The following is a 55,898-nucleotide window of genomic DNA, read 5'->3' as shown; positions in this document are numbered from 1 at the left end:
TTAGAGCAGATCGTTTCCTGGAGCTTAAAAACACTGATTGGAATCGTGCTTGGTTTCCAGATCATCCAGGCAATGGTTCTTCCTTATGTGGATTCCATGAAAACCGGAGCGGTCCAAAAGCTGATCGGAGCAGTTCCCGGGATCGGACAGGGGGTAAGCTCTGTGGCACAGATGGTTCTGGGTTCCGGGGTGATCATAAAAAATACCATCGGTGCCGCCGGTATTGTGATCCTGCTTATCATAGCAGCTATTCCTTTAATAAAGCTTGTAGTGCTCATGCTGCTTTACCAGTGTGTGGCGGCCCTGCTCCAGCCGGTATGCGATAAGCGGATCGTTTCCTGTATTTCCGATATTGCCAAAGGTCACAAAATGCTGCTGTCCATTGCAGCCTCCGGCGTTTTGCTGTTTGTAATTACCATAGCGCTTGTATGTGCTTCGACCAACGTAACTTATTATTCCGGGTGAATCTATGGAACAATTATTTGAATGGATACGCAATATTACATATTATCTGATATTTATAACGGTTGTAACAAACCTTCTTCCAAATAGAAAATATGAGAAATACATCCGTTTTTTTGCAGGTATGGTCCTCATCCTTCTGGTTTTAAAACCTGTAACGGGAGGCTTGAGGCTTGATGATACCCTGGCTTATTACTTTGAAGCGATCAGCTTAAAAAAGGAGGCGGGAGAACTGACAGGTGAAATCTCTAAAATGGAAGGACAAAGGCTGAACAAGATGATCACCCGGTACGAGGAAGCTGTTTCAGAGGATTTAAAATCCATGGCAGAGTCCTCCGGCTTCGGCTGCAGAGAAGCAAAAGCAGAGATCAATCAGGATCAGGAAAGCAGCCGTTTTGGCCACGTGGTCCGGGTATCCATGGTGCTTACACCGGAAGCCTCAGAAACGGAGGCAAAAGCCGTTTCTGAGGCAGAATCAATTGCCCCCATTAAAAAAATACCGGAAGTGGAGGGGGTAAAAATCACAGAATCCAGGCCGGATAACGGAAATCAGAAGAGACAGGAAGAAAATTCACGATTATCAGGTCTTAGAAGACGAATTGCGGAATATTATGATTTGGAGGAACAGGATATTGAAATTCAAGTGGAAGATGGGAAAGGATAAATGGCTGATCCTGCTGGCGGTTGGAATGATTATCCTGATCCTTACGATTCCCTCCGGCTCAGGCATGATCCTGAAAGAAGGAAAGACAGCAGAAAGCAAAGGCCAGTCAGAATTGCAAAAAGGGCTTGTCACAGAGCCTTCAAACCAGGATGCGCCGGTGGCTGCAGGGGCAGACACGACTTATGAGGCACAGCTGGAGGCGAGGGTGAAGAAGATCCTGAAAACCGTAGATGGAGTTGGACAGGTGGAGGTGATGATTGTGCTGAAATCCTCAAAGGAGAAAGTTTTGAGGGTGGACAAAAACACATCGGATTCTTCAACAGATGAAAAAGACAGTTCCGGAGGAACGAGAAGAATAACCAGTTCAGAGCAGCAGGAAAGCACGATTTTAACCGGTTCAGGAGAAAATACCGCTCCAATTGTGGAGAAAGAGATAAGTCCAGAAATCGAAGGAATCATTATCAGTGCCCAGGGCGGAGGCAGTCCTACGGTAAAAGCTGAAATTTCCAGTGCCATGGAAGCATTATTTAACCTGCCCCCACATAAAATAAAAGTATTAAAGAGGGTGGAATAAAAAGGAGTGTCAGGTATGAGAAGTTGGAAAACAAGCAATGAACCAAATGTCCCTAAAACCCCAAAGAAAATGGATATGAAGAAACTGTTCCGGAGAAACCAGATTATCATTACCACGCTGGCCGTTATGATTGCCGCAGCCGGATATTTGAATTATGCCGGAAAGCAGGAAGTATCTTCGGATAATGATGTTTATGAAGCAGGACTTACCGATATATCCGAAGAAGATGTCTTAGCGGAGAATAATGCCCTTGACGGCAGTGGTACAGGTCAGGATATTGTAAGCCTTGACCAGGACGCTTCGGATGTGGATAAAATGGCTGCCGCAGAAAGCGCAGGAGTAGCAGATGATCAGGCAGCAGCAAATACAGAAGCCGCCGCAGAGAGCCTTGCAGCAGGGGAAACACAGGCAGCGCCCCAGCTTGCAGAAGGAGAAACACAGGCAGCAGATACCGGTCTTGATAATCCGGGAGAAGCTGTTTTAACAAGCGGAATGAATGTGACCGATTACATATCAAGTGTCCAGTTAAACAGAGAGCAGGTCAGAGCCAGGAACAAAGAGACCTTAATGAATCTGATTAACAATCCAAACATCGAAGAATCGGCAAAACAGCAGGCCATTCAGGAAATGATCGATATGACAGCCATTTCCGAAAAAGAAAGCGCAGCAGAGACGCTTCTTCTTGCCAAAGGCTTTGCAGATCCGGTTGTCAGCATTTCTAACGGAAAGGTAGATGTTGTCATCAATGCCTCCAGCATCACTGACCCGCAGCGTGCCCAGATCGAGGATATCGTAAAGAGAAAAGCAGAAGTTGGTGCTGAAAATATTGTCATTACTCTTATGAAACTGGAAGAATAAAAAGCCTTTGCAAAGGACGGACAATTTTGCTATAATAATTCCATAACCCGGAAATATTAAGTACAGGAGGGAATTGCTGTGGCAGAACTGGAAAGCAGAAATACTCACAAAGTATATGAAAAAGATAAAATCGGCGAAGTGCAGATCGCAGATGATGTGGTAGCTATCATCGCAGGTCTTGCTGCAACCGAGGTAGAAGGTGTAGATTCCATGGCGGGCAACATCACCAATGAACTGGTGGCTAAGCTTGGCATGAAAAACTTATCCAAAGGCGTTAAGGTGGAACTGACGGAAGAGCATGTATCCGTCGAACTGTCCCTGAATATCAAATATGGTTACAGCATACCTTCCGTCAGTGAGAAGGTTCAGGAAAAAGTGCAGGCTGCAATCGAGAATATGACGGGCCTTACGGTTCTGGATGTGAATATCCGGATCGCCGGTGTAGCTTTGGAAGAAAACAAATAGATGTAGCATCTATAGCGGGGGTGGACCACTCGGTGGTCCTTACCCCCGTTTTTCTTTTGATTTATGTAAGAAAGTTTATCTTGTAATGGAATTAGACAGGATTTATAATGAATCCTAAGTGTTAGGACAGGATGTTAAGGACAGGTGCTTTTTTATATGATCAATCATAGGGACAGGAATCATTATTTACCAAGGGTAATGGGGCTATTTGGTCTTGTGGTTTCGGTAATAATAGGGATTTGCGGATTAAATCTTTATTATTTCAGGGAAGTGGAAACCAGCCTGATAAAACAGACATACCGTGACTTGAAGCGGGAGAATGATAAGGTTTTAAACTATTTGCAGAGCTTTACAGAGGCGAAGCTTGAATGGCTTAAATTGTTTGCTTCCTACTGTGACCTGCCGGACGGTTCCGGCAATGAAACCTGGTGGGAGCTTGTGGAAGAATACAACAGCCAGGATTTTAGGCTCGGCGTGGCTGATTTAAAGGGAAATATCTATTACGGGAATCATAAATCCGGAAACATTTCCGACCGTACCTATTATCAGCAGGCCCTTAAAGGGAGAGAATCGGTTTCCAGACTGCTTCCAGGGGATTTTGAAGGACAGGATGGAATCGTACTTGCAGTCCCCATCGTAAGAGAGGAGCAGGTAAGGGGAGCCGCCTTTATGGAATATACGGTAGCGGAGTTTGAAACGTATCTAAACAATGCCCAGTTCAGTCCTTATGGTGTCAATTTCATATTTACGGAAACTGGAGAACTGCTGGTCTCAACCCCTTTTGCCGCCCGAAAAGGCACCATTTTTGAACTGTTAAAGAACATGGAGTACCGGAATGGACAGTCTTTAAAAAAGATGCAGGAGCTGGTGAAGAACGGACAGGCCGGCTACCTGATTTATTATGAAAATAACAACAAGCGGCTTTTGTATTTCCAGCCCTCCGGCATAGAACGCTTAATGGTGGCATCCCTTGTGGAAACGGAAGGATATGAGAGCGTGCTGCACCGGATCCGTGGACTGACCTTAGGCTTTATCACCAGTTCTACAGTCATGCTTGTATGTGCAGTTTTGCTGATTCTTGGCATCCTGCATTTACGGCAGAAGGAAGAAATGCGGGCGCAAAAGGATTATCTGACAGGAGTTTATACCAGGGAAACCGCCGGAAGGCTTGTGTCCCAGGGATTAAAAGGTGTGGGAAATAACAGGTTCTATGCCTGTATGTTTTTGGATATTGATGATTTTAAGAAAATCAATGACACCTATGGACATCACAAAGGAGATCTTGTTTTGGTAGAGGTAGGACAGATATTAAGTGCATGTACCAGACAGGAGGATGTGATCGTCCGGTTCGGCGGAGATGAATTCTGTATCTGGCTGTATGGAATGAGAGGCAGAAAGCAGCCGGAAGCCATAGCACAGCGGATTTTAAATGCGTTTAATATCTCAGGAAATATCCATGCCAGCATCGGCATTACGCTGGTGGGAGAACATGAAAACGATTACGATGCCATACTGAAACGGGCCGATGTGGCACTGTATCAGGCAAAAGGAAAAGGGAAGAACCAGTTTGCAATTGAACCTCAGCTGTAATATGGGGGTCAACAGGGCCTGTAAAATTTAAGTTGTATAAAAATCCCCATTAAGGTATAATAATTCCAAACGTCCAGAAAAATTACCAACAGGAGGACCATGGTAAATGACCAGAAGTAAAATGCGTGAACACTGCTTTAAGCTGCTTTTTTGTGCGGATTTCTATCCGGCAGAGGAAAAAGAGGAACAGCTTATCCAATATTTTGAGGAACCAATGGAGTATGACATAAACACAGAAGGGATAGAGGAAATCATCCACGATGTGGCTATGAGCGGTGAGAATGCCGGCCAGTTAAAAGAAAAGGCAGAAGCTGTCATGTTAAAGATCCCGGAACTGGATCAAAAGATCAATGAGGTGGCAGAAGGCTGGAAGACAAAGCGTATGGGCAGAGCCGAACTTACAATCCTCCGTCTAGCCCTTTATGAGATTTTATTTGATAAAGACGTACCGGAAAAAGTAGCCATCAATGAGGCTGTGGAACTGGCAAAAAGGTACGGCGGGAATGAAGCTCCGGCATTTATTAACGGAGTCCTGGCAAAGCTGGTGTAATATGGCTGGGGCTTATTCCGTTTCACAGGTCAATGCCTACATTAAGAATATGTTTGCCCAGGATTTTGCTTTGAACAAAATTTCCGTAAAAGGGGAAGTCTCCAACTGCAAGTATCACACATCCGGCCACATTTACTTTACCTTAAAGGATGGGAAGTCTTCCATCGCTGCAGTCATGTTTGCCGGATACCGGAAGGGGCTTTCTTTTCAGATGGAAGAAGGCCAGCAGGTGGTGGTGAAAGGAAGTGTGGAGGTATATGAGCGGGACGGACGGTACCAGCTCTATGCCCAGGAGATCACCAAAGAAGGGCTGGGTGATTTATTTGAGCGGTTTCAAAAACTGCGCAATGAATTGGAAGAGATGGGGATGTTTTCCCCTGAATATAAAAAGCCGATTCCCAGGTATGCAAAGACCATTGGGATCGTGACGGCTCCCACAGGAGCTGCGATCCGGGATATTATGAATATATCGGCAAGGAGAAATCCTTACGTGCAGTTATATCTCTACCCGGCACTTGTGCAGGGGGAGAGTGCAAAGGAAAGCATTGCAAAAGGAATCGGGGTTCTGGACCAGATGGGACTTGATGTTCTTATCGTAGGAAGAGGCGGCGGTTCCATTGAGGATCTATGGGCATTTAATGAAGAAATAGTGGCAAGGGCCATTTTTCAGTGTTCCACTCCTGTGATTTCTGCAGTTGGCCATGAAACAGATGTGACAATTGCCGATTATGTGGCGGACATGCGCGCGCCAACGCCCTCTGCGGCTGCTGAGCTGGCCGTATTTGATTACCGCCTGTTTGAAGAACAGATACAGTTATACCGAAACACCTTAAGTAAGACCATGGAGCGAAAGACAGAGCGTTACCGCTTCCATGCAGACCAGTATGGGCTGAGACTTAAATATTTTGACCCAAGACGGACTATCCGGGAGAACCGGCAGAGGCTTTCCGATATGGAAGAAAAGCTTCAGACGCTAATGCTTGCAAAGACCGCAAGGGATAAGGCAGAGGTGGCTGAATTTGCTCTCCGGTTCAAGAACCTGATGGAAAAGCAGGCAGTTCGGGACAGACACAGGCTGGAGTTGTTTACCGGCCGCTTAGAAGCCCAGTCTCCCTTAAAAAAGATCGGCGGCGGATATGGATTTGTAACCGATGAAAAAGGGCAGCGGATCGACTCCATAAAACAGGTGAAGAACGGAGACAGCATCCGCTTGAGAATCCGGGATGGCAGCATGGAAGCTGTGGTTTCCCGAGTCACTCCGAACCAGGAGCCAAAAGGTGGCAGTTTGGAAAGTAAATAAGGAGGCCGGCCATGGCAGCGAAAAAAGAAAAGACCATTGAAGAGACATTTACAGAACTGGAAGAGCTGATTAAAAAGCTGGAGAGCGGAGAAAGCTCTCTGGAAGAATCCTTCCAGTATTATGAGACAGGCATGAGACTTGTCAAGTCCTGCAATGAAAAGATAGATAAAGTCGAAAAAAAGATTATTGTATTAGAGGAAAATGGTGAAGACCGTGAACTTTAAAGAGATGTTATCTGTCCGGACAGAAGAAGTCCGGCAGGTGGTGGAAGCATACTTACCATCGGTGGAGGGATATCAGAAAACAGTGCTGGAGGCCATGGACTACAGTGTCCGTGCCGGAGGAAAGAGACTCCGCCCCATGCTGATGGAAGAAACCTACCGTTTGTTCGGAGGAAAAGGAAAAGAGATCGAACCCTTCATGGCAGCAATCGAGATGATCCACACCTCATCGCTCATCCATGATGACCTTCCGTGTATGGATAATGATACCCTGCGCCGGGGAATGCCTACGGCATGGGTCAAGTTTGGCTATGATATGGCAGTGCTGGCCGGAGACGGCCTTTTGATCTATTCCATGGAAACGGCAGCAAAGTCCCTGGCCCTGACGGACAGACCCGACAGGGTTGCCCGCTGTATGGGCCTTTTGGCAGAGAAGACAGGTATTTTCGGCATGATTGGCGGACAGACTGTTGATGTGGAACTTGCCGGAAAGCCGATTCCAGAGGATAAGCTTAACTTTATTTACCGCCTGAAAACAGGTGCGCTCCTGGAAGCCTCCATGATGATCGGAGCTATCTTGGGAGGAGCTGACGAAGAACAGTTAAAATTGGTGGAAAAGATCGCTTTGCTGGTTGGCATGGCTTTTCAGATTCAGGACGATATCCTGGATCTGACCAGCAGTGATGAAGTTCTTGGAAAGCCGGTATTAAGTGATGAAAAGAACCATAAAACTACCTATGTGTCATTAAATGGCATGACAAAGGCAAAGCAGGATGTGGAGATCATGTCAGAAAAGGCGGTTCTCTGTCTTCATGAACTTCCGGGAACCAACGAATTCCTGGAAGAATTGATCCGTATGCTGGTGAACCGGGAAAAATAAAGGATCTGATTAGAATATGATATTGGAATTAATAAACGGACCAGAAGACATCAAAAAGCTGGAAAAACAGGAACTTGATATCCTCAGTCAGGAAATCCGGGACTTTTTATTGGAAAAGATAAGCAACATTGGAGGCCATCTGGCCTCCAACTTAGGTGTGGTGGAACTGACCATGGCCATATATCTGGCCTTTGATCTCCCAAGGGACAAAGTCGTCTGGGATGTAGGGCACCAGTCTTATACCCATAAGATATTAAGCGGCAGAAAGGCGGCGTTTGATGATCTGCGCCAGTTCGGAGGCATGAGCGGTTTTCCAAAGAGAAAGGAAAGCCCCTGTGATGCTTTTGATACCGGACACAGTTCTACGTCTGTTTCTGCCGGCCTTGGTCTGGCGCAGGCAAGAGACGTACTGGGACAAGACCACTATGTGGTATCGGTGATCGGTGACGGTGCTCTGACCGGAGGTATGGCTTATGAGGCATTAAATAATGCGGCAAGAATGGAAAAGAATTTTATCATTATTCTCAATGATAATAATATGTCCATATCCGAGAATGTGGGTGGCATGTCTGCTTATTTAAGCGGCATCCGTACCGGAGACGGTTACCTGGATTTAAAAAAGCACGTCACCAATATTCTGTCCAGAATTCCCGTGGTTGGAGATTCCCTCATTGAGAAGATCAGCCGGACAAAGAACGGCATCAAGCAGCTTTTGATTCCTGGAATGCTCTTTGAGAACATGGGAATCACCTATTTAGGTCCGGTGGATGGCCATAATGTTAAGGCTTTATCCAGAGCTTTCCGGGAGGCCAAGAAATTAGATCATACGGTTCTGGTTCATGTGATTACACAAAAAGGAAAAGGCTATGCCCCGGCGGAGAGAAATCCCTCCAGATTTCATGGAGTGGAACCCTTTGACATACTGACAGGGGAACCAAAGAAGACAAAAAAGAACCCCAGCTATACGGATGTGTTTTCCAAAACTATCTGTAGTCTGGCAAAAGCCGATGAAAAGATCGTGGCAGTTACGGCTGCCATGCCTGACGGAACAGGCTTAAAGCGATTTTCAAAACAGTATCCGAACCGCTTTTTTGACGTGGGAATTGCAGAGGAACATGCAGTCACGTCTGCAGCCGGAATGGCAGCCGGAGGGCTGAAACCGGTGGTAGCGGTTTATTCCTCGTTTCTCCAGCGGGGATTTGACCAGGTGCTTCATGACGTCTGCATACAGAACCTGCCCGTGGTCTTTGCGGTTGACCGGGCCGGACTGGTGGGAAGTGACGGGGAGACTCATCAGGGCATCTTTGATTATTCCTTTTTATCCGCCATTCCCAGTATGAGTGTATTTGCACCCAAGAATATGTGGGAACTGATGGATGGATTGGAGTATGCCCTGTCCTATGGCGGTCCCATTGCGGTCCGCTACCCCAGAGGAGAGGCTTATCAGGGCTTAAAGGAATTCCGCGCTCCTATCTGCCATGGAAAGGGAGAGATGATCTATGAAGAAAAGGACATTGCCCTTCTTGCCGTTGGCAGCATGGTCAGTACCGGAGAACATGTCAGACAGAAGCTGAAAGCGGAAGGCTGGAGCTGTACGTTGGCCAATGGCCGTTTTATCAAGCCTTTTGATAAAGAACTGGTGGATCACCTGGCAAAAAATCACTGGCTCGTCGTCACCATGGAAGAGAACGTTCTTCAGGGAGGCTATGGCCTTACGGTCACCGGCTATATTCACGAGCATTATCCCCAGGTAAAGGTCTTAAATATTGCTTTGCCGGATTCCTATGTGGAACACGGCAACGTCTCTCTTTTAAGAAAGGGTCTGGGAATCGACAGTGATTCCGTCATCTGGCGCCTGAAAAAGGAATACCTTGATATGGAACGCCAGAATGCTGAATGGAAAAAATATAAAGACAAAGCAGGGGAAGAGAGCAGGGAATGAAAGAACGACTAGATGTGCTTTTAGTAAAGCAGGGGCTTGCAGAGTCCAGGGAAAAGGCCAAAGCCATCATCATGTCCGGGATCGTATACGTTGACGGGGACAAAGAAGACAAAGCAGGAACCATGTTTGCAGATACTTCTGTGATTGAGGTGAGAGGCAATACGTTAAAGTATGTGAGCCGGGGAGGCTTAAAGCTTGAAAAAGCCATGACTCATTTTGATGTGACTCTGGAAGGAAAGATCTGTATGGATGTAGGTTCTTCCACCGGAGGGTTTACCGACTGTATGCTGCAAAACGGCGCAGTAAAGGTGTATGCAGTGGATGTGGGCCATGGCCAGCTTGCCTGGAAACTCCGGGAAGATGAACGGGTGGTATGCATGGAAAAGACCAACATCCGGTATGTGACTCCGGAGGATATTGGAGATAAGATTGCATTCTCTTCCATTGATGTTTCCTTTATATCCCTGTCAAAGGTACTTGGACCTGTAAAGAACCTTCTTACAGAAGATGGAGAAGTGGTATGCCTGATTAAGCCCCAGTTTGAAGCAGGCCGGGAAAAGGTAGGAAAAAAAGGCGTTGTCAGGGAAAAAAGCGTTCACTTAGAGGTCATTGAAGCAGTGATTTCCCATGCTTCTGCGATTGGATTTTCTGTGCTTCATCTGGAGTTTTCTCCAATCAAGGGGCCGGAAGGAAATATTGAATATTTGCTTCATTTAAAAAACGGCCGGGCAGGTGAAGAACGGCCGGAAATACTTGCAGACCCGGAACGGATTGTAAGCGAGGCTCATGCAAAACTGAGTGAAGGCAGGTAAGGAGTTTTATTATGAGACATTTTTTTGTAGTCATGAATCCGGATAAAGAAGGAGCCAGAGAAACTGCAGAAGCGATTTGCCGTTATCTGACCGGCCATGGGACTGACTGTGTCATCGGAGAGAGCAATAAAAAAGAAAACTTTCCGGGCAGCCACTATACGGATTCCTCCGTGGTTCCGGAAAACACGGATTGCATCATCACCCTTGGAGGGGATGGAACCTTAATCCAGGCAGCAAGAGACCTGGCGGGGCGCAATATTCCAATACTGGGAATCAACCGTGGCACTCTGGGATATTTAACCCAGGTTTCCCGTTCTGAAGAGATGGAGCAGGCACTTTCTGCCCTGATTTTAGGAGATTATAAGCTGGAAGAACGAATGATGTTAGGCGGGACAATCCTTCGAAAGGGAGAGCCCATCTTTCGTGATATTGCCTTGAATGAAATCGTTATTATCAGAAACGAGCATTTAAAAGTACTTAAGTTCAAAGTTTATGTCAATGGAGAATATTTTAATGAGTACCGCGCAGACGGGCTGATTGCTGCAACACCGACCGGTTCTACTGCATACAATCTTTCTGCCGGCGGCCCCATTCTTGTGCCGGATTCAAAGATGGTGGTACTGACCCCGATCTGCTCCCATGTATTAGGTGCCAGAAGCATTGTGCTTTCCTCCGAAGACTGCTTGCAGGTAGAGATGATGGGGCAGGATGAAATATGCCAGGCAGCAGTATTTGACGGAGATACACAAACCAAGTTATATCCAGGTGATATCATTGAGATCGGCAGGTCGGAGATAAAAACCATTTTGGTTAAGCTGAAAAATATATCATTTTTAGATAACCTGCGCAATAAAATGACCGGTATATAAGGAGGAAACATAATGAAACTGGAACGACACAGCAAAATTGTGGAACTCATCGGAAAATACGAGATTGAAACTCAGGAAGAACTGGCTTATTATTTAAATAAGGCCGGATTTGCAGTCACTCAGGCTACGGTATCCAGAGATATCAGGGAACTGAAGCTTACAAAGGTCCCGGCTGAATCAGGAAAACAGCGTTACATGGTGCTCCAAAGCCAGAGCTCGTTCAGTGATAAATACATACGGATATTAAAGGATGGTTATTTATCCATGGACATGGCTCAGAACATTCTGGTCATTAAGACGGTTTCCGGTATGGCCATGGCGGTGGCGGCAGCCTTAGATGCCCTTCATTTTAATGAGATGGTGGGCTGTATCGCAGGAGATGATACCATTATGTGCGCCATACGAACCACAGATGATACCATACTTATGATGGACAAACTAAAAAAACTCATTACGGGATAAAGGAGGCGTGCCATGCTTTCAGAATTACACGTAAAGAACTTAGCCCTGATCGAAAAAGCCGATGTGGAGTTTAAAGAGGGATTGAATGTCTTGACCGGAGAAACAGGTGCCGGAAAGTCCATTATCATCGGCTCGGTCACCATTGCCCTTGGCGGCAAGGTACCCAGGGATATTATCAGAAAAGGGGCAGATTATGCCTACATTGAGCTGATTTTTACGGTCAGCGACCCGGAGAAGCTCCGTCTGTTAAAGGAAGCTGATGTTCATCCGGACGGTGACGGAACCGTAATTATTTCAAAAAAAATCATGCCCTCCAGGAGTCTGAGCAAAATTAACGATGAGACAGTGACTGCAGGAAAGCTTCGGGATATTACCGGTCTTCTCATCGACATCCACGGACAGCATGAACACCAGTCTTTACTCTACAAATCAAAACATCTTGAAATCCTGGACCGCTATCAGGAAAAAAAGTCCCATGACCTAAAAGAGAATATTGCGGGCGCTTACCGGGAATATAACCGGTTAAAGGAACGTCTCTCTTCCTTTGCTCTTGATGAAGAGACCAGGCTCAGGGAAATGGATTTTATCCGCTACGAGATCGAGGAAATCGAGAATGCCCAGCTAAAGGAAGGGGAAGAGGAGGAATTATCCTCCAGATACCGTCTTTTTCTTCATGCGAAAAAAATAACGGAAAGTCTGTCCTATGCGTATTCTGCAGTCAATACAGAGCTGCTCGGCCGTGCTTTAAAAGAAGTGGAATCGGTTGCTTCCTATGATGAAAGGATCTCTGTTATAAGAGACCAGCTTTTTGATGCGGATTCAATATTAAATGATATCAATCATGAAATCTCTTCTTATATGGAGGATATGTCATTTGATGAAGAAGAATACAGGCAGTTGGAAGAACGGCTTGATGTGATCCATAATCTGGAAGCCAAGTACGGAAAAAGCCTGGAACAGATTTTTGCAAATCTGGAAGAAAAAAGGGTCCGTCTTACAGAACTGGAAGATTATGACAGATTAAAACAGCAGACAGAGCAGGAAATCGTGGAAGCTGAGGATAAACTGGACGGATTATGCAGACAATTATCCTGTATGAGAAAAGAAACGGCAAAAGAGCTGACAAAAAAAATCAAAGCCGGATTAGAGGATTTGAATTTTATTGATGTAGAATTTTCCATGGAGTTTAAAAAGCTGGATCATTATACGGCTGCCGGTTATGATGAAGCGGAATTTGTCATTTCCACCAATCCGGGCGAGGAGCCAAAGCCGCTGGGCGCCGTTGCTTCCGGCGGTGAGCTGTCCAGAATCATGCTGGCTATTAAAACCGTACTTGCGGACTCTGATGATATACCGACTCTGATATTTGATGAGATTGATACCGGAATCAGCGGACGGACGGCTCAAAAGGTCTCTGAAAAGCTTTCCTATATAGCACAAAGCCATCAGGTAATCTTAATCACCCATCTGCCCCAGATTGCAGCCATGGCAGATGCACATTATGAAATTTTTAAAAAATCAGACGGCAGCAAAACGACAACTACCATTCGGACGCTTTCCGAAGGGGAGATGGTGGAAGAACTGGCAAGACTTCTCGGCGGAGCAGAAATTACAGAAGCAGTCAGAGAAAATGCCAGAGAGATGAAGCGGCTGGCCGGCACAAAAAAATAATGTCCAAAATTAAATGAATTCAACTAAAATATGACAGAGTGTTTTTACCGATTCCTCACATACTATGAGAGGAGCCAAAAAGTTGTCTCCTTTATTCTTCTAAGGAGGTATGTGAGATGGGTAAAAACAAAATTCATAAGCTTATCGTGAGGGTGTTCTGGATCAGCCTGGTCTTTTGTATCGGATTTTCCTGGTTCTATATGAAGCGTGTGATTCCCGACAAATTGAATATCGTAGCAGAGGAAGAAGAACAGTTTCACTTCTCCATGCCTTTTGATGTGACCCTTCATTCGGACAGTGAGGAAGTGGTGTTGAGCAATGGATCCAATATCCCTTCCGATCAGATCCACCTGCAATTAAACCAGCCGTTTTCTGTGTATTCCAAAAACCAGGGAAGCTATAAGCTGGGCTTAAAACTGTTTGGTTTCATTCAGTTAAAAGATATTCAGGTGAATGTCGTAGATACCAAATATGCCGTTCCATGCGGCACACCAATTGGAATCTACTTAAAATCCGATGGTGTCATGGTTATCGGTACCGGCGATGTGACCAAAAAAGACGGCATGACCGCAGAACCGGCATTTGGGATTCTGCAGTCCGGCGATTACATCGAAGCCATCAATGGAACTCCTTTAAAAGATAAGGAGACTCTGATCGGTGAATTAAATAAAATCGGTGTTTCGGAAGCAGTTTTGAAAGTCAGAAGAAATGGAGAAACCATCGATGTGAAGATGACTCCCATTGAAGCAGAAGACGGCACCTATAAGCTTGGAGTATGGGTACGCGACGATACCCAGGGAATCGGTACCATGACTTATATGGACATGAACGGCCAGTTCGGGGCCCTTGGCCATGGGATCAGCGACAGTGACACCGGTAATGTGGTGCAGATTACAGAAGGGGCTTTGTATGAAACTGCCATTATGGGAATAGAAAAAGGCAGCTTTGGCAAACCGGGAGTGATGAGCGGAATCATTTACTACGGACCTGGCTCTGCCCTTGGAACCATTACAGCCAATACGGAAGAAGGAATATTTGGAACTGTCAATGACCGTTTTAAACAAGGAGTGAAACAGGACGCCATACCCATTGGATACCGCCAGGATGTGAAAAAAGGCGTGGCATATATAAGAAGTGATGTATCCGGTAAGATCCGGGACTATGAAATTGAAATACAGCGTGTGGATTATTCGGCCACCCACAAAAGCAAAGGTATGGTGATAAAGGTCACAGATCCGGATTTGCTGGCACTGACCGGAGGAATCGTACAGGGAATGTCCGGAAGTCCCATTATCCAGGATGGGAAGCTGATCGGAGCAGTGACCCATGTATTTATTCAGGACTCAACGAGAGGTTACGGAATCTTCATAGAAAATATGCTGAATCACTAAAAACTAATAATGGAAAGAAAAGGACAGGATTGTAAGTGATTTTACAATGCCGTCCTTTTTTTTCTATTGAAATTAAGAAAATTTTTCAAAAATTGAACAACCAAAACAGATATAGTCGTTATTTTATTAGGAAGAATCTTAAGAAATGTAAGAGAATATTTGTTTTGATAATCAAAAAGTCATAATAAATGTTGGGAAAAATCCATTATTCTGATGATAGGCACTTTTCATTGTACCGGGAATATGTTAGTATAGAAAACAGAAGTGGATTTTTTTGCCGACAAGGAGCATCAAATTTCAACATTGGGAAAAACAGAGGGATGAAAACGAATCTATATACGGAAAGGCATTTTCCCTGTTCGACACAAAAAGAGAAATAGAAAAATTCAGAAATTCAGTGGCACAAAGCCCTTTTTGTCGAATTATGCGATAGAATAACATTGCGGCAAAAGCTGAGGCAAGATTATAATGGCTATACACTAGTTTTAATTTATATCTAAGAATCAGGAGGAGAGTATCAATATGTCAGAAATCAGTATTGCGATTGCGGATGATAACCTGCAGACCTTAAATCTGCTGAATGATATACTGGAAGGAGAGGAGGATTTTCATGTTGTAGGAAGAGCGGATAATGGCGAAGATGCTTATAACATGATTCTCAAAACAAATCCCGATGTTGTCTTATTGGATGTAATTATGCCGAGGATGGACGGAATAACGGTAATGGAACGGGTTCGGGGGAATGGTTCTGTTACAAAGATCCCGTCGTTTATTATGGTAACAGCGGCAGGAAGTGAGAATATTACCGAAGATGCGTTTCGAATGGGAGCAAATTATTACATAATGAAACCATTCAATAAGGAAATTATCGTCGATAAGGTTCGAAGAGTGGGACAGAGAAAGACGAAGGCTCCCAATCTGCAGGGAATGAAAAAAGTGAAGCCTTATGTCAATAAAACTGAATATATGGAGCAGAACCTGGAAAACGACGTGACCCAGATGCTCCATGAGATTGGTATTCCGGCCCACATCAAAGGGTACCAGTATCTTCGGGATGCCATTGTTATATCCGTGCAGGACCAGGAGATGCTTACCTCCGTAACCAAGATACTATATCCTTCAATTGCAAAAAAGCACCAGACCACTCCAAGCCGTGTGGAGCGTGCCATCCGCCATGCCATCGAAGTGGCATGGAGCAGAGGAAAGATGGATACCATCAACGATCTGTTCGGTTATACCGTAAGCACCGGCAAAGGAAAGCCGACAAATTCTGAATTTATAGCACTGATTGCCGATAAAATAAGACTGGATTATAAAAAACTTTCCTAAACTTTCCTAAATATAAAGGAAAGAGACTTCCTTATTTTCTTAAAATGAAGTATACTATATAGTAACAGATGCGCCATAAAAGGCGTAAAGGATAAGGGAGGTTTTTGGATGAAGAAGATTCTTTTCGTTGCATCGGAAGCAGTACCTTTTGTCAAAACAGGAGGTCTTGCAGATGTTGTGGGTTCCCTTCCCAAGTGCTTCAATAAGGAGTTTTTTGATGTAAGAGTCATGATTCCCAAATATCTGTGTATCAATGAGGAACTGAGAAACCAGATGACCTATATGAATCACTTCTACATGGATTATCTGGAACAGAGCAGATATGTGGGGATTCTTCAATGCGTTTACGAGGGTATCACCTTTTATTTTATTGATAATGAAGGATATTTTAACGGCTCCAGACCATATGGAGACAGTCTTTATGATCTGGAAAAGTTCTGCTTTTTTTCCAGAGCAGCTTTATCCTCACTTCCGGTCATTGGATTTCAGCCGGATGTGATACACTGTCACGATTGGCAGACTGCACTTATTCCTGTTCTGTTAAAAGACCGGTTTCATGAAGGCGAGTTTTTTCGCAGCATAAAGTCGGTGATTACAATCCACAACTTAAAGTTTCAGGGCGTATGGGATGTAAAGACCATACAGAGGCTGACTTCTCTGCCGGATTATTATTTTACTCCGGACAAATTGGAAGCTTATAAGGATGGAAACCTGTTAAAAGGCGGAATTGTCTATGGAGACGCTATTACCACAGTGAGTGATACTTATGCCCAGGAAATCAAGATGCCGTTTTACGGAGAAGGGCTTGATGGCCTGATCCGTGCAAGAGAAGGCAGCTTACGGGGCATATTGAACGGTATCGATTACGAGGAATTTGATCCGGAGACGGACACATACATCATACAGAATTATCACGCCGGGAACTTTTCCGAAGAAAAGGGAAAGAATAAGCTGGCTCTCCAGAAAGAGCTTTGTTTGTGCCAGGATGAAAAGATATTTATGGTGGGGATTGTCTCCAGGCTTACGGATCAAAAGGGTCTGGATCTGATCCGGTGTGTGATTGATGAATTATGTCAGGATCATATTCAGCTGGTGATACTTGGTACCGGGGAAGAGCGTTACGAAAACATGTTCCGCCATTACGCATGGAAGTATCCGGATAAGGTTTCCGCGAATATATATTATTCTGAGGCCATGTCCCATAAGGTCTATGCGGCCTGTGATGCATTTCTCATGCCGTCCTTATTTGAACCGTGCGGCTTGAGCCAGCTGATGGCACTCCGCTATGGGGCAGTACCTATTGTGCGGGAGACCGGTGGATTGAAAGACACGGTGGAACCGTATAATGAGTTTGAGAGCAGTGGAACCGGCTTCTCTTTTTCCAATTATAATGCCCATGAGATGTTAGACATTATAAGGTATGCACAGCGTGTGTACTATGATAAAAAGAAGGAGTGGAACATGCTTACGCACCGGGCCATGAAAAAGGACTTTTCATGGAAGAATTCTGCCGTGAAGTACCAGGAACTTTATGATTGGATCACCGGATGTTAAGCTGCTGATATTACAGAAAAGAGACGAGTGAATAAGAATGAAAAGCATGCATATCACCCAGGAAGAAAAGGAAGAAGCAATCAGATGGGCAGAAGATTCTTCCTGGGCAGAGCGGGAAGTTTACAGTGAGGATCTGCTGTATATGGATTGTGTTAAGGGGATTATAGATCATCCCGTATTCCAGTCCATGGAAAACTATATGCAGCATGGGGATACTACCTGCAAGGCCCATTGTATTAAAGTATCTTATATGAGCTACTGCATCTGCAGAAGGCTGGGCTGGGACTATCGTGAAGTTGCCAGAGCCGGTCTTCTTCACGATTTATTTTTGTATGACTGGCATACCCATGCCAAAGAGACCGGGGAACATTTCCATGGTTTTACTCATCCGAGAACTGCGCTTAATAACGCAGTAAAATACTTTGATTTGACAGAAAAAGAAAAAGATATGATCCTGCGCCATATGTGGCCGCTGACCCCGATTCCCCCGAAAAGCAGGGAGGGAATGGTAATTGTCTGTTCGGATAAATTCTGCGGCATGGTTGAAACTGTGGCCAGGTTCAAGCGTTGGATTTTATTCGGCTTTGGCTGGAAAAGCGCTGCATAAGATGGAGGAAACCATGAAATATTGGGATGATATACTAGGGAACCAGGTTTTGATGAGTGCCGTAGCCGGGTGGATGGTAGCCCAGGTGCTAAAGACGCTCATCGATCTGGCCCTTAACAAAAATTTCAATCCGGAGAGGCTTGTGGGATCCGGAGGAATGCCCAGTTCCCACTCCTCAACGGTTTGTGCACTGACAACCGCCGCCAGCTACCGCTATGGTGCCGGTTCTTTTGAATTTGCGGTTTGTTTTGTCCTTTCCATGATCGTCATGTACGATGCCATGGGAGTCCGGAGAGAGACCGGAAGACAGGCGAAATTATTAAATAGCATATTGATGGAAAATCCTTTAAAGCTTAAAGGGGAACTGATTCAGGAAACATTAAAAGAATATGTGGGGCATACTCCTCTCCAGGTGGCAGCGGGAGCAATTCTTGGCATATTGCTTGCGATTTTCATGGGACAATTTTATTAATAAAACGAAAATCTTTCTGTGAATCGTAAGAAAATAGTCCTTGATTTCTTAAGATATCCATATTATACTTTAACAAGTTCAAAATTTGTCATATTTGGAGGTAAAATGGGTATGTCGGTTTATCATAGGATCATATGCTTTTTCCTGTTCAGCTTTCTTGGATACCTTCTGGAATGTGTTGTACTTAGTTATGAGAATAAAAAAATTGTGATCAATCGAGGATTCGGACACGGACCATTCTGTATCATATATGGATTTGGAGCTATGGGAGCCATGATTTTGTTAAAACCGCTTTCAGATAATCTGATTCTTCTTTATTTTGCGTCAGCCACCATGGCTACGTTTATGGAGCTGGTTACTGCGCGTATGATGATTAAACTGTTTGGTTCTTTCTGGTGGGATTACAGCCGGAAGGCATTTAATTATCAAGGGATCATCTGTCTGGAAAGTACGGTTGCATGGGGATTTTTAGGAATTTTCTATTTCCGCTTCCTTCATGGATTTGTGAATCAGATGGCCGGAATTGTTCCGGAGCAGCGGGTGCGTATGGTGGCATTAAGTCTTTTGGCATTTTATGTTGCTGATTTTATATATACCATGAAACTGCAGCTTAAGTCCGCTTGTGAAGAGGACGATACAACAATGATTGGACGTCTGAAAGTATATTGATGAATGGCGGGATTCGATTCGGGTCCCGCTTATTTGTTTTACAGAAAGGATGCATATGGACAAAAAGATAAAACTCGTATTGGCTTCGGCTTCTCCAAGAAGAAAAGAACTTCTGACTCAGATCGGATTCGTACCTGAAATCGTTCCCAGCACCATAGAAGAAATCATAACTTCAAGGAATCCGGAAGCTGTTGTAATGGAGCTGTCCCTTCAAAAGGCCAGAGATGTGGCAGGCAGACAGGAGAAGGGAACCTGTGTGATTGGCGCGGATACCGTAGTTGCAGTGAGCGGACAAATCCTTGGAAAACCGGCCAGCCATGAAGAGGCGTACCGGATGATTTCCATGCTGCAGGGAAGAACCCATCAGGTATATACGGGAGTCACACTGATTGATTGTGGACAGACAGGCAGTACAGTCAGGACCTTTGTGGAAAAGACAGACGTTTCCGTTTATCCCATGTCAGAACCAGAGATAAAAAGCTATGCGGCTGACGAGGATCCGATGGATAAAGCAGGAGCATATGGGATTCAGGGAAAATTTGCAGCTTTTATCAAAGGGATTGACGGCGATTATAATAATGTAGTAGGATTGCCGGTAGGAAGAGTATACCAGGAGTTGAAGCAGTTGTTTGAACAGGAGGAAGAGGATGATTAAACTGATTGCATCGGATATTGATGGAACTCTGGTGACGGATGGAAGCAATCAAGTAAATCCGGAACTTTTTGATGTGATTTTAAAGCTTCGGGCCAAAGGAATCCAGTTTGCAGCAGCAAGCGGACGCCAGTGGGCCAGCATTGAATCCATATTTGACCCAATCAAAGAAAAGATATTTTATCTTTCTGACAACGGGGCTTATGTAGGGTGTCACGGAAGAAATCTGTTTATCAATACCATCGAGCGTCAGACTGTTATGGATATGGTCCGGGAAGTGCGCAGAACAGAAGGACTTGAGGTCATGGTCAGCGGGCCGGATGTTGTGTATCTGGAGACAAAAGACCAGGAGTTTTTGGACTGGCTCATTAACGGATATAAGTTCAGGGTCCAGTGTGTGGATGATTTAACAAAAGTGAATTCAGAGTTTATTAAGGTTTCCGTATACCGCAAGTCAGATGTGGAGTCCTATACCAAAGCCCTTCGCGGGGCATTTTCGGATCGTCTTAAGATAACCATAGCAGGGGATATGTGGATGGACTGCATGAAGCCGGGGATCAATAAAGGACAGGCGGTTAAGCTTCTCCAGGACAGTCTGGGAATTAAGCCGGAGGAGACTATGGCTTTTGGCGACCAGCTCAATGACATCGAGATGCTGAATCAGGCCTATTACAGCTATGCAGTGGGAAATGCCAGAAAAGAAGTTAAGGCGGCGGCAAGATTCCAGACAGACTTAAATGTCAATCATGGAGTTTTAAAAATACTGAAGCTGCTTTTGTAGCATGGAAAGAGGGAAGTTCGTGAAAGTTGGAATAAGACATGGGAGAATTCTCTTATTGGCGGCGGCTTTAATGGCTCTTCTCACAGGCTGTAAAGCTGAAATCCCCATTGTTTCCGAGATAACAGAAACCAAAGCATATACCCTGCCTCAGTCCATGATTATCGTTGCTACTGAGCGGAACCGGTATCAGAAGATATATACCAGTCAGATCTGGGGGGTAAAGCTGCCGGGGGACCGGAATTTTGAAACCTATCTGGTGGATCAGGTAAAAGAATTTCTTCATGAGATGAAAATGATGAACCTTCTGGCAAGGGAAAAGGGTGTGACTTTAACCAGCGTGGAGAAGGAAGACGTGCGGAAGGCATCGGATGAGTACTTTGCATCTTTGACAGAAGATGATATTGCCTATATGGGGATTACGCAAGACGACGTCAGAACCATGTATGGAGAATATCTCCTGTCTAATAAAGTGGTAACGGAGCTGACAAAGGATATGAATCTGGAGATCAGCGACAGTGAGGCAAAGGTGATCACCGTGGACCAGATCGTCCTGACGGATAAGGCCGAGGCTGATGAGGTACTCTCAAAGGCAACCGAAGAGGGAGCCGATTTTTCTGCTCTGGCAAGGGAGTATTCCAAAGATACTGCAATGGAACGTCATATCGGCAGGGGAGAGGCCCCAGGCCCATATGAAGATGCGGCTTTTGCACTTTTAAAAGATGAGATCAGTCCGGTAGTGGAAGAAAATGGAACGTATTACATTATTAAATGTGTCAATGATTATGATGAGAATGCCACCCAGGAAAGAAAGTCCGGCTTATACCGGAAACGGAAAAAAGAAGCCTTTGACCAGATCTATTCCAAGTTTAAGGAAGAAAATCCGGTAACCTTCAGTGATGAAATCTGGAAAGATGTAAAATTCTCGAAAGAGGATAAAACGACTACCACCAACTTTTTTGAGATTTACAAGAAGTATTTTAATGATTGATAAAAAGGAAAGGACAGAATGCAAATGAGACAAGGAGATACAAATCGGATAAAAACCCGGAGCCGGAGGCGCAGAGTAAGCCGCAGGCATGAGATGTTTATGGGACTTTTTCTGTTTGTATTTATACTGATCCTGTTTGCCTCTGTGACGGCTGGCGGAGTGTACGGATTTCGATATTGGGAAGGAAATAAAACTTCGGGGCAGCCACTGGAAACCAGCCGGGAAGTGGTGCCGGAAACCATGCAGAATCATAATCAGGATTGATAATATAAGATGCCGCAGAGTGATTGTCATAAATCACGCTGCGGCATCTTTTATATTTCGCAAAAGCCTTTTCTTATGCCTGGAAAAATGCCTCAGCCAGTGTTACAAGTGCTTCCTGGTCGGCGGTTCCCATTACCTCTCTTGCAGAGTGCATGGCAAGAACAGGCACGCCCACATCAACGGTACGCATGGTCAAAAGGGCAGAAGAGATACTTCCAAGGGTGGAGCCGCCTTTGACGTCGGAACGGTTTGAGAACTTTTTGTAAGGAATCTTGCCGGCGCGGCAGATGCCTTCAATGACGGCTGTGCTGGCAGCATCGGTGGCATAAGCCTGGCTGGAAGCAAGCTTTATGGCAACACCGTCTCCCATAAGAATCTGATTCTTGATGTCGCATTTTTCCCCGTGGTTTGGATGGATGGCGTGAGCCACGTCCATGGAAAGAAGGAAGCCGCTTAAAAGTCCGTTTAAAAATGCTTCCCTGTTATAACCAAGAGATAAAAAGATCTTTTCAAGTATATGCTCTGTCAGTGCAGAAGCAGCGCCCTGCTTGGTATGGCTTCCGATCTCTTCGTTGTCGAAAAGGGCAACCGCATGAATGCCGGTCTTGCATGTACTGTTTATAATGCCGCTTAAACAGGCCTGTACGGAAGTTATATTATCCAGACGGGGCGCAGAGTAAAATTCCTCCTGTAAACCTAACAGGCAGCCGGATTCATAATTATAGATATTAATTTCATAATCCAGAATGTCTTCTTTTTTTACGCCTGCTTCTTTTGCAAGTGCATCTAAGAAAAAGTCTTTACGGTTTAATTCGTCAGTGATTCTTGTAAGGAGAGGAAGCATGTCGATCTGGGGATTGACTGCAACACCCTCATTGGCATTCCGGTTCATGTGAATGGCCAGGTTTGGAATGGTAAGGAGGGGGCGGGCAAAGTCCACAAATATGGTCTTTGGTTCCATGAGAGAGGAGCCGGCAACGGATACCTTTCCAGCCATGGACAGAGGGCGGTCAAACCATGTGCCAAGGAGCGGTCCTCCATATACCTCCACATTAAGCTTTCCATAGTCAAGAGAAGTGACCTCCGGGGAAGGCTTTACCTTTAAGCACGGCCAGTCGGTGTGGGATGCGGCCAGCTTAAGGGAAGGCGCATCTCCCGGTTCTTCTCCGACACGGAATGCAATCAGGGTGGAGTCAAATACGTTTATGTAATAGGATTCTCCTTTTTGAAGCTTCCAGGGCGCCGACAGCGGCAATTCCTGAAAGCCGGCAGATGACAGCTGTTCTGAAGCTGCCATGATGCAGTGGTAAGGAGAAACGGATGCTGCGATCAGTGAATCTAACTGTTTGATGTAATTCATATGTTTTCCTCTTTTCTTAACTTCCGTTTTGCTTCCATTTGGAAACCGGTCATTTTATTATATCATAGAAAAACACCGCTGGGAATCCTTCGTTGACAGTAGAGAACATTCCGTTGTATAGTAAACGGAGAACGATATCGAATGGGAGAAACGGCAATGATTTCTGTAAAAATTGAGGATATGAAATCCTTTACCTCCAAATTATTTGTAGGGGAAGTGTTTGACCAGTTTCTGGTAAAGGAAGCTTCCATCTCTACGTATAATACATTTACCATAGACGGAACCATAAAAAGCGGTTATTACTCCAGGGAGGAGATGGAAGAACTCCGCATTGGGGCCTTATCTTCCTGGTCAGCCATAAAACCATTCTGCTTTTCTTTAATCAAAGGCAAACGGCTGCCTGTAAGCTTCCGGATTATTATGCTGATGCCGGAAGATGGGACCGAACGCTTTCTGGCATCAAGGAATATTGGAATATCCAGAGAACAGGTCAAGGGGTTATATGTGAATATCCGTTATGAAGAGGAAAAGCTCACCTGTGTGACAGGAACTTCGGTTTCTGTATTTACTTTGGACAAGACGCTTGATGAGGAATGGGACCAGGGGTTTAAAGCATTTTTAAAACACAATCAGATTCCTTTCATGGAAGAATAAAATTATTAGCACTCAATGAAAATGAGTGCTGATTTTCTATTGACTTTTTTAGAACTGCGTATTAAAATACTCATTGCAGGTAAATTTGTGAGAATTCCATGAGGATCATGGAACTGATATAGAGTAAAGAATAAAAATAGCGAGGAGTGTTCTGATATGGCAAAAAAAGGAAGTTTGACAATTAACAGCGAAAATATTTTTCCAATCATTAAAAAGTGGCTGTATTCCGACCATGACATTTTCTATCGTGAGTTGGTTTCCAATGGCTGTGATGCCATTACAAAGCTTAAAAAGCTGGAGATTATGGGAGAATGGCAGAAGCCTGAAGATTTGAAGTTTAAAATTCAGGTTACTACAGATTCCAATGAAAAGACCATTACATTCCAGGATAATGGGATTGGTATGACTATGGAAGAGGTTGACGAATACATCAACCAGATCGCATTTTCCGGCGCCCGGGATTTCCTTGAAAAGTATAAAGACAAGGCCAATGAAGACCAGATCATCGGTCATTTCGGACTTGGATTTTATTCTGCCTTCATGGTAGCGGATAAAGTTACCATTGATACCTTATCCTATAAGGAAGGGGCAGAGCCGGTACACTGGGAATCAGACGGCGGTACGGAATATGAGATGGAGCCAGGAGATAAGAAGGAACCTGGAACCATCATCAAGCTTTATCTGAATGAAGAAAGCCTGGAATTCTGTAATGAATACCGTGCAAAGGAAATTCTTGAAAAATACTGTTCCTTTATGCCGGTTGAAATCTATTTAAGCAACGCTTCCGGAGAGCCTGAATACGAGACGATTGAAAAGGATGAATTAAGGGAAACAGATACCGTTATTGAAACCATCGTAGAAGAAGCTAAGACCGAGGAAAAAGAGAACGAAAACGGCGAAAAAGAAGTTGTGGAAGTATCTCCTGCAAAAGAAAAGTATAAGATTGCCAAGCGTCCCGTTCCGGTCAATGATGTGAATCCTCTCTGGAATAAACATCCAAATGAATGTACGGACGAGGAATATAAGTCCTTCTACCGCAAGGTATTTCATGATTATAAGGAGCCTTTGTTCTGGATCCATTTAAATATGGATTATCCGTTTAACTTAAAGGGAATTCTGTACTTCCCAAAATTAAACATAAACTATGACAGCCTGGAAGGAACCATTAAGCTTTACAACAGCCAGGTATTTATTGCAGACAATATTAAAGAAGTAATTCCGGAGTTTTTAATGCTGTTAAAAGGCGTGATCGACTGTCCGGACCTTCCTTTGAATGTATCCCGCAGCGCGTTACAGAATGATGGTTTCGTAAAGAAAATCTCTGATTACATCACAAAGAAGGTGGCAGATAAGCTGACCGGTATGTTTAAGACAGACCGTGAAAATTATGAGAAATACTGGGATGACATTAATCCATTTATCAAATTCGGCTGCTTAAAAGATGAAAAGTTTGCTGAAAAGATCAATGATGCCATTCTCTTTAAAAATCTGGAAGGAAAGTATTTGACGATTTCCGATTGCCTGGAGGAAAACAAAGAGAAGCACGAAAACAAAATATTCTACATCACTGATGAGAAAGAACAGAGCCAGTATATCAACATGTTCAAGGAAGCAGGTCTTGATGCGGTTTACCTGACTCAGAATATCGACAATCCGTTTGTGGGCTATCTGGAGCAGAAGAATGAGAATGTGAAGTTCTTATGCATTAACTCTGACTTATCCGATATCTTCAAGGAAGAAGTAAGTGAAGAGGATAAAGAAGCCATGAAAGCGGACGTAGAGGCTCTGACAGAGCTGTTCCGTAAGACCCTGGGAAAAGAGAATCTGGATGTTAAGGTGGAGAAATTAAAGAACGAAAACGTTTCTTCCATGATCACTGTTTCTGAGGATTCCCGCCGTATGCAGGAGATGATGAAGATGTATACCATGCCTGGTATGGATACTTCTATGTTCGGCGGCAGTGAGACTCTGGTTCTTAACTATAACAACAAGCTGGTTCAGTATATTCTGGGACACAAAGACGGAGAGCATACCAATGCGATCTGTGAACAGCTTTATGATCTGGCAGCATTAAGCCACGGTTCCTTAACACCGGAACGCATGACGAAATTTATTGCAAGAAGCAATGATTTAATGTTAGCAATGGCAGAATAATAATTGTAAAAATACAAAGGATTTGTACGCAGGAAAACTTCCGGTACAAGTCCTTTTCTTTATTCCCCTATTGACATCTGTAACAGGTTTCTCTATAATATATGGTAATGAATACTACATGATAGGTTTCGTGTTAGGAGGAAAATAGAATTATGAGTTATAAAATTGTTGGGGACAGTTGCATCGATTTAACGGCAGACTTAAAGAAAGATCCCCACTTTCAGATAATTCCCCTTATTTTGCAGGTGGGGAACACTCAGATTATTGATGATGACACTTTTGATCAGAAAAAATTTCTGGAATTGGTAAAGAACAGCAATGAATGTCCAAAGACGGCCTGTCCTTCCCCGGAATTCTATAAAGAAGCATATGAAGGTGAAGAAGATCAGATTTTTGTTATTACATTATCGGAACATTTGAGCGGCAGCTATAACAGTGCGGTTCTGGGAAAGAAATTATATGAAGAAGAGCATGGAGATGATGGAAAGAAGATTGCTGTACTTGGTTCTGATTCCGCTTCTTCCGGGCAGTTAAACATTGCTTTATTCGTTCAGTCTCTTTGTCAGGCATCCTTGCCTTTTGAAGAGATCGAGCAAAAAGCAAGGGAGTTTATAAAGAACATGAAGACCTATTTTGTTCTGGAAAGCCTTGATATTCTGAGAAAGAACGGACGTCTTACAGGACTTCAGGCTTTTTTTGCAACGGCTCTTAATATTAAGCCTGTTATGGGGGCTGATTCCGGTGTCATTATTAAGCTGGACCAGGCAAGAGGCATTCATAAGGCTTTGATGCGTATGGTAGATATTGCTGTCAGAGAAGCCGGAGATACCAGAGATAAGGTCCTGGCGATTGCTCACTGCAATAACCTGGAACGGGCCCAGTTTGTTGAGCAGGAGATGAGAAAGCGGGCCGTATTTAAAGATGTGATTATTACTGAGACAGCGGGAGTTGCTACGGTATATGCCAGTGACGGCGGAATCGTTATGACCTTATAACAATATAAGAAGACCGTGATATAAAAAATATGAATGAATCAGGAGCCGGTTTGCGCCAGAGAGGAAGGTTTTTCTCCTCTTTGCAAAAACCGGCTCCTTTTTCCATTCATTGACAAACCTTTGGAATTTGTGTAAGATAAAAAAATGGGAATTAATTTCAAACTAATATAATGGAAAGGTTATGAAAAAGTGGAAGAGATTATGTGGATAACCTGTGTTTTGAGGTGAAAATGGGGATTTATGCCCGGAAAATGTGGAAAACATAATGAAAACAATAAAAACATGTGGAAATTATTAACAATCAGGAGGCATCAATGAAAAAAATAAATGGATGGATGAAAATTCTGCTTCTCCTTCCCGCATTGCTGTTTGTATTGCTGACCGGATGGATCGGATTAAGCGAATGGAACGAAATAAAGGGGGAGAACGGTTCATCCATTGATACAGGCAATGAGCAGAGCATGGCATCCCAGACCTTGGAACCAACCGCAGAAAGCAGGGTGGAAACAGAGGCGGAATCTCAATCTCAGGAAGAAAAGCCGGAAAACCCGTTGGTCCATCTGTTATTTGCAGGTGATATATTACTTTCTAATCATGTAACTACAGCCTATGATAAAGCAAAAGGTATTCATGGAGTCCTGGATGAAGGGTTTCTAAATGAAATCAGCCAGTCGGACATCTTTATGGCCAATGAGGAATTTCCGTTCAGTGACCGGGGAACTGCGGCGCCTGATAAGCAGTTTACTTTCCGGCTGACGCCTTCCAGAGTATCCATGATGAATGAAATCGGGGTGGACCTTGTGTCGCTTGCCAATAACCATACTCTGGATTATGGAACGGATGCCCTTATTGATACCTGCACCACACTGGATAGGGCAGGCATTCAGTATGTAGGTGCCGGTCCCAACATGGACCGGGCGAAACGGCTGGAGACCATGGTGGTAAACGAAAAAACCGTTGGATTCCTGGCCGCATCAAGGGTCTATCCGGATCCGGGCTGGGTGGCTAACAGCAAAAAGCCCGGTATGGTGAGCGGCTACGATCCTTCCATACTTCTTGAAGAAATCAGAAAAGCGGAAGCGGTCTGTGACTATCTGGTGGTCTATATCCATTGGGGAATAGAAAGAGATGAAAAGCCTCAGGAATATCAGAGAACACTGGGAAAGCAGATCCTGGATGCAGGTGCAGATATTGTGATTGGAAGCCATCCCCATGTACTGCAGGGCGTGGAGTACTATAATGGAAAGCCTATCTGTTACAGCCTTGGTAATTTTATATTCGGAAGTTCCATTCCAAAAACCGCTCTTTTGCGGGTAAATGTAAATTTTGATCAGGGAACCACAGATTTATCCCTGGTACCAGGAACTTCAAAAGCCGGATATACCAGGTCACTGACAGACGAAGGAGAAAAACAAAAATTCTACCAGTATTTTCAAAGTATCTCCTTTGGAATTACCGTAGATGAACACGGTGTGATCCATAACAATCAATAATCAGACGAGGTATCTGTCCCCCTGGCAGATGCCTTTTTCTTTTAACCGTTTTGCCAGAGTGTTCAGCACCAGTCTTTTGTTGCCGCTCCAGAGTGGGGCCAGCAGCAGCTTTTTCGGACCGTCACCGCTGATCCGGTGGATGATGACCTCCGGAGGGAGAAGTGCCAGGCAGTCGATGACCAGGTCTGTATATTCCTCCAGAGTATAGACGGGAACAAGGCCTTTCTCATAATCTTTTGCCAGGTCTGTGTTCTTTAATATGTGAAGCAGCTGAAGCTTGATTCCATCAATGCCCCGTTCTCCTAAGTGGGCCAGATAATGAATCGTCTCAAAGATCATATCCCTGCTTTCTCCTGGAAGTCCTAAGATAACATGGGCGATGACTGTTATTCCGGCCTCCTTTAGCTGGTGGTAGGCTTCTAAAAAAACGGGGAGGGAATAACCTCTCCGGATGTAGGCAGCAGTCGATTCGTGTATGGTCTGTAGTCCCAGCTCTACCCACACCGGTTTGATCTGATTCAGGGTCTTTAATAGAAGAAGAACTTCAGGAGAAAGACAGTCCGGTCTTGTAGCAATGGAAAGAACCGCCACGTCCGGATGAAGGATCGCCTGGGTAAACAGTTCTTTTAAATAAGAAACAGGGGCATAGGTATTGGTATAGGATTGAAAATACGCAATAAAACGGCCGGATCCGGCTTTTATCTTACCGCTCACCTTTTCTTTTGCTGCTTCGATTTGATCGGTGATGGAAGCGTGGGCGGAAAAAGATTCTGCAAATTCACCGGATCCACCGCCGCTGCAAAAGATACATCCTCTGTGGCCTAAAGTACCATCTCTGTTGGGGCATGTCATGCCTCCGTCCAGGGCGAGTTTATAAATCTTTTGTCCGTATTGCTGTTTCATTTCAAAGTCAAGAGAATGATAAGGTTTTTCGTTCCAGAACATGGCTGCCTCCCTGTTATTTTCATCATTTCCTTATTATAGAGTCGGCCGGGCCGGGCTGTCAAATTATTTTATAGGTTTTCGTAGAATATTGTATTGAAGAAGATTTGTATAGTATGTTATACTCGTAACAAAGATGATCTTTTGTAATTCTATGGGGAAAAGGAGAGTAAAAACATGAATATAACTGATACTATAAAGCTTCTTAAGTCTGATAATTCCAGAAAACTTATGGCTGCTTTATATGGAGAAAAGGGGATTGAAGAGAATATTGACCGTTACCAGAATCTGCTGTTGAGCTTTGAGAAAAAGTTTCCGGAGAATCAAGAGGTATTCCTGTTTTCTTCTCCCGGGCGGACGGAAATCAGCGGAAACCATACGGATCATAATCATGGAAAGGTATTGGCCGGCAGTATTAATTTAGACTGTGTAGGTGCTGCGGCTAAGAATAACAGCAAGGTTGTAAACATTGTAAGTGAAACATATAATCAGAATTTCACCATAGATTTGGAGGATTTATCTCCAAGCGATAAAAAAGCAGGAACCATTGATCTGACCAAAGGCATTCTAAAAGGCTTTCTGGAAGAAGGATATGAGATCGGGGGATTCGATGCCTACATAACTACCAATGTAATAAGCGCGGCAGGTGTCAGTTCTTCCGCTTCCTATGAGATGCTTTTATGTTCCATGATAAACACACTTTTTAACGAGGGACGTCTGAATGCGGTAAATTATGCTCATATCGGAAAGTATGCGGAGAATGTTTACTGGGCCAAGTCATCAGGTCTTCTGGATCAGATGGCCTGTGCCGTAGGCGGTCTGATTACCATTGATTTTAAGAACCCGGCGGCTCCGGCAGTAGAAAAAATTGATTTTGATTTCGCATCCCGGGATCACAGTCTGATCATTGTCAACACAGGGAAGGGACATGCGGATTTAAGCGAGGACTATTCCTTTGTTCCGGCAGAGATGAAAAAGGTGGCTGAATTTTTCGGCAAAGAAGTTTGTGCAGAGATCACAGAAGAGCAGGTGATTGAAAATCTTAATGAAGTAAGGGCTTTTGCCGGGGACCGTTCGGTCTTGCGTGCCCTTCATTTCTTTGAGGAAAATAAGCGGGTAGATGCTGAGGTAGCGGCGTTAAAGGAAGGACGGTTCGAGGATTTCTTACGTAATATTACAGCTTCCGGCAATTCCTCATGGAAATGGCTGCAGAACTGCTTTACCAACACCAGCTATCAGGAGCAGGGAATCACCATTGCACTGGCGCTTACAGAACTGTTCCTTGCAGAAAAGCACGCAGGTGCATGCCGGATTCATGGCGGCGGATTTGCCGGGGTTATCATGACCGTGCTGCCAAACAGCCTGGCAGAAGAGTATTGTTCCTACATGGAGAAAGCCTTAGGAGAGGGCAATGCATACCGGATGAGTATCAGACCTTACGGTGCGATCTGTTTTCATGAGATTGTGAACCAATAATAATTGTAAATCCTGCCATAATAGAGTACAATAGAAGAAAGTAACACAAAGAAAAGAACGTGTAACTAAAGGAGGCAGGCATTATGAAAGAGAAGCATAATCTGGTCATTACAATAGGAAGACAATACGGAAGCGGCGGACGCATGGTAGGCAAGGCACTGGCAGAAGAGTTTGGAATTAATTTCTATGATGAAGAGATTCTCACCCTCACATCGGAACAGAGTGCAGTGGGTGAAGTGTTTTTCCGGCTTGCAGATGAAAAAGCAGGGAATAATCTCCTTTACCGCATCGTAAGCGGGTTAAAGCCACAGTTAGGAAAGCCTTCTACCGATTCTGATATTGTGAAACCGGAGAATTTATTCCGTTTCCAGTCTCAGGTTATCAGAGAGCTTGCAGCGGAAGAGTCCTGCATCATCGCCGGAAGATGTGCCGATTATATCTTAAGCCGGGAAGATGTGAACGTACCTGGACTGGTTAAGATTTTTGTCTATGCGGATCAGGAGACCTTAATAAAACGAACCATGGATGTGGATAAGGTGGATGAAAAGGAAGCTGCAAAGCGAGTCAAAAAAATCAATAAGGAACGGAAGGAGTATTACCGTTATTATACCGGTGAGAACTGGGAGGACTGGAACAATTATGACCTGATCATCAATACCGGCTGCATTGATCTGGAGCAGACAGCTACTCTTATTAAGGATTATATCAAGCTGAGAGGAATTGAGTGCTAATACAGGAAACGACAATATAAAACACCTTGAAACCGGTGAATACCGGAATATCAAGGTGTTTTTTCCAATGCTTCTTTTTACATAATGGTTCTGCAGATGTGGAGTTCTGCTGGCTTTTCCGTAAAGTCGGCAGTGCTGGCCATAACTTCTTTAAAATGACTGGAGTTCATATGAGCGTTTAAAGAATCCTGGTCTTCCCATTCCTCCACCATAGTTAAGATCTGAGGATTTTTTATGTCCTGCAGAAGATCATAACGGATGCAGCCGGCATCTTTGGTTCTTGTATTTTCCACAAGGCCCTTTGCCAGATTGATAAATTCCTCTACTTTGTCAGTTTTGATGTAATTGTTTGCAATTATTTTAATCATTGTTATTCTCCCTTATTTTATTACCATTTTTCGTAATGGACTTTTTCTTCTTTGTAACGGTCTACAAATTTATTCTCCTGACCGTCCGGGTATCCGATGGATATCATGGCAAAAGGCAGGATGTAGTCCGGAAGGTCAAAGAAGGCGGTTATATTCTTTGGAACGATCTCGGTGGTGGCAACGCCGAGCCATACGCCGCCAAGCCCTAAGTGAACGGCCTCCAGAAGAATGTTCTGAGCAGCAGCTCCCATATCTTCCTCCCAGCCAAGGGCGCCAGGAACTTTTATATCATGTTTATTTGCTACTAACACAAAAGTCAAAGGAGAACCGGCAATTAATTTGGCATAAGGGGAAGTTTGGGACAGCTTCTCCAGACGCTCCTTATCCTGCACAACGATGAATTCCCATGGCTGCTGGTTCACTGCCGATGGTGCCTGCATGGCTGCACGAAGCAGTTTGTCGATTTTCTCCGGTTCCACCGGCTGATCGGTGAATTTACGAATGCTCCTTCTGTTAAAAATTTCCTGCATGGTTTGGACCTCCTGATTTGTTTTCTAAATGGTTTAAAAGTTTTCCGCTTATTTCAATAAAATGAGCGGTCTCCTCCTGGGTTAAAACTCCTTCGTATGCCTGATGGAGCTGATTCCATGATTTCATGATTTCAGCCTGCATTTTTAGTCCCTCAGAGGTAGTGTTTAAATACACCTGTTTCCCTTCTGATTGTTTTGAAACAAACCCTTTGTGCTCCAGCTTCTCAATCAGACGGGTAATGGTAGAGGGAGTTAAATGAAACGTATCTCCCAGCTCTTTCTGCATGATACCGCCGTTTGTATTGATTCGGTAAAGCAGCAGTGCATGGCTTGGAGAAAGCCCTGTTTTTGAAAATGCCTCGTCAGCGATTTTTCCTAAAGCTCTGGAAAGTTTGGCGTTGGAAAAGAATAAGCAGCTGTTTAACGTACAGGTCTGTTCTTTGGTATTGGATTTCCCGTTCAAAGCATCACCTCTCTTGTTTGTACATACAAATGTTATCATGAAATATTTTCTCTGTCAATACGGTAAAAAATTTTATGTAACTAAATTTTGTTAAATTTAATTACATAATATAATTGACATTGGGGAATAATAAGCTTATAATAAAGATGATTTTAATAAATTTAATTTTGTATAATATATTAAGGAGGTATATATATGTCTGTTTATGATTTTACAGTAAAAACAATGGATGGGAAAGAGAAGAATTTATCTGATTATTCAGGGAAAGTGTTATTAATCGTTAATACAGCTACTGCTTGCGGCTTCACTCCTCAGTATGGAGATTTGCAGGAGATTTATGAAAAGTATGCAGATAAGGGGCTGGAAATTCTTGATTTCCCATGTAACCAGTTCGGCAATCAGGCTCCTGGTGCCGATGATGAGATCCATACCTTTTGTACCGGACGATTTGGAATCACCTATCCTCAGTTCTCAAAGGTTGAAGTAAATGGAGATCAGGCGATTCCCCTTTATAAGTATCTTGTAAAGGAAAAGAATTTTGAAGGCTTTGATGCAGGACATGAGCTGACTCCTGTTCTGGAGAAGATGTTTAATGAAAAAAATCCTGATTATAAGAACGAGCCTGATATCAAATGGAATTTTACAAAGTTCCTTGTGGACCGCAAGGGAAATGTAGTGAAAAGATTTGAGCCCACGGCTGATATGAAGCTTGTGGAAGAGAGCGTAAAAGAATTATTGTAATAGATCATAGTTAAAACAGTGGGAGAACGGAGACCAGTTATGAATTACGACAAATTGAAAATAGAAAACCAGCTATGCTTTCCACTCTATGCATGTTCCCGTGAGATCGTACGAATGTATAAGCCATTTCTTGATGAGATCGGTTTGACTTATACCCAGTATATCGCCATGATGGTTCTGTGGGACAGAAAGCGGCTTACCGTAAAGCAGTTAGGAGAGATCCTTTATCTGGACAGCGGTACCCTGACCCCCCTGTTAAAAAAGATGGAAAGTGCCGGACTCCTTATCCGAAGCCGGGATAAAGCAGATGAACGAAGTGTCATCGTAGAGCTGACGGAACAGGGAGAAAACTTAAAAGAGCAGGCAGTGCACATACCGGAAAAAATTGTTCAGTGTGTGCCTCTTGAGGCTGATGAGGCAAAGCAGTTATATCAGCTTCTCTATAAGATATTGGGAAAATCCAATCGCAATCCGGACCGGTAGGAGTGCTGCAGGAGCTTTCATAATAAAGATGCGTCTTGAAACAGCTTAAAGGCTGAAACAAGACGCATTTTTTATGCAAAAGATTAACAGCATATTTTACTGCCGATTCCCTGTGGAAATGAAAAAATGTTGAGAGGATCATATCGTTCCTTTACCATCTTTAATCTGCAGGCGTTGCTGCCATAATATTCCTCGTGGCAGCGGGGAAGAGCATCGTACGGAAAGTTGACATAGGCTCCTTCGGTAATGGTTTGTAAATAGCAAAAACGGTCTGCGATCCAGGCTGAATTATCACATTTGCAGCCATCAAAAACCGTATTGAGCCAGAGAATATACTTTGCATTGCGATAGTAGAAGGCAGTTGCTTCCGGATCAACTTGAGAGACTTTGCCGCCCAGGGCGTAAAAGGACAGGGCCGCATAACTGGAACCTTGCGGACGGTCTGCAATCATTGCTGCCAGACGGCAGCTTTCGCAATCTGTAAGATCACGGAGGACAAAACGGCTTGTGGACTGGAATGCTTCATAGGGTGGATAAAAACTGCCGATGATATTGACCGCTTCCAAAAACGGCAGATATTTGAGCGTGTATTTTACTCCGCCAAGCCTTAAAAGGGGCTGTATGATCCCAAGGGCCGCTTCCGGCGGGCCATAGAAGAACCCCCGGGCAAGGATGCCAAGTCCATCTTCCCTGGAGTTAAAGATCCGGGATACCAGTGTGATTCTGGGGTCGGTATCTGTGAGCCAATCCTGCCAGATTTGAACAAAGGCAGACTGCTTTTCCTGATCGGAATCCGGGTACCGGATATCGATCAAAGTGATTTTGTCTACTTTCCCCGGAAGGCGGAAGGTCATGGATACAATGATACCAAAGTTTCCGCCGCCGCCTCCACGAAGCGCCCAGAACAAATCCGGGTTTTCGGTAGGACTGGCAGTCAGAGCCGTTCCTTCGTAATTTATCATCCGAAGCTGGGTGAGACAGTCGCATCCCAGCCCAAGGTACCGGCAGGAAAGGCCCCAGCCGCCCCCAAGGGCATAGCCGCTGACCCCAACACTGGGGCAGGTGCCTCCGGGAAAAGGATATCCCATGGAAGAGACAAATTCATATACCTGTCTGTTCTTTGCACCTCCCTGTACCGTAAGCAGATTGGCAGTTTCATCTATGGATATCTGGTTCATTTCGCTTAAATCAATGGCAAGGATATCATTTCCTGTGGAATAGCCTTCATAATTATGACCGCCGTTTCGGATACGCAGGGAGACATGATGGGATCTGGACCACAGCACGGCATTGCTGACATCCGTTTCCTTTTGACAGTAAACGATGGCCAGAGGGAATTTATTCACAGCTCTGTTGTAAACTTGTCTAAGCTCTTCATAATAAGGGTCATCTGAAGTTATTACACGACCGGTAAGACCATCGAAATCACAAATGTTCATGGTGAGTGCCTCCTTTCTTACTATCATGTTATTATAAGAAAGGGGATTTTGTGCGGCTTGTATTTTCCAGTCAGGATCTGTCGGTTAAAGTCTTCCTTTGGATTTATTCGGCAATCTGAACATCACTGCCATGAACAAGGATTACCTGAGAATTAGTGATGGGTTTTAAATCTATAGTATCTTCATATTCAGAGATGATTTTTTCCGTTTCTTTTTGGAATGGAAAGCAGCTGTAGTGGGGGACAGGATAAAAATCAATGATCTGTAACGCGTCAAAGCTTTCTAAATCGGATGCCATGCTGGGATCATCCATATCTTTTGCATATTCGATGCCGGGTGAGAGAATCATGGAACCGGCTGATTCTCCGATATAGGGTTTTCCGGACAGAATCTGTTCCTTTATGATTTGATCTGCTCCGGTCCTTTTTAGCTCCTGCAATAAAAAGAAGGTGTTGCCTCCGGTTACATATATTAAATCGTTGTTCTGCAGGCGGTTTATAATATGGGGTTGTTCTGCTGTGGATATTTCCAGTTCCTCTACCCAGAGTCCCAGCTTTTCCAGTGCCTTTTTTCCTGATTCCACATAGAAATTCACCTTTTCATGCAAGGCGGCTGTGGGAATAAATGTAACGGTTTTTCCTGCCAGATCACCGGATATAAAATCAGGAAGCAGATTTGCAGTTTCCTGAAAGGATGAAGATAAAAAAAGTTTAATCATAATATATTTCCTCCTGAATTTGATGTATTATGAGTATAACCGGATATTGGTGACATCTGTATGTCAGTCACTAAAAATAAATTTGGAGGTATTGGTGTGAAATTTGAGCGGATGCTTGCAATCGTAATGCTGCTTTTGCAGCGAAAGCAGATAACAGGAAAAGAACTGGCAGAAATGTTCGAGGTATCGGTCCGGACCATTTACCGTGATATTGAAGCTATCAGTGCAGCCGGAATACCGGTCACCACTGCTTCTGGAATCGGCGGAGGAATCGGTATTATGGAGCAGTATAAAATTGAAAAAGGGATTTTTACGGCGGATGATATCAGTACGATGCTGATGGGCCTTGGAATCGTTCATAATGCGTTGTCAGGAACGGATGTTACAAAGGTTCATGCAAAAATAAAAAGCTTTGTTCCGGAAGAATTTGCTGATGATGTGGCTTCAAAAACGGAGCAGGTCATGTTTGATCTTTCTTCCTGGATAAGAGGAAAAGATTTAAATCCAGCTCTTGATGGAGTCAAGCATGGGATGGAGGAAAAGCAGTTAATAAACTTTTTATATCTTGGCAGAAGGGGCCAGGAGCGTTTTTGCGGCATCGAACCTCACCGCCTGGTTTTTAAAGACAGCCAATGGTATTTGCAGGGCTATGTAAGTAAAAAAGAGGAATTTAAATTGTTTAAACTTCGAAGAATGTATGATGTGCATATGGAGGCGGATTCCTTTAACCGCCGGCCTCTGCCTCATCCATTTTCCGATTTCACCCATGAGATGAGCAGAAGGACATTTAAAATAAAGCTGCTGCTGGATCATTCGGCAGTTGACAAAATGCTTGATTACTGTAGTCTTGAGGATATGACAGACCTTGGAAACGGTAGATTACTTGTGGAATTTCCTTTTATAGATGATGATTATGGATATGGGATTTTATTGAGCTTTGGAAATAAACTGACCTGTGTGGAACCGGACTTTGTACGCGGGGAGCTGCAAAGGCGCCTGGAAGAGATGCTGGCACAATATAGCGTATAGTTAAGGTATCAGCCACCGGTTTGCTCCGGGAAATCTGTTATTTCATTTCCCGTTTCCGGAGAAGGAGGAGTATTCTTGTGATCAGCATCATCGCAGGAAGCTCAATGAGGGGCTCGATCACCATAATCAAATGGATGAGAGGTTCATTGGGAAAGGCCATGAGTGCGACTCCAAGTGTCATGGGAGAGTTCTTTGCAATGGTGGTCAGTGTCAGGCTGGCCCTGTCTTCATAGGAATAGCGAATGGCCTTGCCTGCGGTCTGTGCGAGCAGAAAATTAATGAGATAAAACAGCAGAACCGGGATAAGGAGGATTGCAATAACATTCAGATTTGTCAGCAGACTTTTCCCCTTTGAGGCAAACATGGCAGATATGGCCAGAGCAAGAAGCAGGGTCTGCATGGACCCCAAGCTGCTGTAAATCCGTTCTCTCTGATTGGAATTGTGTAATTTTCCTAGCAGCCATTTTCCGATTTGCGCCATAGTAAAGGGCAGAATCAGCATGATCGTCACGCTGCTTAGTACATCCGGAAGGCTGACGGTTCCGGATACGTTTCCAAAGATCAGCAGATAAACCGGAAGAAGTACTACCTGAAAGACAAGATTTACCGGAAGAACGGTTGCTGACAGAGGAACATTGCCTTTTACCATGCCCGTAAATATGAGATACCAGTCGGTACAGGGAGTAACCATCAGCATGATAAATCCCAGCTGCATAATTGGCGAATGGGACAGAAACAGTTTCCCTAAAAACCATACCAGTATGGGCGTCCAGATAAAGTTGATCACGATGGTGATGATGGAAAATGTTACATTTGAAAATGCTTTGCGGTAATCCTTTAATGGGATGTTCAAAAAAGCGCCCAACAGCATGACAAATAAAAATGGAGTTACAAAGTTACCGGCATAGGTTTCTAAAACTTTAATCTGTCCCAGCAAGAGGCCCAGAGGCATAGCTGCAAATATTATCAGGGTCTGGTATTTTTCCAGTTTAATCATTCTGTCTCCTTCGTGTGGCTGTCAGGGGGTATATTTCCAACGTATAAATGTAAAAGTGTAACAGATCTTAACGGCCTTATTATACTATGGATTTCCCTGCATTTCCATCATTCTTAGAGAAACATGGGGTTAATGACAGGAAAAATCAATAAGACTGCCGTTACGGCAGCCTTACGAAGGTGGAGCATATAAAGAATTATAATTCCATGATCTTTTTTTCTTCCAGATTGGCAAGACTTTCCGGAGTGTGGGTAGAAAGGTATACCGTTTTATGATTTTTAATAAAGGTCCGTGCTTTTGAAAGGGTTTCTTTCGCAGCTTCCAGATCTTCAAAAACCATGGATAACCGGTTTTCTCTCAGGGCTGCATCGGTATACGTAATATCTCCATGGATCAGGTAGAAGAGGCCGTCTGATTCTGCAATCACCATGCTGTTGCCTTTTGTATGTCCCGGAGCAGGAAGAAAATAGATGCCATCAGTGATTTTTTCGCTGGAAGTAAAGTTGTAATAGGGGCCATCCTTATACGTAACACGGACGATGTTGTCACCTTCCAGCTTTAAAGCGTCGGCTTCTGCCTCGGAAAGGTAAATCTTTGCGTTGGGGAAGCTTCTCAGCTCTCCGGAATGGTCCGGATGCTTATGGGTCAAAAGAATCCTGGTCACCTGTTCCGGTCCATATCCAAGCTCTGCCAAAGCGGTTAAGTAGTCATTGATCCGCTTTCCCTGATAGATTTTCTGTCCTTCTCTTGGGGGAGTGTCAGGAGTTTCTTTTGGGACTCCGGTATCTATAAGGATTACTTCTTTTCCTGTGTCAATGACGTAATTCTGCAGGCTGGAAGGATAGGTTTTTCCTTCATCAAAGATAGGTTCGCTTACTCCGCCTCCCATTGCAAATGGCTGTGTCATAAATCCGTCTCCGTATAACTTAACTGCTTTGATTTTCATGTGAATTGTTCCTTTCTATTGACCCTTTTTTATTTTATTGATGGCTCTTTATAAAAGAGCAAGAATATCTTTTTCTAATTTTTCCGGTTTATCGGTCGGAGCGTAGCGCTTTAACACTGTACCATCCCGGCTGACCAGAAATTTTGTAAAGTTCCACTTGATACCAGAACCAAGCATACCCTTCTGACAGGATTTCAAATAGGTATAAAGGGGAGATTCGTTGGCCCCGTTTACTTCGATTTTTGCAAACTGGGGAAATGAAACATGGTAAGTCAGCTGACAGAATTCATGAATTTCCTCTTCGTTACCGGGTGCCTGATGGCCGAACTGGTTGCAGGGAAAATCAAGAATCTCAAAGCCTTTGTCCTTATACTTTTTGTATAACTCTTCAAGTCCCTCATACTGGGGCGTGAATCCGCAGCCCGTGGCTGTATTTACAATGAGCAGGACCTTTCCCTGAAAATCTGACAGGGAAACCGGGTTTTGTTTCATGTCCATTACGGTAATATTGTATAGATTCATTTTGGCACCTCTCCATGTGATTTATTATTTAATACAATTGTATTGTACTCAATATAATTTGAAAAGTCAATAGTTTTTTAAAAATTTTTTTATTTCTGTCTATAAAATAGCAGGCTGTGAGAATGCGGTGTGCGGCCTTGCCCCAATCATTACAGAAGTTCCACCGTATGAAGGTAAGGAAACACATCAACAAACTATGGATTAAACGGGGGACCTGAAAATGTAAAGGGAAAACATGCGGTTTGTTCCTGTGATTAGAAAAGGAACTTGTTATATAGAAGAGTGATTCATCAATAATCAGAAGAATGTGGAGAATTATTTTAACAAAATGCAAATTATGGCGGGTTGACAGGTACTATTCCGTTTTTTTTATCATAACATAAGACAAATTGTTTTATTTGAAAGGCAGTAATATTATGGCTTCTTGTCCAAGTGGAATGTTTTCCTACACCGTTCAGGCCGGTGATACCCTATGGCTGATTTCAAGACGATTTAATACTACCGTTGATGCGATTATGACTGCAAACCGTGGCCTTGTTCCCAACAATTTAAGGGTTGGACAGATAATCTGCATCCCTGGCAGAGTATGGCCCCAGCCACAGCCTCAGCCCCAACCCCAGCCGCCAAGGAATTGTCCGGTAGGGTTGCGTACCTATACCATTCAAGAAGGAGATACGCTTTGGAAACTATCTCAGACTTATTGTACAACGGTTGAAACAATTATGGCTTTAAATCCTGGGATCAATCCCAATAATCTGGTGAACGGTCAGGTAATATGGATTCCAGCCGGATACCGATTCCGCAATTTTCCATCATGGCCCCGCATGCAGCAGACGGATTCCGATGATATGATGGAAAACGAACAGATGCCTTCCTGCCCGGAAGGTTATCAATCTTACATTATTCAGGCAGGAGATACCCTCTGGCTGCTTTCTCAGCGTCTAAATACTTCTGTAGAGGCGCTTTTGGCTGCAAACCCGGGTATTAATCCTACCAACCTGTTTGTTGGGCAGGTGATCTGTGTTCCGATGAATGGAAATAACAGTATGCGTCCCCTGCCACAGCCCGGACAGCAGCCAATGCCTACTCCAAGGCCTGGGCAGCAGCCGATGCCGCAGCCAATGCCGCAGCCGATGCCGCAGCCAATGCCGCAGCCAATGCCGCAGCCAATGCCGCAGCCGAGTCCGCAGCCAATGCCACAGCCAATGCCGCAGCCGATGCCGCAGCCGAGTCCACAGCCGAGTCCGCAGCCGAGTCCACAGCCAATGCCACAGCCAAGTCCACAGCCGATGCCGCAGCCGAGTCCACAGCCGAGTCCGCAGCCAATGCCCACTCCACAGCCCACTCCAAGGCCCGGGCAGCAGCCAACTCTACGGCCAATGCCGCAACAGGAGCCGCCCTTAGAAATGTGGGTCACAAGAGCGGAACAGAATCTAAATAATTATCTCCGGTTTTTGTGGATGCAGAATGCTTATTGGATGAGAATCGCTATCCAAAGTAAGCTCTTTAATCTGCCGGACACAGAGATAATCAGTGAACGGCTGATGCAGAATCCAAAAGATTTTGAAATGGCACTCCGTACCTTCTACGGCGATGACAATGCTTCGGAGCTTTCTAACCTTATGTTGGATCAATTGACCATTGCCACGGATCTGGTAAATGCCATGATGAATGCCGATGCAGAAGCACAGGCTGATGCAGAAAGACGCTGGAATGATAATGTGGAAAAAATGGCATCATTTTTAAACAGCCTCAATTCCAACTGGGCGGAAGCGGATTTGCGGAACATGCTCCAGAGCAATCTGGATCTGTTAAAGCAGTTGGTTTCTGACATGATGGCACGTAATTTTGAAGCGAGCAATGCCACGTTTGCCAATATTGAACGTCAGGCAATGGAATTAGCAGATATGTTGACACAGGAAATTGTAAGACAGTTTCCCCAGTATTTCAGATAAGGAAAAAACGTATAGGCAGAAAAACAAAGAAGTAAATAAGAAGCAGTCCGGACGATTCGTAAGCCGGACTGCTTTTTTGACTCTACGAAGCGTGGATTGAAAATCTGTCAGATAACAGTTACAATGTATTTACAGGAAAGATGGTGATAATATATGGATAAACTTTCAAAAAAAGCTCTGAAAGAACAATATCGGAATCGACCGGTCTGCGGTGGGGTATATTTCATAAAGTGCGGCCAGGGAAATCAGGTCTGGCTGCGGGCGACTACGGATCTTTTTGGAGCCAGAAACCGGTTTATATTCTCCCAGTCAATGGATACCAGCCCGGATAACAGTATGAGGGAAGCCTGGAACCAGTATGGTGCGGAGGCATTTTCTTTTGAAGTGGCAGAAGAAATTATAAAAAAGGATACTCAGACGGAAGCTGAATTTTCGGATGACGTAAATGTTTTATTAGAGTTGTGGCTGGAAAAGCAGAACGGAGGAGATTTTGATGGAGGAAATCATTGATATAAGCAGAATGGTTGATCAGTCAGGAAAGATCATTCAACTGCCAAGAAAGCACAATGCAAGGATTGCAGTGCTAAAATATCTGGCTGAAAAATTCAATGAACACCAATCTTATACAGAAAAAGAAGTGAATGAAATCTGTGAGAAATGGCATACCTTTCATGACTTTTTTCTGTTAAGGCGGGAACTTATCAATCATGGTCTGCTATGCCGTGAGCCGGATGGTTCCCGCTATTGGCGGCCGGAGAATTGTGAGAAATAGATGTGAATTTATAAATGGAGGGAGGCAGCCATGGAATACCGTAAAATTGGAACCATCATCCGCACTCTGCGGCAGGAACAGAACATGACGCAAAAACAGCTTGCAGATCAAATGAATATCAGTGATAAAACGGTGTCCAAATGGGAGAGAGGATCCGGTCTGCCGGATATCTCACTGATTCCGGAACTGACCCGAATCCTGGGAGTTGATATTGGGAAACTGCTGGCGGGGGATTTATCCCCCAATGAATTTGTCGGAGGCAACATGAAACACACAAAATACTTTGTCTGCTCCACATGCAAAAGCATAACTTTATGCACCGGTGAAGCCGAGATTACCTGCTGCGGGAAAAAACTTTCGTCTCTTCCATTAAAAAAGGCAGAAGAGGATGAAAAACTTTCTGTTGAAGAAATGGAAGATGACTGGTATATTACCAGTGACCATCCGATGGAGAAGGAGTGTTATATCTCCTTTCTCGCCTTTGCTGCTGGAGACCGGATACAGGTCATCAAGCAGTATCCGGAATGGAGCTTAAGCGTCCGAATACCGAAAAGAGGGCATGGGATGCTGATCTGGTATAGTACGAGGCAGGGGCTGCTTTATCAGCTTTTGTAAAACCTTTTAAAAAGCAGTTGACTCTTACACTGTGAGATACTCTATACTGATTATGAGCTCAAAAAAACACACATATGTGAGGATTAAAAATGCTGAAAATAGGTGATTTTTCAAAACTATCAAGGATCAGTATACGGATGCTGCGCCATTATGATGAGATCGGACTGCTGGAGCCAAGGAGCACTGACCGCATGACAGGCTACCGCTACTACAGTGAGGACCAGCTCCCCATGGCATGCCGGATCACTTCATTGAAAGAAATGGGATTTGGCCTGGCTGTGATCGGAGAGATTTTTAAAAAATATGATGATCCCGGAGAACTGGCAAAGTTTCTGGAAATCAAGCAATCTGAGGTCCTTGCAGAAATGAAGGAAACCAGCCGCCGTATGCGGCTCCTTGAGTCAGCCATTGAGAGGCTGAGAAAGGACGAGACTTCCATGAATTATAACGTAATATTAAAGACCATACCTGAAAGAACTGTGGCAAGTGTAAGAATGGTTCTTTCTGCTTACAATCAGGAAGGGATGCTGTGGAATTATCTTATGACAGAAACCGCAGATCAGAATTTTCAATTTGCAGAAAACTGCTTAAGCCTTGCAATATTCCACGATGAAGGGTTTCAAGACAGCGAAATCGATGTGGAAATTCAGGCCTCGGTAAAAGGAACGTATAAAGATACGGAGCATGTAAAGTTCAAGACGGTTCCTCCGGTGGAAATTGCTTCCTCCATCTATAAAGGCAGTTATGACCAGATCACAGAGGTCAACCATGCGGTTGCAAACTGGGTCAACGACAACGGTTATGAGTTTAACGGTGCCATGTTCTGCATCTACCATGTCAGTCCGGCACAGACACAGAATCCGGAAGAACTGGTAACTGAGGTGTGTTATCCGGTAAAGTTAAAATCATAATATAAAAATGGATTCCTCCTGCGGTCTGATTGGGGGAATCCGTTTTTTCTTTTCATCAGATATCTTTCTAATAAATATATTTTCTTTTGACTGATATAGGAACTATGATAAACGTAAGTAAAAATCTCTGAAATAAAAAATGAATTATCAGTGTCAGCTTGCTATCCAGAGGGAATCCATCTATAATATATATAGATTTAGAATAGGATTTCTTTGTGAAAACTTTCGTGAAGTTTTGTAGTCCAGGGGGGGAAAATGATATTAAATTATTTAGAGATTCTTAAAGTTATTTTTCTTGGAATTGTGGAAGGAATTACGGAATGGCTGCCAATCAGCAGCACAGGACATATGCTGATCGTGGATGAATTTGTACAGTTAAAAGCAACGGCAGCATTTAAAGAAATGTTTTTTGTTGTGATACAGCTTGGTGCAATCCTGGCAGTAGTCGTATTATTCTGGGAAAAGATGTTTCCTTTTCAATTGAAGGATAAGCAGAAACCAGCAATAAAAAAAGAAACGGTTTTTATCTGGCTTAAAGTAGTGATTGCCTGTATACCGGGAGCATTAGTAACAATCTTGTTTGATAATTATATTGAGGCTCATTTTCGCACACCTGAAGTGATAGCAGCAGCCTTGATCGTTTATGGGATAGCATTTATCTTTGTGGAGCATTGGAATGAGAAACGCATAGCCCGTACAAAAGAACTATCTGATATTACCTGTTATACAGCTTTTATGATTGGTTTGTTTCAGGTACTTTCCATCATTCCAGGTACGTCGCGCTCAGGAGCAACCATTATTGGTGCCTTGCTTTTAGGTGTATCGCGTGTGGCTGCGGCAGAGTTTACATTCTTTCTTGCAGTGCCTGTTATGTTTGGATTAAGTGCAATAAAACTGCTGAAATTCGGTTTTGCGTTCACAAGCTCAGAACAGATTGTGTTATGCGTTGGAATGGCAGTTGCCTTTGCAGTATCTATACTTGTTATTAAGTTTCTGATGAATTTTATCCGGAGACATGATTTTAAAGCGTTTGGCTGGTATCGTATTATCCTTGGAATCTTAGTAATCCTGGTAATTGTAATCCCTCGGTAAATGCAGTGACATTATTTACTTTTGAGATTCTATAAAAAAAGTATCAGAAATTATGGGGTTCTATATGCATTCATCTATAATAAGCGGGGGTACGAGCCCCCCATCATTATGGTTCAGCCAACGATATGACGGTATAATTGGTTCAGACTGCCTTCGTATTTCCATTTACGGGCAGTCTGCCAGGGGGTCAATGCCAGTTGCTGCTTCATCCTGTTTCTTGCAGGTTGTCATAATTTACAACCTTCTAATATCTTTATCAGCTATATCAGTGATTTTTTTGTGCTTCAATGAGTGTAGGAAAGGTCATTGAAACGAATGATTCTACATCCTTTCCTTTCATAATAGCCAAGCATTTCGTCAATTTTCCTTTTATCATAACTTGTAATGCAATCTGATAATACATTAACGCCATACGCAGCTCTGCATAAGTTGTAACAGGTTGATTTTACACAGGCAGCAGCATCTGCTCCTGTTATGTAAAAGTCGCATATTTCATTGTTACTGATAAATTCTGTGAATTCTTCACTGCTTAAAACGTTTCCTTTGTATTTTGTGAATATATTTTTTGATACTATCTTCAAGTCTGAAACAAATTCAGACCCGTAGGTATTGGGCTTGAAGGTCCTGGTACCGGCTGATAAATTTTCATGCCTTATATAGATAACATGAATACGATTATCGACTGCCCAATCAATAGCTTTATTGATATTGACAATAATATCCTTATAATTTTTTGTTATATCATTTTGAATATCAATAATTACTAAGCCTTTTTTCTGCATAGTGTCTCCTTGTGATTGTTGAATTGATTTGTTTGCATTTTTATTGTATCATTCAATTGTTGACAACAGTATGGCAACAATCCATGATAAAAAGTGAAAGTTTGAAAGGCGGCTATCAGATGAAAGTTGACAGGCTTGTTAGCATTATTATGATCCTACTTGATAAAAAGCGTATAAGTGCCCAGGAGTTAGCAGATATGTTTGAAGTTTCACCCCGCACGATCTACCGGGATATTGACACGATCAACATGGCGGGGATTCCTGTTTACGGGGCGTCTGGAGTAGGCGGCGGATTTGAGATCATGCAGAGCTACAAGATTGACCGAACCGTTTTTTCGACTGCCGACCTTTCTGCTATTTTAATGGGACTTTCCAATCTATCCAGCATGATACGAGGTGATGAAGTGGTAAATGCCCTTGCAAAAGTCAAGAGCTTTATCCCCGCCGACAGAGCGAGAGACATTGAATTAAAAGTAAATCAAATATATATAGATTTAAGTCCTTGGATGGGCAACAGGAACATACAGCCTTATTTAGAAATCATGAAAACAGCGTTGCAGGAAAGTAAGCTGCTATCGTTTGACTATTCAGACCGCTACGGAAATAAAACCACACGAACGGCAGAGCCGTATCAGCTTGTACTCAAAGGCAGTCATTGGTACCTGCAAGGGTATTGCCGTAATAGAAATGATTTTCGCTTATTTAAACTATCCCGCATATCAAGCCTGCAGATACAAGAAGATATTTTTACACCACGAGCGTATCAAAAACCGCTGTTGGATTTTAGTGATATTTTGGCAGGTATGCAAAAAAGCATTAAAATCCGTATCCATAAATCGGTCATGGACAGGGTCCTTGATTACTGTACTTATGAGCACTTTTTGCCAGACGGCGAGGAGCATTACACTGTGGATTTCCCTTTTATAGAAAACGAATACTATTACAATATTCTTTTCAGCTTTGGGGATCAATGCCAGTGTTTGGAGCCGCCACATATCCGAACGGAAATGATGCGCAGGGCACATAATATAGCTGCCTTATATGAAAATTAGTATAAGAAATCTATTTTGATTATGGGAGTGACTACACGGGATTAATATATGAAAAGGATTTTTGTAATTATTAAAATGTTATTTATCTGTTTTTTATATAAGAAGCAAATTTATAAAAACCATTGACTATAACGTTACGTAATAGTGTATCATATGTGTTGGAAGGAGGGAAAACCCATGAATGCAAAGGAAGTAGCAAAATTAACCGGTATCAGCGTGCGCACGCTTCATCATTATGATGATATCGGCCTGCTTTGCCCCAAAAGAAATGAGGAAAATGGGTATCGCAAATACTCCGAGGAAGATATGGACCGGCTGCAGCAAATCCTGTTTTTCAGAGAATGCGGTTTCCCTTTAGCCAAAATCCAAAAAATGCTTACCAGTTCTACTTTTGACAGAGAGGAAGCATTTGAGTTACAAAAAAAGTATCTGATGCATGAGAAACAGCGTATTGAAACAATGCTTGATACGCTTAACAAATCCATGAAGCTTATAAAAGGAGAAATAACCATGAATATACAAGAAAAATTTAACGGCTTTGATATGAACAACGATCCATATGAGGAGGAGGCCCGACGGCTGTATGGCGATGAGGTTATAGACAAAAGCAAAGCCCATGCTGCATCTCTTAACAGGGCTGGAGAATCCTCTGTTTTGCAAGGTCTGAATGAGCTGTTTACTGAGTTGGCAGCCATTCGAGATGAAAACACGGATTCGATTATTACACAAAAGGCAATGGAAAAAATGTATCAGTATTTTAACAAGAGCTTTGGCTATGAATACACACCGCAAGCCTTTGCCGGAGTCGGGCAGCTGTACATTACGGATGCAAGATTTACTGAAAATATTGAACAATATGGAAAGGGACTTTCCAGGTTCCTTGCTGAGGCCATGAAGATCTACGCAGAGCGCAGCGCTCAATAACAATCTGAGAGTAACGTTAAAGCCCGCCGGTTTGGCGGGTTTTTTCATGTCCTGCGTCCCTGTTCCCCATGCTATTGAATATTTTTGTTAATTAAATAAGACTTGACAAAAGCGTATGGCAGCCATATACTTTTGATATGGAAAAGATTAAAAATAAAAAGCATAAAATTGCATATGAAGCTTTAGATATGGCGTTTGTTTTAATGGAACTGGATAAAAAGACCCGTTATTACGGAACGGATGTTCAGATTTATCACTCTGAGATCCATGTAATAAAGGCAATCGCAGAGCACCCAGGCATTCATGTAGGCGGCCTGGCCGATGTTTTGGGAGTAACAAAAGGGGCTGTTTCCGAAATCCTGAAAAAGCTGGAGAGAAAGGCTTTAGTTAAAAAAGAAGTTGATGCGTTGAATTTATCCCGATATTCACTGAGTCTAACGGAAAAAGGGAAAAAGGCCCATAAGAACCATATGTATTATCATGATGTATTAAACGGCATGGTGGAAGAGGAACTACAGAATGCGACGGAAGTGGAACTGGAATTTTTATTAGGTTTCTTTTCAGCCATGATAAGCAGGATTGAAAATTTTGATGAAAATATAGTTAAATAAAAATTTTATCAAAGCGTATGGTAACTATACACTTTGATAAAACAGGATTTGGAGGTGCTGACATGAAAGAGAAAAAGAGAGAGCATCATATTTATGATAATAGTGAGGCTGGTGAACGACGGTACCAGCAAAAACTTAAAACTGATCAGATAATATATCAGGCATTTTTAAGTTCCGTTTCGCAATTTTTCTGTGTTCCGTTTTGTCCATATGATTTTCCGGTTACTCCACAAACCATATCGTTTGCCGGTCAACCGGAGGATAACAGGAATAAGGAAACCAAAAAAAATAAATAATTGGGTCTAAGGGTATGGTAACTATACACATTCTGTGCAGATAAAAATGGAGGGCTTGTTGTGCAGCAAAATAAGGGCCGTCATTTGGAGAAAAAACTTAGTCCTTCCAAGGAGGAATATTTAAAAGCGATCTATAAGCTGTCTGAAAGAAATCAATTCGTGCGCTCAATTGATATTGCTGTATATTTAGGCGTTTCAAAGCCCAGCGTTCATAATGCTGTGACTGCATTGCAAGAAGAAGGACTTGTTGTCAAGCCTTTAGGGGGCGAGATCCAGATCACGGAGGAAGGCCGCAAACAGGGAAAAGCAGTAACTGCTAAGTTTCAGATTATAAGACAGTTTTTGATTACCTGCTGTAATGTTAATGACATGACAGCAAGTGCAGATGCCTGTAAAATGGAGCATATCATCAGTGATGATGCTGTGTTTGCTCTTGAAAAGTATTTAAGTGCAAAGGAAGACGATGATACTTAGAAAGTAAAATGATTTTTTTTAAAGACAGGTTAGTCGGCACTTACCTGACAACAGATTTTGTGAAAATTTACGGTTGTAAAATATAGTGCTCAAATGGTGCTTATACGTGGTATGGTTCAACCTCTGTGATTATTTTTTGATGGGGCTGCATAGGATATCAAGGTGTTCAAATATCTACATTGCAGGAACATTTCTGGTTACAGCAGTATTGGAGGCAATGATGGCTACGCCCCCAATGCGGACTCCGGGCAGGATGGTAATATTTTGATTCATCCACACATCATTGCCAATCACAGTATCGCCCTTTAGCGGCAAGCCTGCAGGCATTGACAGCCCGGTGCAATGCACATAAATTCACTTTTTCAGCTTAAGCAGAATTTCCATGTTTGCCGTTTCCGGCGAATGGCTTGCATACCGCTCCGCGCAAAATGTATCTGTCTGTAATTTATGATTCGCCAGCCATGTGTTGTAAATATACTGCTGCGCTTTATAAATTGCATCCATGACAAGTGCTTCAAAATTTTCAGCTTCAAAGAAGCAGACAATATATTCTCCGGCTGGCAGTTCCCAGTTCATGAAGCCGTCCGGGGCAGCTCCTGGTTTTGACCTTGCTCCTGCAAAATAGCTAAAATATCCTTCTTCTAAAGAGGGAAAAGTCACACCAACCTCTTCGGCATTCCCGGAAAGACCAGGTAATGTTTGCTTCTGTGCATGAAAGCTCTGCCAAAGACCATCCAGCGGGTCAATGCCTGATTCGGTTCCCAAACCACCTAAATGCTGAATGGGTACATCCTGTTTCGCACCGATAAAACAAATCGGTTCCTCAACCTTCCTTCGGTTTATTTCCAGAACAATCCCATTGGTGATTAATGGTACTCCTTCATCAATTAAGGTGTAATGAAGCAGAAGCTCTGGTTTGGTCATATGATTGAGCGTTTGCGGATTCTTACGATAGCCCTCCGGAGTTATTCCAAAGGTATCCTTAAAGGTACGGGTGAAGTGTTCGTGGGATGAGAAGCCAAGCTCCAATGCAATATCCAAAATACGCCAGTCTTTTTGCAGCAGCATCCCGGCTGCCTTTGCCATACGGCGCAGTTTAACGTACTCAGCAACCGGCTTTTTTACCAACCGGCTAAACAGGCGCTGATAGTAAAAAGGGGACAGTGCCGCCATCTTTGCGAGGTTTTCAATATTCAGTTCCTCATCCAGGTGTTCTTCTATATATTCTATGGTTTTCTGTATTTGTTCCCATGCGTGCATGATAAGCACCTCCTTTGACCATAGAATAGCACAGATTCAGTTAATGCCGTTTGACTGTGTATGCTCTTTTTATTGGTACCAAAGCTATTTGGAGAGGACTGATGATCTAAAACGTTCATATGAAATTTTGCTGCCCGCACGGTCTTTGGTTAAATCGTGGGCTTTCTAGGCAGCTTTTTATGCATATGGGAATCATGGACGCCGACTTGTTCAAAATTCTCCACCATACGCTGTAAGGCTTCTACAAATTTTCCGACATGGTAACCATCACAAACCGCATGATGACACTGGATAGCAAGGGGCATCAGTGTTTTACCATCCTGTTTTTTATACTTTCCAATGGTAAAGATGGGCAGCAGATAGCTGCCATCGGAAAACACATTAATATGGAACGAGGTAAAATCCAGCCACGGCATACTGGAAATATGAAAAACATTGCCGGGAGTATTCTTTTGCGGAAAAAGCTCTCCATTTGCATATTGTTTGGAATCCCGCAAATATGCCTGATAGAACTTTGTAAAGCATGCATCATACTTCGTCCATACCGCTGAGAATGTTTCCGTGTCCGGATTTAAAACCGTATACATGGGATGCATCGTATCCCAATATCCTAAATGATTCTCTTCATTGGTTGTCATTCGGAACTCCGGAAACTGATTTACAATAGTGGAAATTATATATATTTGTGCAGGATATGATTTTAGCCCCCGTTTCTTTAACCAGATGAGCAGATCGGAAACATCGATATCCACTGTTACACTAAAGGAGCACCGCACATTGTTTTTATAATGCTCATAGTGGTTTTTTCTTGCCCATTGTTCCATTGGTATTTCAATAAAGTTCATTAATTTTAGCCTCCAAAAATATAAAATGTTCTGTTTTCGGAGGCGACATTGCTCGTTTTCACCACGTTGATTCACCACCTTAAAAAATAGAACCAAGGATATTTCTTACTGCAATGTATCCGAGTGGCAGATACATAAACAGCAAGTTTAACCTTTGCCACAGCCCTTCTTTGGCTACCAGTGTTCGCTGGAAATGCGGTTTATCTGCCATAATGAACAAAACAAAGAACAGAAACGCAAGGATAAAAGAAACAGCCGATATCATTCCTGTAGATTTATCATTGGCTCTAAATGAAAGTATTGCTAAAAATAATGGTACAAATAAAAGCAGCAGGAAGCCAATAGCTGACCCCGCACCGTGTATTTTTGAGGCGGTTGTAACCACATCCTTTGTTTCATTTACACTGAAAAAGCAGGTAAATATACAGGCTCCAACCGCAAAGACAGCAATACATAAGACTGATAGCAGGGCTAAAGATTTTGAAACCAAATAATAGGTACTGTATAATGCAGGAGTAGCAGTTAAAAAGAGTAACCCGGCAATCAACATCCATAAATTAAAGGGTAATCGAACAGGGCTATTATGATTCCCTAATGTGCTGATTGCCATGATGGTGTGTTTATATCCTTTATAAAACGGGGCAAGGATAATGGGGATCAGTATTTCTCCAACAACAGCAATTAACAAGGCATAGTAACCGTATTGTATGATTAAGTCCATATATTAATATCCTCCCATATTAATTATAACTCAATCCTTTATCAAAGTGAATCAAATTGTTTCGGAGCCGCTGCAAAATAAGTTCGATTTGAATCTATGAGCAATGGCTCTTTCTTTGTGTATAAAATGTAAAAGGCAGATTCCGAAGAACCCGCCTTTTATGGCATAATTATATATGCTAATAACAAAATATACCACTAAATATTTTACCAAATTGGGCAGACTTATCAACTGGTTTTGCCATTAAGTTTGGAAAGCTTTGTTTCTGAAAATGACGGTGTCCGACTGCTGAGTTACCAATTGGAGGATTTAGATTACACGAAGTTGTATCAGGCTTACTCTGCCAAAGGCAGAAATTCAACCGTGGATCCTCAGACCATGTTCAAGATTAACCTATGTCTACTATTTTAAAAAGATTTGAACCATCACTCTTTCAAATAACATAGTCAAAATTCCAAAATAATTATAGTGCTGCCAGTTATGCTTATAATGGATACTCAAAATTGTGCACAGGCCGCTCAACCCATAATTAAAGTATTTTCCCACACTTAATTCTCAAAAGGATTACGGTAATCCAATACTTCTTGAATCAGTACAATTGGGTCGGATATCAGGCCATATTTGTCATCTTCCGGATATGTCACAGCAATTGCAGGCTGATTTCCGGCATATGCCTTCATGCTTTCCATTGTATCCCATTTTGTGCACAAAAAGAAATGGGCATATTCACCTTGTTCAACAACCTTTAGATAAGCTCCCTTATTGCCTTTAATGGCTTGGGTATCTTTTACCCCTGTCTCATATTCATATTTCTCGAATCCATTTTTATTTTCAATCGGTACAATACCGTGCCATGTTCTTGAAATCATAATTGGTGTTTTTCCTTTCAATGTATAAATAAAATGCCTTTTTTTATTTTAGCACAGGTAAAACAAAAAATCATGTATGAGTTCAAATTTTCATATGTGACTTTGATTTGGAGTGATAGTGGGAAAAAGATTTGTGTGATTACTGTTTAAATATAAGGCTATTCATATAATCACAAAACTCATATAGAAGCTCCTTATCTAAAATAACGGTTTTGTCCGAGAGGTAATTATTAAGAGTGGATTGGATCAATTCTGTAAAACGGGCTGGCAGATGCGTTGCTCCCCATAATCCTCCTTGCTCTTTTGACAAAATCAAATTTTCAGTAAGATATGCTAGTACGCGGCATAGATTAAGAATAATATAAGTAGGATTCTCATAAACTGCATCTTTTGCATTTTTTACATCGGCTTTTATGCTGTCAATATAATATTCTTTTGGAATATCTGCAAATAAGTTATTGATCTCTTCCCCGTATAAAGCGATGCCAAATTTCTTGATTACCGTAAAATGTGCGGCCAAATCCCTATCGGTTCCATTCATTGTTTCACAGTATGTTTTTAAATCCTCTTGACACTTCTTTAAGTGCGCATTTGAAAAGTGCAGATCAAAGGGTGTTGGATATACAAAGCGTTTGCATACCGCAAGTCTCACAACGCTCATTTCGAACCCCTTTTGAGGAGCAGTGCAGGATAATTCAAGTAAAATTTTTATTGCTTTCTCTTTTTCTTCAAGGGTTGGTTCATTCCTTACTACTACCAGAAAATCAATGTCGCTTTTATTGGGGTTAAAGCAGCCAAACGCAATAGAACCGTGGATATAGATACCAACCAAGTTGCTTTTAAAAATACGATTGTATTCCTCTGAAATTCTAAACAAAATTCTTTGACATTCCAATACCGCTTCCCCAGTCTTAATATGTTATTGGAATTATCTTATCACATTCTTTATAAATAAAAAAGACATAACTTCCCCTTGGCAGGAAAGCTGTCTTCTTGCAATAACAGTGCAAAAAATATTTTTGGTTTCAAATGCAGATTATACTTATAAGGTGAGGGTGGGATAGAATCTGTAATAATTGAAATCATACCGCTTACCCTCTACATGCACCAACAACGTTCTTTTATCAATAAACCGATAACCGCAACGTTCTAAAACTTTCAGCGACTTAATATTATCCACTCCGGCCGTTCCAATCAAATATGGAATTGTATAATTTTCAAAAACCCACTTTGTCACAGCGTTTACTGCTTCAGTCGCATATCCATATCCTATGTGCTCCGGCAGTAATTCGTAAAATATTTCAGGCTCATGTAAATCATCGTGTTTCCCAGCTCCAACTGTTCCATACAATTCACCTGTTTTCTTATCAAATATACCAAGAGAAATTAAGTCGTTTACAATATCCATATTTACGTACTGAGCAATTGAAAGCTGTGTCTTCTTGTGGTAACAGTAGAAAAAAGATTTCTGAGCGGTCAGAGCATGATATATCATTTTATCTAAAACGAAAATTTAGCTTAGATAAAAAGTTTTTTTAGTCCTAAAAAATTGTTTCCATTTATAACAGTCATTTATATGTAGCATGACATGGCGTGTTGGCGGCATCAGCAAAATGCCCGCAATATCCTTTTTAGCCCAATAATCCAATAGCCATATCGATTTCTCCTGGCTTGTTACGCCGCCATCCCTCAGAATTTTCTCTAACCCCTGAGAAGATACTTTCCGCTTCATATCTTCCGGTTTTAATTTTTTTACGATCTGCCTTGTTCTTTTACCAACTTCATTTCTGTAATGCAATACTTCTTGCATAATAAGGTTTTTACTCAAACTTATAATTTCATCATCGGATAAAGCATTTCCCGTATCGGTAATTGGGGCATTCATTTTTTGTTTCAATTTATCAGTAAACAGCTGGTTCTCATTTGCCACTAAAATAGACATTGTCAAGTCTTCAATTCTCGCGATATGCCAAATTACCCATGCGATTGTTTCGTCTTTCACTGTTGGCATGATCGCATACTCGTTATGGCTCAAATCATTGATAAGATTGTCTACTTCGTTTTGCTCTGTACCGGATATTTCTGATAAATGCAGTTTTGCGTGGAGCATTAAAAAAAGATTTTTGGACTGCTCAATTTTATCTGCCTTGCGTATGATCTGATTCAGCTCTTTGTGTATTTCGCTTAACCCTTCTCCAAAATATTTCATGCATCCACCTCCCCGATAGATTTCTATTTGTCATTTGTCCGTACGGTGTAGCAAACTTTGAATCCACGAATCCAAAATAGCACTTTTTACTATATAATAAAAGACATAACTTTCCCTTAGTGAAAGTTATGTCTTTCTGGGATAACAGTGGGAAAAAGATTTATCACTCTTGAAGGCATTTCTTATAAATTGGGATTAAACTCTGTTTTATGACTGCAGAGAATAAACATAATGAGCAACCCGTTCCGAGCAATAGTCCTGTCTAATATAAATAATGGGAAGTTAAACTCGACTACAGATACCTGATGTGAATTGTGGCTCATCCTCTCAAAATTTCTTCAATTTGTTCAGATTCAATTTGCTTTTTTAAATAGTCAATTTTTGTTTTGACATAATTCTTATGTTTTATCCACTTTAAGCCTATCAAACTTGGAAGTAACGA

General features: G+C 42.9%; 65 protein-coding genes and 1 pseudogene (2 of these 66 only partly in view). 45 read left to right on the top strand and 21 right to left on the bottom strand.

The features are described 5' to 3' along the window. From ACLTWA_RS07405 to ACLTWA_RS07285, 25 genes are all read left to right on the top strand, one after another. On the top strand, positions 1–465 hold the end of the coding sequence (locus tag ACLTWA_RS07405) for a stage III sporulation protein AE (protein WP_412326972.1). Its footprint begins 720 nt before the window's first position; the window shows 465 of its 1,185 coding nt (coding positions 721–1,185); the start codon falls outside the window, past its left edge; the stop codon is at positions 463–465. A 4-nt stretch (positions 466–469) separates the two neighbouring features. Next, positions 470–1,126 carry a stage III sporulation protein AF gene (locus ACLTWA_RS07400; protein WP_412326971.1) on the top strand — a complete coding sequence of 219 codons (657 nt, stop codon included), beginning with the start codon at positions 470–472 and terminating at the stop codon, positions 1,124–1,126. Next, a complete protein-coding gene (locus ACLTWA_RS07395; RefSeq protein ID WP_412326970.1) occupies positions 1,074–1,700 on the top strand; it encodes a stage III sporulation protein AG in 627 nt (208 codons plus the stop codon). The genes ACLTWA_RS07400 and ACLTWA_RS07395 overlap by 53 nt, the downstream gene beginning before the upstream one ends. Positions 1,701–1,715: 15 nt before the next feature. After that, the gene (locus ACLTWA_RS07390) at positions 1,716–2,558 is read left to right on the top strand and encodes a SpoIIIAH-like family protein (RefSeq protein WP_412326969.1); all 843 of its coding nucleotides are present in this window, start codon (positions 1,716–1,718) and stop codon (positions 2,556–2,558) included. A 78-nt stretch (positions 2,559–2,636) separates the two neighbouring features. Beyond that, positions 2,637–3,023 (top strand): Asp23/Gls24 family envelope stress response protein, encoded by a 387-nt coding sequence (locus ACLTWA_RS07385; protein WP_412326968.1) that lies wholly within the window; start codon positions 2,637–2,639, stop codon positions 3,021–3,023. Positions 3,024–3,179: 156 nt separating this feature from the next. Further along, positions 3,180–4,613 carry a diguanylate cyclase domain-containing protein gene (locus ACLTWA_RS07380; protein WP_412326967.1) on the top strand — a complete coding sequence of 478 codons (1,434 nt, stop codon included), beginning with the start codon at positions 3,180–3,182 and terminating at the stop codon, positions 4,611–4,613. 106 nt (positions 4,614–4,719) lie between these two features. Next, entirely contained in the window at positions 4,720–5,163 is a 444-nt protein-coding gene (gene nusB, locus ACLTWA_RS07375; RefSeq protein WP_412326966.1) for a transcription antitermination factor NusB, read from the top strand. Position 5,164: 1 nt separating this feature from the next. After that, positions 5,165–6,463 carry an exodeoxyribonuclease VII large subunit gene (gene xseA, locus ACLTWA_RS07370; RefSeq protein WP_412326965.1) on the top strand — a complete coding sequence of 433 codons (1,299 nt, stop codon included), beginning with the start codon at positions 5,165–5,167 and terminating at the stop codon, positions 6,461–6,463. A gap of 11 nt (positions 6,464–6,474) precedes the next feature. After that, positions 6,475–6,687, top strand: a complete 213-nt coding sequence (gene xseB / locus ACLTWA_RS07365; protein WP_412326964.1) for an exodeoxyribonuclease VII small subunit — start codon at positions 6,475–6,477, stop codon at positions 6,685–6,687. Then, complete coding sequence (locus tag ACLTWA_RS07360) at positions 6,665–7,564, top strand: polyprenyl synthetase family protein (RefSeq protein ID WP_412326963.1); 900 nt, start codon at positions 6,665–6,667, stop codon at positions 7,562–7,564. The genes xseB and ACLTWA_RS07360 overlap by 23 nt, the downstream gene beginning before the upstream one ends. A 16-nt stretch (positions 7,565–7,580) precedes the next feature. Then, a complete protein-coding gene (gene dxs / locus ACLTWA_RS07355) occupies positions 7,581–9,506 on the top strand; it encodes a 1-deoxy-D-xylulose-5-phosphate synthase (protein WP_412326962.1) in 1,926 nt (641 codons plus the stop codon). After that, entirely contained in the window at positions 9,503–10,318 is an 816-nt protein-coding gene (locus ACLTWA_RS07350; protein WP_412326961.1) for a TlyA family RNA methyltransferase, read from the top strand. The genes dxs and ACLTWA_RS07350 overlap by 4 nt, the downstream gene beginning before the upstream one ends. A gap of 11 nt (positions 10,319–10,329) precedes the next feature. Continuing rightward, on the top strand, positions 10,330–11,187 hold the full coding sequence (locus tag ACLTWA_RS07345) for an NAD(+)/NADH kinase (RefSeq protein WP_412326960.1): 858 nt from the start codon (positions 10,330–10,332) through the stop codon (positions 11,185–11,187). 12 nt (positions 11,188–11,199) lie between these two features. Next, positions 11,200–11,649, top strand: a complete 450-nt coding sequence (gene argR, locus ACLTWA_RS07340) for an arginine repressor (RefSeq protein ID WP_412326959.1) — start codon at positions 11,200–11,202, stop codon at positions 11,647–11,649. A 12-nt stretch (positions 11,650–11,661) separates the two neighbouring features. Beyond that, positions 11,662–13,320, top strand: a complete 1,659-nt coding sequence (recN, locus tag ACLTWA_RS07335; protein WP_412326958.1) for a DNA repair protein RecN — start codon at positions 11,662–11,664, stop codon at positions 13,318–13,320. A gap of 116 nt (positions 13,321–13,436) precedes the next feature. After that, positions 13,437–14,711: a SpoIVB peptidase gene (gene spoIVB / locus ACLTWA_RS07330; protein WP_412326957.1), complete on the top strand. Its 1,275-nt coding sequence runs from the start codon at positions 13,437–13,439 to the stop codon at positions 14,709–14,711. 522 nt (positions 14,712–15,233) lie between these two features. Beyond that, entirely contained in the window at positions 15,234–16,040 is an 807-nt protein-coding gene (spo0A, locus tag ACLTWA_RS07325) for a sporulation transcription factor Spo0A (RefSeq protein ID WP_412326956.1), read from the top strand. A 108-nt stretch (positions 16,041–16,148) separates the two neighbouring features. Further along, positions 16,149–17,594, top strand: a complete 1,446-nt coding sequence (gene glgA / locus ACLTWA_RS07320) for a glycogen synthase GlgA (protein WP_412326955.1) — start codon at positions 16,149–16,151, stop codon at positions 17,592–17,594. A gap of 37 nt (positions 17,595–17,631) precedes the next feature. Next, positions 17,632–18,201: an HD family phosphohydrolase gene (locus ACLTWA_RS07315; RefSeq protein ID WP_412326954.1), complete on the top strand. Its 570-nt coding sequence runs from the start codon at positions 17,632–17,634 to the stop codon at positions 18,199–18,201. A gap of 13 nt (positions 18,202–18,214) precedes the next feature. Continuing rightward, positions 18,215–18,673, top strand: coding sequence for a divergent PAP2 family protein (locus ACLTWA_RS07310; RefSeq protein ID WP_412326953.1), 459 nt, complete (start codon positions 18,215–18,217; stop codon positions 18,671–18,673). Between the two features lie 111 nt (positions 18,674–18,784). Further along, positions 18,785–19,342, top strand: coding sequence for a putative ABC transporter permease (locus tag ACLTWA_RS07305; RefSeq protein WP_412326952.1), 558 nt, complete (start codon positions 18,785–18,787; stop codon positions 19,340–19,342). Between the two features lie 55 nt (positions 19,343–19,397). Beyond that, complete coding sequence (locus tag ACLTWA_RS07300; RefSeq protein WP_412326951.1) at positions 19,398–19,997, top strand: Maf family protein; 600 nt, start codon at positions 19,398–19,400, stop codon at positions 19,995–19,997. After that, a complete protein-coding gene (locus ACLTWA_RS07295; protein WP_412326950.1) occupies positions 19,990–20,775 on the top strand; it encodes a Cof-type HAD-IIB family hydrolase in 786 nt (261 codons plus the stop codon). The genes ACLTWA_RS07300 and ACLTWA_RS07295 overlap by 8 nt, the downstream gene beginning before the upstream one ends. 19 nt (positions 20,776–20,794) lie before the next feature. Further along, positions 20,795–21,763, top strand: coding sequence for a peptidylprolyl isomerase (locus tag ACLTWA_RS07290; RefSeq protein WP_412326949.1), 969 nt, complete (start codon positions 20,795–20,797; stop codon positions 21,761–21,763). An 18-nt stretch (positions 21,764–21,781) separates the two neighbouring features. Then, positions 21,782–22,027: a hypothetical protein gene (locus ACLTWA_RS07285; protein ID WP_412326948.1), complete on the top strand. Its 246-nt coding sequence runs from the start codon at positions 21,782–21,784 to the stop codon at positions 22,025–22,027. A gap of 73 nt (positions 22,028–22,100) precedes the next feature. Here ACLTWA_RS07285 and ACLTWA_RS07280 read toward each other — a convergent pair whose 3' ends face one another. Next, complete coding sequence (locus tag ACLTWA_RS07280; RefSeq protein ID WP_412326947.1) at positions 22,101–23,387, bottom strand: M18 family aminopeptidase; 1,287 nt, start codon at positions 23,385–23,387, stop codon at positions 22,101–22,103. A gap of 156 nt (positions 23,388–23,543) precedes the next feature. On the opposite strand from ACLTWA_RS07280, the gene ACLTWA_RS07275 reads away from it, so the two are divergent. The 4 genes from ACLTWA_RS07275 (at position 23,544) to ACLTWA_RS07260 (ending at position 28,683) form a co-directional block, all read left to right on the top strand. Beyond that, the gene (locus ACLTWA_RS07275; protein WP_412327198.1) at positions 23,544–24,041 is read left to right on the top strand and encodes a DUF5721 family protein; all 498 of its coding nucleotides are present in this window, start codon (positions 23,544–23,546) and stop codon (positions 24,039–24,041) included. 156 nt (positions 24,042–24,197) lie between these two features. Continuing rightward, on the top strand, positions 24,198–26,195 hold the full coding sequence (htpG, locus tag ACLTWA_RS07270) for a molecular chaperone HtpG (protein ID WP_412326946.1): 1,998 nt from the start codon (positions 24,198–24,200) through the stop codon (positions 26,193–26,195). A gap of 152 nt (positions 26,196–26,347) precedes the next feature. After that, entirely contained in the window at positions 26,348–27,190 is an 843-nt protein-coding gene (locus tag ACLTWA_RS07265; protein ID WP_412326945.1) for a DegV family protein, read from the top strand. A gap of 314 nt (positions 27,191–27,504) precedes the next feature. Further along, positions 27,505–28,683, top strand: a complete 1,179-nt coding sequence (locus ACLTWA_RS07260; protein WP_412326943.1) for a CapA family protein — start codon at positions 27,505–27,507, stop codon at positions 28,681–28,683. Here ACLTWA_RS07260 and ACLTWA_RS07255 read toward each other — a convergent pair whose 3' ends face one another. After that, positions 28,684–29,628 (bottom strand): TIGR01212 family radical SAM protein, encoded by a 945-nt coding sequence (locus tag ACLTWA_RS07255; protein ID WP_412326941.1) that lies wholly within the window; start codon positions 29,626–29,628, stop codon positions 28,684–28,686. A gap of 174 nt (positions 29,629–29,802) precedes the next feature. Between ACLTWA_RS07255 and ACLTWA_RS07250 the strand changes: the two genes are divergently transcribed. Both ACLTWA_RS07250 and ACLTWA_RS07245 read left to right on the top strand, forming a co-directional pair. Then, positions 29,803–31,101: a galactokinase gene (locus ACLTWA_RS07250; RefSeq protein WP_412326939.1), complete on the top strand. Its 1,299-nt coding sequence runs from the start codon at positions 29,803–29,805 to the stop codon at positions 31,099–31,101. Between the two features lie 83 nt (positions 31,102–31,184). Then, positions 31,185–31,832, top strand: a complete 648-nt coding sequence (locus tag ACLTWA_RS07245; protein ID WP_412326938.1) for an AAA family ATPase — start codon at positions 31,185–31,187, stop codon at positions 31,830–31,832. A 77-nt stretch (positions 31,833–31,909) separates the two neighbouring features. On the opposite strand, the gene ACLTWA_RS07240 is transcribed toward ACLTWA_RS07245, so the two are convergent. Genes ACLTWA_RS07240 through ACLTWA_RS07230 form a run of 3 tightly spaced genes read right to left on the bottom strand, consistent with a single transcriptional unit; the run spans position 31,910 to position 33,232 of the window. After that, a complete protein-coding gene (locus tag ACLTWA_RS07240; RefSeq protein WP_412326937.1) occupies positions 31,910–32,200 on the bottom strand; it encodes a putative quinol monooxygenase in 291 nt (96 codons plus the stop codon). A 20-nt stretch (positions 32,201–32,220) separates the two neighbouring features. Continuing rightward, positions 32,221–32,730, bottom strand: a complete 510-nt coding sequence (locus ACLTWA_RS07235) for a nitroreductase family protein (protein WP_412326936.1) — start codon at positions 32,728–32,730, stop codon at positions 32,221–32,223. Beyond that, entirely contained in the window at positions 32,714–33,232 is a 519-nt protein-coding gene (locus tag ACLTWA_RS07230; protein ID WP_412326935.1) for a MarR family winged helix-turn-helix transcriptional regulator, read from the bottom strand. The genes ACLTWA_RS07235 and ACLTWA_RS07230 overlap by 17 nt, the downstream gene beginning before the upstream one ends. A 156-nt stretch (positions 33,233–33,388) precedes the next feature. Here ACLTWA_RS07230 and ACLTWA_RS07225 point away from each other — a divergent pair, with 156 nt between their 5' ends. Together ACLTWA_RS07225 and ACLTWA_RS07220 are read left to right on the top strand one after the other, a co-directional pair. Further along, a complete protein-coding gene (locus ACLTWA_RS07225; protein ID WP_412326934.1) occupies positions 33,389–33,934 on the top strand; it encodes a glutathione peroxidase in 546 nt (181 codons plus the stop codon). Between the two features lie 39 nt (positions 33,935–33,973). After that, positions 33,974–34,417 carry a MarR family winged helix-turn-helix transcriptional regulator gene (locus tag ACLTWA_RS07220; RefSeq protein WP_412326933.1) on the top strand — a complete coding sequence of 148 codons (444 nt, stop codon included), beginning with the start codon at positions 33,974–33,976 and terminating at the stop codon, positions 34,415–34,417. 83 nt (positions 34,418–34,500) lie between these two features. Here the strand turns inward: ACLTWA_RS07220 and ACLTWA_RS07215 are convergent, their stop codons facing one another. Together ACLTWA_RS07215 and ACLTWA_RS07210 are read right to left on the bottom strand one after the other, a co-directional pair. Further along, entirely contained in the window at positions 34,501–35,856 is a 1,356-nt protein-coding gene (locus ACLTWA_RS07215; protein WP_412326932.1) for an FAD-dependent oxidoreductase, read from the bottom strand. A gap of 103 nt (positions 35,857–35,959) precedes the next feature. Then, on the bottom strand, positions 35,960–36,574 hold the full coding sequence (locus ACLTWA_RS07210) for a Type 1 glutamine amidotransferase-like domain-containing protein (protein ID WP_412326931.1): 615 nt from the start codon (positions 36,572–36,574) through the stop codon (positions 35,960–35,962). Between the two features lie 96 nt (positions 36,575–36,670). Here ACLTWA_RS07210 and ACLTWA_RS07205 point away from each other — a divergent pair, with 96 nt between their 5' ends. Next, positions 36,671–37,603 (top strand): helix-turn-helix transcriptional regulator, encoded by a 933-nt coding sequence (locus ACLTWA_RS07205; protein WP_412326930.1) that lies wholly within the window; start codon positions 36,671–36,673, stop codon positions 37,601–37,603. Between the two features lie 37 nt (positions 37,604–37,640). On the opposite strand, the gene ACLTWA_RS07200 is transcribed toward ACLTWA_RS07205, so the two are convergent. The 4 genes from ACLTWA_RS07200 to ACLTWA_RS07185 all read right to left on the bottom strand — a co-directional run bounded on the left by ACLTWA_RS07200 (position 37,641) and on the right by ACLTWA_RS07185 (position 41,485). Continuing rightward, positions 37,641–38,600 carry an arsenic resistance protein gene (locus ACLTWA_RS07200; RefSeq protein WP_412326929.1) on the bottom strand — a complete coding sequence of 320 codons (960 nt, stop codon included), beginning with the start codon at positions 38,598–38,600 and terminating at the stop codon, positions 37,641–37,643. 196 nt (positions 38,601–38,796) lie between these two features. Beyond that, on the bottom strand, positions 38,797–39,546 hold the full coding sequence (locus ACLTWA_RS07195; protein WP_412326928.1) for an MBL fold metallo-hydrolase: 750 nt from the start codon (positions 39,544–39,546) through the stop codon (positions 38,797–38,799). Between the two features lie 48 nt (positions 39,547–39,594). Further along, entirely contained in the window at positions 39,595–40,068 is a 474-nt protein-coding gene (locus ACLTWA_RS07190) for a glutathione peroxidase (protein WP_412326926.1), read from the bottom strand. Positions 40,069–41,002: 934 nt separating this feature from the next. Then, positions 41,003–41,485, bottom strand: a complete 483-nt coding sequence (locus ACLTWA_RS07185; protein ID WP_412326925.1) for a hypothetical protein — start codon at positions 41,483–41,485, stop codon at positions 41,003–41,005. Here ACLTWA_RS07185 and ACLTWA_RS07180 point away from each other — a divergent pair. The 6 genes from ACLTWA_RS07180 to ACLTWA_RS07155 all read left to right on the top strand — a co-directional run bounded on the left by ACLTWA_RS07180 (position 41,475) and on the right by ACLTWA_RS07155 (position 45,413). Continuing rightward, on the top strand, positions 41,475–42,023 hold the full coding sequence (locus ACLTWA_RS07180) for a hypothetical protein (RefSeq protein ID WP_412326924.1): 549 nt from the start codon (positions 41,475–41,477) through the stop codon (positions 42,021–42,023). The genes ACLTWA_RS07185 and ACLTWA_RS07180 overlap by 11 nt on opposite strands. 153 nt (positions 42,024–42,176) lie before the next feature. Then, positions 42,177–42,533, top strand: a complete 357-nt coding sequence (locus ACLTWA_RS07175) for a GIY-YIG nuclease family protein (protein ID WP_412326923.1) — start codon at positions 42,177–42,179, stop codon at positions 42,531–42,533. Further along, a complete protein-coding gene (locus tag ACLTWA_RS07170; RefSeq protein WP_412326922.1) occupies positions 42,517–42,795 on the top strand; it encodes a DUF2087 domain-containing protein in 279 nt (92 codons plus the stop codon). The genes ACLTWA_RS07175 and ACLTWA_RS07170 overlap by 17 nt, the downstream gene beginning before the upstream one ends. A 30-nt stretch (positions 42,796–42,825) precedes the next feature. Further along, on the top strand, positions 42,826–43,410 hold the full coding sequence (locus ACLTWA_RS07165) for a helix-turn-helix domain-containing protein (RefSeq protein WP_412326921.1): 585 nt from the start codon (positions 42,826–42,828) through the stop codon (positions 43,408–43,410). Between the two features lie 89 nt (positions 43,411–43,499). After that, positions 43,500–44,321 carry a MerR family transcriptional regulator gene (locus ACLTWA_RS07160; protein ID WP_412326920.1) on the top strand — a complete coding sequence of 274 codons (822 nt, stop codon included), beginning with the start codon at positions 43,500–43,502 and terminating at the stop codon, positions 44,319–44,321. A 255-nt stretch (positions 44,322–44,576) separates the two neighbouring features. After that, positions 44,577–45,413, top strand: coding sequence for an undecaprenyl-diphosphate phosphatase (locus tag ACLTWA_RS07155; protein ID WP_412326919.1), 837 nt, complete (start codon positions 44,577–44,579; stop codon positions 45,411–45,413). A 284-nt stretch (positions 45,414–45,697) separates the two neighbouring features. Here ACLTWA_RS07155 and ACLTWA_RS07150 read toward each other — a convergent pair whose 3' ends face one another. Continuing rightward, complete coding sequence (locus tag ACLTWA_RS07150; protein WP_412326918.1) at positions 45,698–46,195, bottom strand: cysteine hydrolase family protein; 498 nt, start codon at positions 46,193–46,195, stop codon at positions 45,698–45,700. 119 nt (positions 46,196–46,314) lie between these two features. Here ACLTWA_RS07150 and ACLTWA_RS07145 point away from each other — a divergent pair, with 119 nt between their 5' ends. From ACLTWA_RS07145 to ACLTWA_RS07125, 5 genes are all read left to right on the top strand, one after another. After that, a complete protein-coding gene (locus tag ACLTWA_RS07145; RefSeq protein ID WP_412327197.1) occupies positions 46,315–47,247 on the top strand; it encodes a helix-turn-helix transcriptional regulator in 933 nt (310 codons plus the stop codon). Positions 47,248–47,424: 177 nt separating this feature from the next. After that, positions 47,425–48,171: a MerR family transcriptional regulator gene (locus ACLTWA_RS07140; RefSeq protein WP_412326917.1), complete on the top strand. Its 747-nt coding sequence runs from the start codon at positions 47,425–47,427 to the stop codon at positions 48,169–48,171. A 188-nt stretch (positions 48,172–48,359) separates the two neighbouring features. Next, positions 48,360–48,782 carry a MarR family winged helix-turn-helix transcriptional regulator gene (locus tag ACLTWA_RS07135; RefSeq protein WP_412326916.1) on the top strand — a complete coding sequence of 141 codons (423 nt, stop codon included), beginning with the start codon at positions 48,360–48,362 and terminating at the stop codon, positions 48,780–48,782. 62 nt (positions 48,783–48,844) lie between these two features. Next, on the top strand, positions 48,845–49,078 hold the full coding sequence (locus ACLTWA_RS07130) for a hypothetical protein (RefSeq protein ID WP_412326914.1): 234 nt from the start codon (positions 48,845–48,847) through the stop codon (positions 49,076–49,078). Between the two features lie 60 nt (positions 49,079–49,138). Beyond that, complete coding sequence (locus ACLTWA_RS07125) at positions 49,139–49,552, top strand: metal-dependent transcriptional regulator (RefSeq protein ID WP_412326913.1); 414 nt, start codon at positions 49,139–49,141, stop codon at positions 49,550–49,552. A 186-nt stretch (positions 49,553–49,738) separates the two neighbouring features. Here the strand turns inward: ACLTWA_RS07125 and ACLTWA_RS07120 are convergent. The 9 genes and pseudogenes from ACLTWA_RS07120 to ACLTWA_RS07080 form a co-directional block, all read right to left on the bottom strand. Continuing rightward, positions 49,739–49,867: pseudogene (locus ACLTWA_RS07120) on the bottom strand (acetyltransferase); the annotation flags it as partial. A gap of 39 nt (positions 49,868–49,906) precedes the next feature. Then, entirely contained in the window at positions 49,907–50,812 is a 906-nt protein-coding gene (locus tag ACLTWA_RS07115; RefSeq protein ID WP_412326912.1) for an AraC family transcriptional regulator, read from the bottom strand. 149 nt (positions 50,813–50,961) lie between these two features. Then, positions 50,962–51,657 (bottom strand): type A chloramphenicol O-acetyltransferase, encoded by a 696-nt coding sequence (catA, locus tag ACLTWA_RS07110; protein WP_412326911.1) that lies wholly within the window; start codon positions 51,655–51,657, stop codon positions 50,962–50,964. A gap of 79 nt (positions 51,658–51,736) precedes the next feature. Next, on the bottom strand, positions 51,737–52,378 hold the full coding sequence (locus ACLTWA_RS07105) for a DUF998 domain-containing protein (protein ID WP_412326910.1): 642 nt from the start codon (positions 52,376–52,378) through the stop codon (positions 51,737–51,739). A gap of 548 nt (positions 52,379–52,926) precedes the next feature. After that, positions 52,927–53,247, bottom strand: coding sequence for a hypothetical protein (locus ACLTWA_RS07100; protein WP_412326909.1), 321 nt, complete (start codon positions 53,245–53,247; stop codon positions 52,927–52,929). 139 nt (positions 53,248–53,386) lie between these two features. After that, positions 53,387–54,142 (bottom strand): aminoglycoside adenylyltransferase domain-containing protein, encoded by a 756-nt coding sequence (locus ACLTWA_RS07095; RefSeq protein ID WP_412326908.1) that lies wholly within the window; start codon positions 54,140–54,142, stop codon positions 53,387–53,389. A gap of 147 nt (positions 54,143–54,289) precedes the next feature. Next, positions 54,290–54,655 (bottom strand): GNAT family N-acetyltransferase, encoded by a 366-nt coding sequence (locus ACLTWA_RS07090; protein ID WP_412326907.1) that lies wholly within the window; start codon positions 54,653–54,655, stop codon positions 54,290–54,292. 105 nt (positions 54,656–54,760) lie between these two features. Then, positions 54,761–55,456, bottom strand: coding sequence for a DinB family protein (locus ACLTWA_RS07085; protein WP_412326906.1), 696 nt, complete (start codon positions 55,454–55,456; stop codon positions 54,761–54,763). A gap of 319 nt (positions 55,457–55,775) precedes the next feature. Beyond that, positions 55,776–55,898 carry the final stretch of an ATP-binding protein gene (locus ACLTWA_RS07080; RefSeq protein WP_412326904.1) on the bottom strand. The gene runs 3,621 nt beyond the window's last position, so the window shows 123 of its 3,744 coding nt (coding positions 3,622–3,744); the start codon falls outside the window, past its right edge; its stop codon occupies positions 55,776–55,778.

It is taken from the genome of Lacrimispora sp. (assembly GCF_046972725.1).
Taxonomy (GTDB): Bacteria; Bacillota; Clostridia; order Lachnospirales; family Lachnospiraceae; genus Lacrimispora.
Note: the sequence above shows the minus strand (reverse complement) of the source record. Positions and strands in the feature narration are given on the sequence as shown.

Excerpts from the sequence above, each read along its gene's own strand:
- ACLTWA_RS07400 (WP_412326971.1), top strand. The coding sequence starts at position 470 with ATGGAACAATTATTTGAATGGATACGCAATATTACATATTATCTGATA.
- ACLTWA_RS07395 (WP_412326970.1), top strand. The coding sequence starts at position 1,074 with ATGATTTGGAGGAACAGGATATTGAAATTCAAGTGGAAGATGGGAAAG.
- ACLTWA_RS07390 (WP_412326969.1), top strand. The coding sequence starts at position 1,716 with ATGAGAAGTTGGAAAACAAGCAATGAACCAAATGTCCCTAAAACCCCA.
- ACLTWA_RS07380 (WP_412326967.1), top strand. The coding sequence starts at position 3,180 with ATGATCAATCATAGGGACAGGAATCATTATTTACCAAGGGTAATGGGG.
- nusB (WP_412326966.1), top strand. The coding sequence starts at position 4,720 with ATGACCAGAAGTAAAATGCGTGAACACTGCTTTAAGCTGCTTTTTTGT.
- xseA (WP_412326965.1), top strand. The coding sequence starts at position 5,165 with ATGGCTGGGGCTTATTCCGTTTCACAGGTCAATGCCTACATTAAGAAT.
- xseB (WP_412326964.1), top strand. The coding sequence starts at position 6,475 with ATGGCAGCGAAAAAAGAAAAGACCATTGAAGAGACATTTACAGAACTG.
- ACLTWA_RS07360 (WP_412326963.1), top strand. The coding sequence starts at position 6,665 with ATGGTGAAGACCGTGAACTTTAAAGAGATGTTATCTGTCCGGACAGAA.
- dxs (WP_412326962.1), top strand. The coding sequence starts at position 7,581 with ATGATATTGGAATTAATAAACGGACCAGAAGACATCAAAAAGCTGGAA.
- ACLTWA_RS07350 (WP_412326961.1), top strand. The coding sequence starts at position 9,503 with ATGAAAGAACGACTAGATGTGCTTTTAGTAAAGCAGGGGCTTGCAGAG.
- ACLTWA_RS07345 (WP_412326960.1), top strand. The coding sequence starts at position 10,330 with ATGAGACATTTTTTTGTAGTCATGAATCCGGATAAAGAAGGAGCCAGA.
- argR (WP_412326959.1), top strand. The coding sequence starts at position 11,200 with ATGAAACTGGAACGACACAGCAAAATTGTGGAACTCATCGGAAAATAC.
- recN (WP_412326958.1), top strand. The coding sequence starts at position 11,662 with ATGCTTTCAGAATTACACGTAAAGAACTTAGCCCTGATCGAAAAAGCC.
- spoIVB (WP_412326957.1), top strand. The coding sequence starts at position 13,437 with ATGGGTAAAAACAAAATTCATAAGCTTATCGTGAGGGTGTTCTGGATC.
- spo0A (WP_412326956.1), top strand. The coding sequence starts at position 15,234 with ATGTCAGAAATCAGTATTGCGATTGCGGATGATAACCTGCAGACCTTA.
- glgA (WP_412326955.1), top strand. The coding sequence starts at position 16,149 with ATGAAGAAGATTCTTTTCGTTGCATCGGAAGCAGTACCTTTTGTCAAA.
- ACLTWA_RS07315 (WP_412326954.1), top strand. The coding sequence starts at position 17,632 with ATGAAAAGCATGCATATCACCCAGGAAGAAAAGGAAGAAGCAATCAGA.
- ACLTWA_RS07310 (WP_412326953.1), top strand. The coding sequence starts at position 18,215 with ATGAAATATTGGGATGATATACTAGGGAACCAGGTTTTGATGAGTGCC.
- ACLTWA_RS07305 (WP_412326952.1), top strand. The coding sequence starts at position 18,785 with ATGTCGGTTTATCATAGGATCATATGCTTTTTCCTGTTCAGCTTTCTT.
- ACLTWA_RS07300 (WP_412326951.1), top strand. The coding sequence starts at position 19,398 with ATGGACAAAAAGATAAAACTCGTATTGGCTTCGGCTTCTCCAAGAAGA.
- ACLTWA_RS07295 (WP_412326950.1), top strand. The coding sequence starts at position 19,990 with ATGATTAAACTGATTGCATCGGATATTGATGGAACTCTGGTGACGGAT.
- ACLTWA_RS07285 (WP_412326948.1), top strand. The coding sequence starts at position 21,782 with ATGCAAATGAGACAAGGAGATACAAATCGGATAAAAACCCGGAGCCGG.
- ACLTWA_RS07280 (WP_412326947.1), bottom strand. The coding sequence starts at position 23,387 with ATGAATTACATCAAACAGTTAGATTCACTGATCGCAGCATCCGTTTCT.
- ACLTWA_RS07275 (WP_412327198.1), top strand. The coding sequence starts at position 23,544 with ATGATTTCTGTAAAAATTGAGGATATGAAATCCTTTACCTCCAAATTA.
- htpG (WP_412326946.1), top strand. The coding sequence starts at position 24,198 with ATGGCAAAAAAAGGAAGTTTGACAATTAACAGCGAAAATATTTTTCCA.
- ACLTWA_RS07265 (WP_412326945.1), top strand. The coding sequence starts at position 26,348 with ATGAGTTATAAAATTGTTGGGGACAGTTGCATCGATTTAACGGCAGAC.
- ACLTWA_RS07260 (WP_412326943.1), top strand. The coding sequence starts at position 27,505 with ATGAAAAAAATAAATGGATGGATGAAAATTCTGCTTCTCCTTCCCGCA.
- ACLTWA_RS07255 (WP_412326941.1), bottom strand. The coding sequence starts at position 29,628 with ATGTTCTGGAACGAAAAACCTTATCATTCTCTTGACTTTGAAATGAAA.
- ACLTWA_RS07250 (WP_412326939.1), top strand. The coding sequence starts at position 29,803 with ATGAATATAACTGATACTATAAAGCTTCTTAAGTCTGATAATTCCAGA.
- ACLTWA_RS07245 (WP_412326938.1), top strand. The coding sequence starts at position 31,185 with ATGAAAGAGAAGCATAATCTGGTCATTACAATAGGAAGACAATACGGA.
- ACLTWA_RS07240 (WP_412326937.1), bottom strand. The coding sequence starts at position 32,200 with ATGATTAAAATAATTGCAAACAATTACATCAAAACTGACAAAGTAGAG.
- ACLTWA_RS07235 (WP_412326936.1), bottom strand. The coding sequence starts at position 32,730 with ATGCAGGAAATTTTTAACAGAAGGAGCATTCGTAAATTCACCGATCAG.
- ACLTWA_RS07230 (WP_412326935.1), bottom strand. The coding sequence starts at position 33,232 with ATGATAACATTTGTATGTACAAACAAGAGAGGTGATGCTTTGAACGGG.
- ACLTWA_RS07225 (WP_412326934.1), top strand. The coding sequence starts at position 33,389 with ATGTCTGTTTATGATTTTACAGTAAAAACAATGGATGGGAAAGAGAAG.
- ACLTWA_RS07220 (WP_412326933.1), top strand. The coding sequence starts at position 33,974 with ATGAATTACGACAAATTGAAAATAGAAAACCAGCTATGCTTTCCACTC.
- ACLTWA_RS07215 (WP_412326932.1), bottom strand. The coding sequence starts at position 35,856 with ATGAACATTTGTGATTTCGATGGTCTTACCGGTCGTGTAATAACTTCA.
- ACLTWA_RS07210 (WP_412326931.1), bottom strand. The coding sequence starts at position 36,574 with ATGATTAAACTTTTTTTATCTTCATCCTTTCAGGAAACTGCAAATCTG.
- ACLTWA_RS07200 (WP_412326929.1), bottom strand. The coding sequence starts at position 38,600 with ATGATTAAACTGGAAAAATACCAGACCCTGATAATATTTGCAGCTATG.
- ACLTWA_RS07195 (WP_412326928.1), bottom strand. The coding sequence starts at position 39,546 with ATGAAAATCAAAGCAGTTAAGTTATACGGAGACGGATTTATGACACAG.
- ACLTWA_RS07190 (WP_412326926.1), bottom strand. The coding sequence starts at position 40,068 with ATGAATCTATACAATATTACCGTAATGGACATGAAACAAAACCCGGTT.
- ACLTWA_RS07180 (WP_412326924.1), top strand. The coding sequence starts at position 41,475 with ATGTGGGTCACAAGAGCGGAACAGAATCTAAATAATTATCTCCGGTTT.
- ACLTWA_RS07175 (WP_412326923.1), top strand. The coding sequence starts at position 42,177 with ATGGATAAACTTTCAAAAAAAGCTCTGAAAGAACAATATCGGAATCGA.
- ACLTWA_RS07170 (WP_412326922.1), top strand. The coding sequence starts at position 42,517 with ATGGAGGAAATCATTGATATAAGCAGAATGGTTGATCAGTCAGGAAAG.
- ACLTWA_RS07165 (WP_412326921.1), top strand. The coding sequence starts at position 42,826 with ATGGAATACCGTAAAATTGGAACCATCATCCGCACTCTGCGGCAGGAA.
- ACLTWA_RS07160 (WP_412326920.1), top strand. The coding sequence starts at position 43,500 with ATGCTGAAAATAGGTGATTTTTCAAAACTATCAAGGATCAGTATACGG.
- ACLTWA_RS07155 (WP_412326919.1), top strand. The coding sequence starts at position 44,577 with ATGATATTAAATTATTTAGAGATTCTTAAAGTTATTTTTCTTGGAATT.
- ACLTWA_RS07150 (WP_412326918.1), bottom strand. The coding sequence starts at position 46,195 with ATGCAGAAAAAAGGCTTAGTAATTATTGATATTCAAAATGATATAACA.
- ACLTWA_RS07145 (WP_412327197.1), top strand. The coding sequence starts at position 46,315 with ATGAAAGTTGACAGGCTTGTTAGCATTATTATGATCCTACTTGATAAA.
- ACLTWA_RS07140 (WP_412326917.1), top strand. The coding sequence starts at position 47,425 with ATGAATGCAAAGGAAGTAGCAAAATTAACCGGTATCAGCGTGCGCACG.
- ACLTWA_RS07135 (WP_412326916.1), top strand. The coding sequence starts at position 48,360 with ATGGCGTTTGTTTTAATGGAACTGGATAAAAAGACCCGTTATTACGGA.
- ACLTWA_RS07130 (WP_412326914.1), top strand. The coding sequence starts at position 48,845 with ATGAAAGAGAAAAAGAGAGAGCATCATATTTATGATAATAGTGAGGCT.
- ACLTWA_RS07115 (WP_412326912.1), bottom strand. The coding sequence starts at position 50,812 with ATGCACGCATGGGAACAAATACAGAAAACCATAGAATATATAGAAGAA.
- catA (WP_412326911.1), bottom strand. The coding sequence starts at position 51,657 with ATGAACTTTATTGAAATACCAATGGAACAATGGGCAAGAAAAAACCAC.
- ACLTWA_RS07105 (WP_412326910.1), bottom strand. The coding sequence starts at position 52,378 with ATGGACTTAATCATACAATACGGTTACTATGCCTTGTTAATTGCTGTT.
- ACLTWA_RS07100 (WP_412326909.1), bottom strand. The coding sequence starts at position 53,247 with ATGATTTCAAGAACATGGCACGGTATTGTACCGATTGAAAATAAAAAT.
- ACLTWA_RS07090 (WP_412326907.1), bottom strand. The coding sequence starts at position 54,655 with ATGGATATTGTAAACGACTTAATTTCTCTTGGTATATTTGATAAGAAA.
- ACLTWA_RS07085 (WP_412326906.1), bottom strand. The coding sequence starts at position 55,456 with ATGAAATATTTTGGAGAAGGGTTAAGCGAAATACACAAAGAGCTGAAT.